Source organism: Bacillus sp. BPN334, assembly GCF_008368885.1.
GTDB lineage: Bacteria > Bacillota > Bacilli > Bacillales > Bacillaceae_G > Bacillus_A > Bacillus_A wiedmannii.
On record NZ_QOZW01000007.1, the window covers coordinates 173,014 to 218,312 of the forward strand.

General features: G+C 35.6%; 51 protein-coding genes and 1 pseudogene (1 of these 52 running past the window's edge). 16 read left to right on the top strand and 36 right to left on the bottom strand.

Translation table 11 applies throughout. The features are described 5' to 3' along the window. On the top strand, positions 1-347 hold the end of the coding sequence (locus DN393_RS11675) for an EamA family transporter (RefSeq protein WP_000947017.1). Its footprint begins 562 nt before the window's first position; 347 of the gene's 909 nt are visible here — the last part of the coding sequence; its start codon lies off the left edge, out of view; the stop codon is at positions 345-347. Positions 348-435: 88 nt separating this feature from the next. Continuing rightward, positions 436-1,581: a M20 peptidase aminoacylase family protein gene (locus DN393_RS11680; protein ID WP_088047021.1), complete on the top strand. Its 1,146-nt coding sequence runs from the start codon at positions 436-438 to the stop codon at positions 1,579-1,581. Positions 1,582-1,618: 37 nt separating this feature from the next. Here the strand turns inward: DN393_RS11680 and DN393_RS11685 are convergent, their stop codons facing one another. From DN393_RS11685 to DN393_RS11695, 3 genes are all read right to left on the bottom strand, one after another. Further along, a complete protein-coding gene (locus tag DN393_RS11685; RefSeq protein ID WP_000482782.1) occupies positions 1,619-2,563 on the bottom strand; it encodes an ABC transporter permease in 945 nt (314 codons plus the stop codon). After that, positions 2,556-3,467 (bottom strand): ABC transporter ATP-binding protein, encoded by a 912-nt coding sequence (locus DN393_RS11690; protein WP_142315368.1) that lies wholly within the window; start codon positions 3,465-3,467, stop codon positions 2,556-2,558. The genes DN393_RS11685 and DN393_RS11690 overlap by 8 nt, the downstream gene beginning before the upstream one ends. Before the next feature lie 108 nt (positions 3,468-3,575). Beyond that, on the bottom strand, positions 3,576-4,124 hold the full coding sequence (locus DN393_RS11695; RefSeq protein ID WP_103655064.1) for an ABC transporter permease: 549 nt from the start codon (positions 4,122-4,124) through the stop codon (positions 3,576-3,578). 172 nt (positions 4,125-4,296) lie between these two features. Between DN393_RS11695 and DN393_RS31505 the strand changes: the two genes are divergently transcribed. Beyond that, on the top strand, positions 4,297-4,896 hold the full coding sequence (locus tag DN393_RS31505; RefSeq protein ID WP_064477016.1) for a hypothetical protein: 600 nt from the start codon (positions 4,297-4,299) through the stop codon (positions 4,894-4,896). Between the two features lie 63 nt (positions 4,897-4,959). Here the strand turns inward: DN393_RS31505 and alsR are convergent, their stop codons facing one another. After that, complete coding sequence (gene alsR / locus DN393_RS11705) at positions 4,960-5,865, bottom strand: acetoin biosynthesis transcriptional regulator AlsR (RefSeq protein WP_098103267.1); 906 nt, start codon at positions 5,863-5,865, stop codon at positions 4,960-4,962. Between the two features lie 152 nt (positions 5,866-6,017). On the opposite strand from alsR, the gene DN393_RS11710 reads away from it, so the two are divergent. Together DN393_RS11710 and DN393_RS11715 are read left to right on the top strand one after the other, a co-directional pair. Beyond that, on the top strand, positions 6,018-6,383 hold the full coding sequence (locus tag DN393_RS11710; RefSeq protein ID WP_000872362.1) for a CidA/LrgA family holin-like protein: 366 nt from the start codon (positions 6,018-6,020) through the stop codon (positions 6,381-6,383). Continuing rightward, positions 6,380-7,057 (top strand): LrgB family protein, encoded by a 678-nt coding sequence (locus tag DN393_RS11715; RefSeq protein ID WP_048565873.1) that lies wholly within the window; start codon positions 6,380-6,382, stop codon positions 7,055-7,057. Before DN393_RS11710 ends, DN393_RS11715 begins: the two co-directional genes overlap by 4 nt. An 11-nt stretch (positions 7,058-7,068) precedes the next feature. Here the strand turns inward: DN393_RS11715 and DN393_RS11720 are convergent, their stop codons facing one another. Beyond that, positions 7,069-7,482 (bottom strand): NUDIX hydrolase, encoded by a 414-nt coding sequence (locus DN393_RS11720; protein WP_088047016.1) that lies wholly within the window; start codon positions 7,480-7,482, stop codon positions 7,069-7,071. Positions 7,483-7,623: 141 nt separating this feature from the next. Between DN393_RS11720 and DN393_RS11725 the strand changes: the two genes are divergently transcribed. Next, positions 7,624-7,824 (top strand): DUF3903 domain-containing protein, encoded by a 201-nt coding sequence (locus DN393_RS11725; RefSeq protein ID WP_000624205.1) that lies wholly within the window; start codon positions 7,624-7,626, stop codon positions 7,822-7,824. 315 nt (positions 7,825-8,139) lie between these two features. Here the strand turns inward: DN393_RS11725 and DN393_RS11730 are convergent, their stop codons facing one another. From DN393_RS11730 to DN393_RS11800, 15 genes are all read right to left on the bottom strand, one after another. Beyond that, a complete protein-coding gene (locus DN393_RS11730) occupies positions 8,140-8,895 on the bottom strand; it encodes a sulfite exporter TauE/SafE family protein (RefSeq protein WP_149173520.1) in 756 nt (251 codons plus the stop codon). A 99-nt stretch (positions 8,896-8,994) separates the two neighbouring features. Further along, on the bottom strand, positions 8,995-9,141 hold the full coding sequence (locus DN393_RS11735) for a BC1881 family protein (RefSeq protein WP_000644411.1): 147 nt from the start codon (positions 9,139-9,141) through the stop codon (positions 8,995-8,997). A gap of 238 nt (positions 9,142-9,379) precedes the next feature. Beyond that, on the bottom strand, positions 9,380-11,107 hold the full coding sequence (locus DN393_RS11740; protein WP_088047071.1) for an S-layer homology domain-containing protein: 1,728 nt from the start codon (positions 11,105-11,107) through the stop codon (positions 9,380-9,382). 213 nt (positions 11,108-11,320) lie between these two features. Further along, on the bottom strand, positions 11,321-11,887 hold the full coding sequence (locus tag DN393_RS11745; protein ID WP_088047014.1) for a hypothetical protein: 567 nt from the start codon (positions 11,885-11,887) through the stop codon (positions 11,321-11,323). 6 nt (positions 11,888-11,893) lie between these two features. Next, positions 11,894-12,913: a nuclease-related domain-containing protein gene (locus DN393_RS11750; RefSeq protein ID WP_088047013.1), complete on the bottom strand. Its 1,020-nt coding sequence runs from the start codon at positions 12,911-12,913 to the stop codon at positions 11,894-11,896. Between the two features lie 118 nt (positions 12,914-13,031). Next, positions 13,032-14,795, bottom strand: coding sequence for an ABC transporter ATP-binding protein (locus tag DN393_RS11755; RefSeq protein ID WP_064477022.1), 1,764 nt, complete (start codon positions 14,793-14,795; stop codon positions 13,032-13,034). After that, the gene (locus tag DN393_RS11760; RefSeq protein ID WP_064477023.1) at positions 14,795-16,546 is read right to left on the bottom strand and encodes an ABC transporter ATP-binding protein; all 1,752 of its coding nucleotides are present in this window, start codon (positions 16,544-16,546) and stop codon (positions 14,795-14,797) included. The genes DN393_RS11755 and DN393_RS11760 overlap by 1 nt, the downstream gene beginning before the upstream one ends. Before the next feature lie 125 nt (positions 16,547-16,671). Further along, entirely contained in the window at positions 16,672-16,893 is a 222-nt protein-coding gene (locus DN393_RS11765) for a YneF family protein (RefSeq protein WP_001123316.1), read from the bottom strand. A 78-nt stretch (positions 16,894-16,971) separates the two neighbouring features. Beyond that, on the bottom strand, positions 16,972-17,412 hold the full coding sequence (gene sirA / locus DN393_RS11770; protein ID WP_048562540.1) for a sporulation inhibitor of replication protein SirA: 441 nt from the start codon (positions 17,410-17,412) through the stop codon (positions 16,972-16,974). A gap of 156 nt (positions 17,413-17,568) precedes the next feature. After that, positions 17,569-19,569, bottom strand: a complete 2,001-nt coding sequence (gene tkt, locus DN393_RS11775; RefSeq protein WP_064477024.1) for a transketolase — start codon at positions 19,567-19,569, stop codon at positions 17,569-17,571. 223 nt (positions 19,570-19,792) lie between these two features. Then, entirely contained in the window at positions 19,793-20,275 is a 483-nt protein-coding gene (locus DN393_RS11780; protein ID WP_088047011.1) for a coproporphyrinogen III oxidase, read from the bottom strand. A gap of 74 nt (positions 20,276-20,349) precedes the next feature. Continuing rightward, entirely contained in the window at positions 20,350-21,153 is an 804-nt protein-coding gene (phnE, locus tag DN393_RS11785) for a phosphonate ABC transporter, permease protein PhnE (protein WP_064477026.1), read from the bottom strand. Then, positions 21,153-21,947 carry a phosphonate ABC transporter, permease protein PhnE gene (phnE, locus tag DN393_RS11790; RefSeq protein ID WP_064477027.1) on the bottom strand — a complete coding sequence of 265 codons (795 nt, stop codon included), beginning with the start codon at positions 21,945-21,947 and terminating at the stop codon, positions 21,153-21,155. The genes phnE (DN393_RS11785) and phnE (DN393_RS11790) overlap by 1 nt, the downstream gene beginning before the upstream one ends. After that, entirely contained in the window at positions 21,944-22,717 is a 774-nt protein-coding gene (gene phnC, locus DN393_RS11795) for a phosphonate ABC transporter ATP-binding protein (RefSeq protein ID WP_149173521.1), read from the bottom strand. The genes phnE (DN393_RS11790) and phnC overlap by 4 nt, the downstream gene beginning before the upstream one ends. An 84-nt stretch (positions 22,718-22,801) precedes the next feature. Beyond that, the gene (locus DN393_RS11800; protein WP_064477029.1) at positions 22,802-23,740 is read right to left on the bottom strand and encodes a phosphate/phosphite/phosphonate ABC transporter substrate-binding protein; all 939 of its coding nucleotides are present in this window, start codon (positions 23,738-23,740) and stop codon (positions 22,802-22,804) included. A 184-nt stretch (positions 23,741-23,924) separates the two neighbouring features. On the opposite strand from DN393_RS11800, the gene DN393_RS11805 reads away from it, so the two are divergent. Then, on the top strand, positions 23,925-25,508 hold the full coding sequence (locus DN393_RS11805; RefSeq protein ID WP_149173522.1) for a bifunctional metallophosphatase/5'-nucleotidase: 1,584 nt from the start codon (positions 23,925-23,927) through the stop codon (positions 25,506-25,508). A 39-nt stretch (positions 25,509-25,547) separates the two neighbouring features. Here DN393_RS11805 and DN393_RS11810 read toward each other — a convergent pair whose 3' ends face one another. Together DN393_RS11810 and DN393_RS11815 are read right to left on the bottom strand one after the other, a co-directional pair. Next, positions 25,548-25,787, bottom strand: a complete 240-nt coding sequence (locus DN393_RS11810; RefSeq protein WP_001190582.1) for a DUF896 domain-containing protein — start codon at positions 25,785-25,787, stop codon at positions 25,548-25,550. A 45-nt stretch (positions 25,788-25,832) separates the two neighbouring features. Then, on the bottom strand, positions 25,833-26,489 hold the full coding sequence (locus tag DN393_RS11815) for a YneB family resolvase-like protein (RefSeq protein WP_046956545.1): 657 nt from the start codon (positions 26,487-26,489) through the stop codon (positions 25,833-25,835). A 141-nt stretch (positions 26,490-26,630) separates the two neighbouring features. Here DN393_RS11815 and lexA point away from each other — a divergent pair, with 141 nt between their 5' ends. After that, entirely contained in the window at positions 26,631-27,251 is a 621-nt protein-coding gene (gene lexA, locus DN393_RS11820; protein WP_000413737.1) for a transcriptional repressor LexA, read from the top strand. Positions 27,252-27,338: 87 nt separating this feature from the next. Here lexA and DN393_RS11825 read toward each other — a convergent pair whose 3' ends face one another. From DN393_RS11825 to DN393_RS11835, 3 genes are read right to left on the bottom strand one after another with little or no spacing between them, the layout of a single operon-like run. Beyond that, positions 27,339-28,145, bottom strand: a complete 807-nt coding sequence (locus tag DN393_RS11825; protein WP_064477031.1) for a DUF4097 family beta strand repeat-containing protein — start codon at positions 28,143-28,145, stop codon at positions 27,339-27,341. Next, complete coding sequence (locus DN393_RS11830; protein WP_064477032.1) at positions 28,146-28,688, bottom strand: DUF1700 domain-containing protein; 543 nt, start codon at positions 28,686-28,688, stop codon at positions 28,146-28,148. After that, positions 28,681-29,004: a PadR family transcriptional regulator gene (locus DN393_RS11835; protein WP_064477033.1), complete on the bottom strand. Its 324-nt coding sequence runs from the start codon at positions 29,002-29,004 to the stop codon at positions 28,681-28,683. Before DN393_RS11835 ends, DN393_RS11830 begins: the two co-directional genes overlap by 8 nt. A gap of 211 nt (positions 29,005-29,215) precedes the next feature. On the opposite strand from DN393_RS11835, the gene DN393_RS11840 reads away from it, so the two are divergent. The 4 genes from DN393_RS11840 (at position 29,216) to DN393_RS11855 (ending at position 32,066) form a co-directional block, all read left to right on the top strand. Continuing rightward, the gene (locus DN393_RS11840) at positions 29,216-30,415 is read left to right on the top strand and encodes a WXG100 family type VII secretion target (protein WP_064477034.1); all 1,200 of its coding nucleotides are present in this window, start codon (positions 29,216-29,218) and stop codon (positions 30,413-30,415) included. Positions 30,416-30,427: 12 nt separating this feature from the next. Continuing rightward, positions 30,428-30,727 (top strand): contact-dependent growth inhibition system immunity protein, encoded by a 300-nt coding sequence (locus tag DN393_RS11845; RefSeq protein WP_064477035.1) that lies wholly within the window; start codon positions 30,428-30,430, stop codon positions 30,725-30,727. Between the two features lie 63 nt (positions 30,728-30,790). After that, positions 30,791-31,768, top strand: coding sequence for a WXG100 family type VII secretion target (locus DN393_RS11850; RefSeq protein WP_088047069.1), 978 nt, complete (start codon positions 30,791-30,793; stop codon positions 31,766-31,768). 13 nt (positions 31,769-31,781) lie between these two features. Next, positions 31,782-32,066 (top strand): hypothetical protein, encoded by a 285-nt coding sequence (locus tag DN393_RS11855; RefSeq protein WP_064477036.1) that lies wholly within the window; start codon positions 31,782-31,784, stop codon positions 32,064-32,066. Between the two features lie 69 nt (positions 32,067-32,135). Here DN393_RS11855 and DN393_RS11860 read toward each other — a convergent pair whose 3' ends face one another. The 10 genes and pseudogenes from DN393_RS11860 to hflX form a co-directional block, all read right to left on the bottom strand. After that, on the bottom strand, positions 32,136-33,191 hold the full coding sequence (locus tag DN393_RS11860) for an N-acetylmuramoyl-L-alanine amidase (RefSeq protein WP_064477037.1): 1,056 nt from the start codon (positions 33,189-33,191) through the stop codon (positions 32,136-32,138). After that, positions 33,188-33,427, bottom strand: coding sequence for a hypothetical protein (locus tag DN393_RS11865; protein ID WP_064477038.1), 240 nt, complete (start codon positions 33,425-33,427; stop codon positions 33,188-33,190). The genes DN393_RS11860 and DN393_RS11865 overlap by 4 nt, the downstream gene beginning before the upstream one ends. Next, positions 33,427-33,663, bottom strand: a complete 237-nt coding sequence (locus DN393_RS11870; protein ID WP_000348876.1) for a hemolysin XhlA family protein — start codon at positions 33,661-33,663, stop codon at positions 33,427-33,429. The genes DN393_RS11865 and DN393_RS11870 overlap by 1 nt, the downstream gene beginning before the upstream one ends. 78 nt (positions 33,664-33,741) lie before the next feature. Next, positions 33,742-34,113, bottom strand: a complete 372-nt coding sequence (locus tag DN393_RS11875) for a hypothetical protein (protein WP_000184446.1) — start codon at positions 34,111-34,113, stop codon at positions 33,742-33,744. 110 nt (positions 34,114-34,223) lie between these two features. Continuing rightward, complete coding sequence (locus tag DN393_RS11880; RefSeq protein ID WP_064477049.1) at positions 34,224-34,499, bottom strand: AbrB/MazE/SpoVT family DNA-binding domain-containing protein; 276 nt, start codon at positions 34,497-34,499, stop codon at positions 34,224-34,226. Between the two features lie 17 nt (positions 34,500-34,516). Further along, positions 34,517-36,961: pseudogene (locus DN393_RS31920) on the bottom strand (phage tail spike protein); the annotation flags it as partial. Between the two features lie 151 nt (positions 36,962-37,112). Next, a complete protein-coding gene (gene glnA / locus DN393_RS11895) occupies positions 37,113-38,447 on the bottom strand; it encodes a type I glutamate--ammonia ligase (protein WP_000135336.1) in 1,335 nt (444 codons plus the stop codon). Between the two features lie 48 nt (positions 38,448-38,495). Then, positions 38,496-38,885, bottom strand: a complete 390-nt coding sequence (glnR, locus tag DN393_RS11900) for a transcriptional repressor GlnR (protein WP_000656785.1) — start codon at positions 38,883-38,885, stop codon at positions 38,496-38,498. A gap of 174 nt (positions 38,886-39,059) precedes the next feature. After that, positions 39,060-40,331, bottom strand: coding sequence for a methionine gamma-lyase family protein (locus tag DN393_RS11905; RefSeq protein ID WP_064477040.1), 1,272 nt, complete (start codon positions 40,329-40,331; stop codon positions 39,060-39,062). Continuing rightward, positions 40,324-41,598 carry a GTPase HflX gene (gene hflX / locus DN393_RS11910; protein WP_064477041.1) on the bottom strand — a complete coding sequence of 425 codons (1,275 nt, stop codon included), beginning with the start codon at positions 41,596-41,598 and terminating at the stop codon, positions 40,324-40,326. Before hflX ends, DN393_RS11905 begins: the two co-directional genes overlap by 8 nt. A gap of 92 nt (positions 41,599-41,690) precedes the next feature. On the opposite strand from hflX, the gene DN393_RS11915 reads away from it, so the two are divergent. Together DN393_RS11915 and DN393_RS31510 are read left to right on the top strand one after the other, a co-directional pair. After that, positions 41,691-42,314 carry a trimeric intracellular cation channel family protein gene (locus DN393_RS11915; RefSeq protein WP_064477042.1) on the top strand — a complete coding sequence of 208 codons (624 nt, stop codon included), beginning with the start codon at positions 41,691-41,693 and terminating at the stop codon, positions 42,312-42,314. 99 nt (positions 42,315-42,413) lie between these two features. After that, a complete protein-coding gene (locus DN393_RS31510) occupies positions 42,414-42,551 on the top strand; it encodes a hypothetical protein (RefSeq protein ID WP_064477043.1) in 138 nt (45 codons plus the stop codon). A gap of 31 nt (positions 42,552-42,582) precedes the next feature. On the opposite strand, the gene spoVK is transcribed toward DN393_RS31510, so the two are convergent. Further along, complete coding sequence (spoVK, locus tag DN393_RS11920; RefSeq protein WP_048562529.1) at positions 42,583-43,539, bottom strand: stage V sporulation protein K; 957 nt, start codon at positions 43,537-43,539, stop codon at positions 42,583-42,585. 113 nt (positions 43,540-43,652) lie between these two features. Here spoVK and DN393_RS11925 point away from each other — a divergent pair, with 113 nt between their 5' ends. Next, a complete protein-coding gene (locus tag DN393_RS11925) occupies positions 43,653-44,618 on the top strand; it encodes a tyrosine-type recombinase/integrase (RefSeq protein ID WP_064477044.1) in 966 nt (321 codons plus the stop codon). A 113-nt stretch (positions 44,619-44,731) separates the two neighbouring features. Further along, positions 44,732-45,299: collagen-like protein (locus tag DN393_RS11930; RefSeq protein WP_149173523.1), on the top strand; the 568-nt coding region annotated here is incomplete at its 3' end.

The window sequence follows — 45,299 nt, forward strand, 5'->3', positions numbered from 1 at the left end:
TAACTTTAGTAATGATCGTATTCCCGCCAACATTTATTTTTAGCGGTGCAATTTCTGAAGGACTTTGGAAATACGGTTTAGGATTAGGAACATTTAGTATCGTTATTCCTTCTATCGCCTTTACAATCGGTATTCCAAAGATCGGTTCTGGCTTAGCGACTATTCTTGGTGCAGCAGAACTACCAGTTACAACAATTATGTCTGTATTCGTTTTAAAAGAAGCGGTGCTATCTTCACAATGGATCGGTGTATCACTTATTTTAATCGGTATTGCAATCCCGCAAATTGCCTATGCAATGCGTGGACGTTATCGTAAACATCATACACACAAAAAATTGGCAGCATAAAACGAGAGAGGATTTTCATTTGAGAATCCTCTCTTTTCTTATTGTATACTTAATGTAAATACTTTATTTAAGAAAGAAGGCATTATACGTGGCAGCAAATCTAGAGCAATTAACTGAGATGCTAATTTCTATTCGTCGAAATTTACATGAGCATCCAGAATTATCATACGAAGAATTTGAAACGACGAAGACTATAAAAAATTGGTTAGAAGAGAAAAACATTACGATTATAAATTCTAGTTTAGAAACAGGCGTTATTGCTGAAATTTCAGGGAATAATAGCGGACCAATTATAGCAATCCGTGCTGATATTGATGCCCTTCCTATTCAAGAAGAAACAAATTTACCGTACGCTTCAAAAATTCCCGGTAAAATGCATGCTTGTGGGCATGATTTTCATACAGCTGCTATTATAGGTGCCGCTTATTTATTAAAAGAAAAAGAATCTTCTCTTAGCGGAACTGTACGCTTTATATTCCAACCAGCTGAAGAAAGTAGCAATGGTGCTTGCAAAGTAATTGAAGCCGGGCATTTACATGGCGTGCAAGCTATTTTCGGTATGCATAATAAACCTGATTTACCAGTAGGTACAATCGGTATTAAAGATGGTCCACTGATGGCCGGGGTCGATCGATTTGAAATTGAAATTCACGGAGTTGGTACACATGCAGCTGTACCAGATGCTGGGGTAGACCCTATTGTCGCGTCCTCTCAAATCGTGATGGCACTCCAAACAATTGTAAGCCGAAATATAAGCTCTTCACATAATGCCGTCGTCAGTGTCACAAACATCCATTCAGGAAATACGTGGAACGTAATTCCTGAAAAAGCAACGCTGGAAGGAACTGTACGTACATTCCAAACTGAAACACGTGAAAAGATTCCAGCTCTCATGAAACGTATTATTCAAGGGGTTTCTGATGCATTAGGTGTAAAAACAGAATTTCGTTTTTATGCAGGTCCTCCTGCTGTTCAGAACGATACATCTTTAACAAACTTATCCTCTCAAGTTGCTGAAAAAATGAATTTAAATATTATCTCTCCTACCCCGTCGATGGCCGGAGAAGATTTTTCTTTTTATCAACAAGAAATACCTGGTTCATTCGTTTTTATGGGAACGAGTGGTACACATGAATGGCATCATCCAGCTTTTACAATAGATGAGCAAGCATTACCTATAAGTGCAGAATACTTCGCTTTGTTAGCTGAAAAAGCACTTAAACAATTTGCATAAAAAAGAGCCGTTAAGAAATACTTAACGGCTCCTTTTTTTAAGTTAAATCGCGTTTTAAAAATACTGTATAGGAAATGCTTAAAAATACAAATAAATATAGTAATAACATACATGAAGCAAATGGGAATGTTACTCCATCAATAAAACTTCCATTCTTTGAAATACTGTATAAATCTGTGTTTGCTGGCAATAAATATTTCGCCCAATCATATCTAGTTGCTGCTAATAATGCAATATTTCCTGATAAAGCAAGAAATAGTGAAATACCAATCGCGCCTCCACTAGATCTTGTTAATACAGAAATCATAAATGCAAACGCTGCGTACACAATGGTCGGCAACCACGATAAAATATAATACTTACTAGCTTCCACAAAAATATTTTGTTTTATAATATTTCCATCTTGGAAAATAAGCTCGCTCCATGCAGGCTGTTGGAATTTATAAATAACAAGTCCACATAAAGTGGAGAAAATCATATTAAATATAAACAATAACGCTGCAAATATCACAATTGCTAAAAATTTAGCTGTCAAAATTTTAAATCGACTCGCTGGTCGTATCGTTAAAAATTTATATGTTCCCCAGCTATATTCATTCGCAAAAATTGTACTTGCATACACGAGGATAAATGGGAGCAATATTGGAAATACGATAAAACCTGTATCTCTCATGAAAGAAAGCGGAGAACTGCTTGCCGGTGCTGTATCTGTATCTAAATGCTTCATCTTAAGCTGATATTCCTTTACAAGCTCGTCCCCAGATCGTTCCGCTAAAATAGCTTCTTTTTTCATGCCTAGCTTTTTCTCAATTTCTACAGTTCGTTCTGTATAATCGGCTTTCCATCCTTTTGTTTCCGGTTCTAAATACTTTACCGTAACCCATCCTAATCCAATTATTAATACTGCAATAACTGCAAAGGGAATAATCGTTCGCTTTCGCTTAAATATTTTATACAGTTCGTTATACACTAAATTAAACAATATCTTTTCCCCCTGTTAATTCTAAAAATTGCTCTTCTAACGTTTTTCTTTCTTCATATACACGATACACTTGAATATTTTTCTCAAGCAATGTACGAATAACATTTGGGATTTCTTCATCTTTTACAGTAATAAGTAGTTCATTACCTTTTATTAAAACATCTTGGTCTAACATTTCTGCTGCTTTATTCGCATCATCTACACGTATACGGATTGTCTCCATCTCTTCGCTTTGATTATGCTGAATATTTTGCGTCGCCACATATTCTCCGTGCTGAATAATGATAACTCTGTCACACATTAATTCAACTTCTGAAAGTAAGTGACTAGATACAAGTACCGCTTTTCCTTGTTCATGTGCAATTTTCTTTATGTACATTCTCATTTCATGTATTCCACTAGGGTCTAATCCATTCGTTGGTTCATCTAATATCAATACATCTGGATCGTGAATAAGCGCTTGAGCAATTCCTAAACGTTGTCTCATGCCGAGTGAATATGCTTTTACTTTACGGTCAATTACTTGTCCCATTCCTAACAATTTCACTACTTCATCGATACGTTTTTCTGTCACATTGCCATTCATCCGTCCAAAATATGTTAAATTTTCATAGCCGCTCAAAAATGGATAAAATTCCGGTGCCTCAATTACTGCTCCAATTTTCGAAGCCGTACTTTCAAATTGCTGTTTTACAGATTGGCCGTCAATCCAAACTTCTCCCTCTGTCATACGAATCATGCCGACCATCATTCTCATTAAAGTCGTTTTTCCAGCACCATTTGGTCCGAGCAAACCAACTACTTCACCCTTTTTAACTTCGAAACTAATATTTTCTACAAGTGTCTTTGAACCGATTCGCTTCGTTAACCGCTCAACCTTTACAATTGATTGTTCATTTGTCATACTATACAACCTTTCCTTCCCATTCTTTGTCAGGTCTTTACACTGTAACATGATTATTTTTATGTGTAAAATAGGAAAAGGCATGATTTCTCATGCCTTTCCCTTGAATTAAAATGAATTTTCATCTTGTAAACTTTGAACAAATCGAAAACATTGCATCATCGATAATAGGACGATAACGATCATAATTATACTAATAACTACTATTGCATATATTGTAATCGGTGCGCTATTTATCCCTTGTATTCCTGCTATTTTCATAAAGATAATCGTAAATAATTTCAAAAATAACATCCCATTCACTAATCCAAAAACAAACGCTGCGCCATAAATGAATAATTGCTCCTGACATAATAAACATAGTACGTTCCTATTCTCTACTACATAAGATTTAATTTCCTCTTTCCTCACTTGCAGAAGAGAAAACATTATTTTATATGTAGTAAAAATACATATAAAAATGAATATAAGAAACAGCGTGTAAAAACACATTTGAAATAAAAGTGTAGTCCCTAATTCCCCAACAATTACTTCATTAAATTGGAGCGATATCATAAAAAATAAAATCATAGTACTCATAGCAACCCACATGAATTGCTTCATCCTTTTGGCAGCAAATGTTCTTATATTTTTTCTCACTAACTGACATAAAGACATATGTTCTTCCCCTACCTCACTTCATACCATACTCATTCTATACTACTAGTGTATAAAAATATGACATTTTAAACATCGCACTACAATCTGAATTTGTTCTAAGTCTTTAGTCCTAGAAAATAAAATGAAAAAAAGAATATTCAGAATATAATTGTAAAAAAGAGAGGATTGCATGCGTATAAAATTACTATCAATCTTGTTTTTATTATTTTTCACAAGTTGTAGCCCACTGAATGATAATGAAGTAGCCTCTGTTAAACCATATAAGTTAACAAAAGAGCAATCTGAAATTCTACAAATGACTCCTATAGGAGCAGGAAATAGAATGTTTTATAATGTTGCACTCAAAAATAATAATGATGAGTTGCATGCTACAATTGAATATTATCAAAATGGTAAAAAAGTGAAAGAAATTACCAACATAGCTTCATCACATTTTTTAGAAAAGAAAATAAGACTTTCTTTCATAGCACCATATTTCCATTTCGATAAAGATGTACAAGAAAAAGGTCAATGGTATATTAATATTGACGGTGGTTCAACGCTTGTCCCTCAAGACGCTCTCCTAGGCATAAATAGTTCTGCAACTACTACAATCCAATCTACTAAAAACTTAAAATACAATCAAAAAACAATTTTAGCAGCGGTCATCCAAACAAGTAAAGAAACTGTAAGCGTCCCTACAATTGATGAAGATTCAGGTATTGATATACTCTTGAAAGAAAACGAACATGTTTATCTCTTTAGTATAGAGCTAAAAAAAGAACACTAAAGCGGAAATGCAATACTATTGCATTTCCGCTTTAGTGTTTAATGAGGTGTACTTTTGAATAACTTAATTAATCTCATCCTCAACTTCTATTCTTTTCTTCTCTCTTGCAATTTTTAAAAACTCTAAAAGCTCTGGATTGCTATTCATTTTTTTATAAGCTACTGACATTTCTGCAACAAAATTAGAATCACATAACTCTTTATATACGACTTCTGTTTTATACAATTTATTTGCCGATACAGGTATGACCGTAATTCCGATTCCTGCTGCTACAAGTCCCATAACTGTTTGATATTCCGTTGCTTCTTGTACAATGTGTGGACTAAACCCTACGTCGCGGCAAAGTGATAAAATTGTATCGTATAACGCTGGCCAGACCGGTCTCGTAATAAATACGAACGGTTCGTCTCTTAAATCTTCAATATGTATTTCATCCTTTTCAGCAAGTGGATGTGCCTTCGGTAAACATAGCGTACAAGAAAGCTTTTGAATTGGTTCTAACTCTAGTAATTGCGTTGGAATTGGCGGACGCAAAAAGCCAATATCAATACGGTTATCGTGAAGTGCATGCACCTGATCCGGTGTTGACAGTTCATGTAATGCAACAGACACTCTCGGAAATTTCTTTCTATACTCCCTTACGATAGATGGTAAAATATCATATATCGCCGCACCTACAAAACCAATTGAAAGTGAGCCCACTTCTCCCCTTTGGGCACTTTGTGCAACTTCTACTGCTTTATCAATTTGTTCGAACGCTTTTTTTACTTCTTTTAAAAACATTTCTCCAGCTTCTGTTAATTCAACTTTTCTCTTCGTTCTTGAAAATAACATAACTCCCATTTCTTTTTCTAATTGCTGAATTTGTTGACTTAGCGGTGGTTGTGTCATTTGTAAACGAGCAGCTGCTCGTCCAAAGTGTAACTCCTCTGCCACTACAACAAAATATTGCAAATGCCGTAATTCCATTTTGGACACCCTTTTCACTTTCAATTAATACATCTAATATATTAATAACATATAATTTATATATTAGACAAATTTTTCGAATGAACGTATAGTAGAAATTGTTAATTCTTTTTTACAATTTTTATGTAAAAAAAGAAAGAGGTGGGTACTGTATGAAATGGTGGAAATTAAGCGGACAAATTTTATTATTATTTTGTTTCGCTTGGACAGGTGAATGGATTGCAAAACAGGCACACCTCCCAGTTCCAGGAAGTATAATCGGTATTTTTTTATTGTTAATTTCATTAAAATTTAACCTAGTGAAAAAAGAGTGGATACAGGACGGAGCAGACTTTTTATTAAAAGAACTTATTTTATTTTTCATTCCTTCTGCAGTCGCTGTCATACGCTACAAAGATACACTATCACAATATGGAATCGATCTCATTTTAATTATTATGATTAGTACACTTTGTGTCACTCTCGCTACAGGACTCCTAACAGAATTGCTACTAAAGCGGAAAGGATCAACACAATGATCGGCTTTCTTTGTTTACTATTAACACTATTCACATATTGGATATCGAAGAAAATGTATCAACGCTGGAACTGGAGCTTACTTTCTCCTCTTCTCGTCTGCCCTATTATTTTAATTGCTTTATTACTCGGACTAGACACACCTTATGAAACATATGAAACAGGTGGTCAATGGTTAACAGAATTATTAAAGCCTGCAACAGTCGCTTTTGCATGGCCAATCTATAAATACTTTGATTTACTCAAGAAACACGGAATAGCTATCTTACTTAATGTCATTGTCGGCTCGTTTTTATCAGTTATTACTTCAGCCCTACTAGCAAATTATTTTCAAATTGATTCATCGCTAGAACATAGTTTAGCACCTCATATTGTAACGACACCAATTGCAATGGCCATTTCAGAAATGATCGGTGGTATGTCAGAATTAACGGCTGTATTTGTTGTTTTAACTGCGTTAACAGGAGCATTACTTGGACCTTCTCTCATACGTATATGCCGTATTAAAACAGCGCTCGCAAAAGGCATTATGTTAGGCACGAGCGCAAATGGAACCGGTACATCAAAAGCATTCGAAATCGGCCCTGTAGAAGGAACTATTGCAAGTTTATCTATGCTTTTAACAGCAGGAGCTAGTTTAGTTATCGTTCCACTTTTCTTATCATGGATACATTAAAAAGCAAGTGTTTAAACACTTGCTTTTTTTATTATATATTTATTTAAAATCTCATAATCCTCCGGGAAAGATAGCATTAATTCCTTCACTTCATCTATCCTTTTCCAAGCAATTTCATGTATTAACTCATCAGGATCTTGAATCTTCATACTACCGCCTATTTTTTTAACGACATAATAATGAACGTATACAGGAACTCCGTATGTAATACCTTCTTTTTCGTATATTTTATTTACAACTTCCACATTGTAACCTGTTTCTTCCCAAACTTCTCGAATACAACATTCTTCTAATGTCTCTCCCTTTTCAAGCCCTCCACTTGGAACAGACCACCTTTTTTCTTCTCCCTCTTTTCCTTGCAACACCATTAAAACTTCATTTCTTTCATTTACACATACTGCTGCACAACCTATCCATCTTTCCATATACATCCCTCCCCTACTACTATTCGTCTTCTTCTTTATTTTCCCCTTGAAAAAAGAGGAAAAAAGGAAAACGATGACGAAAACTTACATCAACTTCATAGACAATCCCTTCTTAGAAATTAAAAACGGAAGGATGAAAATATGATTTCTAAATATGTTGTGGAATGTGTCTTTTGTGAAGAAAATCGAAAACCACGCCAAGCTATCGTAACAGTTCCCGCCACTACTCAGCTACTAGCCATTGAAAAAGTGCGTGCGGAATGTAAACGTCGTTTCGGAAAAGCTTTATTATTGCAAACAGAAATTAAAGAAGAAATAGTTTTTGAACAAAAAGAAAGCTAACCATAAATTGGTCAGCTTTCTTATCCGATCATATTTTCACATGAAGATTAGGGGCATCCTCTTTAAGGATCGGGATTTCCCCATTATGTACGTTCCATAATGGTCATCGAACAATATATTTCTATGCAATTAATTATTGAATAGAATAGGGCAAAACTTGTTCGCATTTTTAGAAAAGGGATAGGGATATAATTCAAGTAGTACTTCGAATACTCGAACTTTACACTCATTATATTAAAGCAAATCCTTTTATATGGGAAATATGAATTACTTACATAATTCATTCGTAAAACATATTAGTTTGCTATATTATTTTTATTCCATCAATAACATACATCCAGCTACAACTGGTGTCATAATCATTGAAAACTCCAAAAGCATACGTGGTGCATAATTTGTAAACTTCGCTCCGATATACGCTCCTAACATCGTCCCAATTAATACTTGCAATAACAATATATAATCTAGATACCCTTCTGAACTATATCCTATCCCACCTCCAATCGCAATCGGCAATATAACAAGCATTGTTGTTCCTACAGATTGCTGGATTGTTAAACCTAATAGAACCATTAATCCAAGTTGAATAAATGGTGCAGAACCAATCCCGAATGAACCAGCCATCATTCCAGTGACTAATCCAAGACATATACATTTCATTATATTTTCTTTCGAAAAATCTTTAATTTCTGCTAAAAGTAATTCTTCCCTATTTTGAAACTTAATTAATTTAATAAACATAAAAATTGCAGATAAAAATAACATCCCAGCTGTAAACCAATGAAGAAAATGCGGGGGGATAAGTGAACCAAGCTTTGAACCAATATAAGAACCAAGTGCTCCACATCCACCAACAATCCCGCCTATAGTAAATACAACATTTCCTTCACGATAATGACTTATAACCCCAGATAACGTCGTAAAAGCCATAGCTGTTAAAGATGTCGCAAGCGCAACATGGATAGGAATATGAAATATTAAAGTAAGTATTGCGATAATAAAACCTGCTCCACCCGCTCCAACAAACCCCAATAAAATCCCCATTACTAACATCGTTGTAATAATTGCCACATACTCTCCCTCCAGTACCCCCATTATCTACTAAACACTCTCTTTCACACAAATAAAAAGCATCCTAAACGGATGCTTTTCTAAATGGATACTATGTACTTAATCTTGATTAATCAAAATAACCGCAGGGCCAGCGACTACTACTCCAGCTACTTCTATCTTTTCAAATTCTTTTACTGTAATAGATATAACGCCTTCTCTTTCCATCAATTCTTTACTCAGGACATCAGTCGGTATAGCTTTCACCGTCTTACCTCCTTTTCATTTATACAATATGATAAAGTAAAAGTTTAATCAGTAGCGGTTTAGTCCACTCCACACTGATCATAATCGGGCTGCCGTTCATACGCGATAAAAACAACCCAACGCATCTATATATATGCATCACCTCCGCTTTCATTCCTTATTCCACTCAATATCCTCCCCTCCCTTCCGTAACATATTGAAAAATAAAAAAGCACTCGCAATCGCGAATGCTTTTTCATTATTTACTTTCTATTACTTTTAACATTCTATTAATAAATGCTGCCGATTCTCCACGCGTTGCAGAACCTTTCGGCATAAATTCATTATTTTCATTTCCTTTTACAATACCTAATCCATAAACACGTTGTACAGCTTGTTTATCATATGCTAAATCTTGATCCGAGAATGGTAACGGAACTAAGTTACCTTTAATTTTTTTATATTGCAGTGCACGGTCAATCATGATAACGGCTTCATCTCGTTTAATCGTATCATTTGGAGCAAATGTCCCATTTCCTCTACCACTTATTATCCCAGCACTTGCTGCACGATTAATACCATCTATTAGCGATGAATGTGCTGTATTTAAATCATTAAAATTCGATGATCCTTCAGGTAACTGTAATGATCTTGAAATTAAATTCGCAAATTCGCCACGTGTGACAAGACGCTCTGGCCAATAAGAACCTTTCCCATCCCCAATCATAATGCCTCGTTTATCTAATTCACGAATGTCTGCTTCGTACCAACCACCTGTTATATCATCTTTATGGTTCGCATCATAATAAACCTTTGTTCCTTGTAAGAATGGTTCCCACGCATTATTTTTAATCATAATAGCCGGACAATTCTTTCCACTCCAGAATTGATGTTTCTTCACATTTTCTAAAGGAATATGTAATTCTCCCATTAAATAAGCTGTTAATTTACGAGCATTTTCAACAGCTTTATTATAATCACCATCTTCGTTTACAGCAATTTCAATCGCAATGGATTCTCGATTTCCAGTTCCTTCTGCTCCATCTCCTGCATGCCAAGCATTTTCGTTTAATGGAAGATGTTGATAAATCTCTTTATCGTCTACCGTAAAGTGCCATGACGCTGAACGATCTTCCGTTCCCGTTGCTTGGTTATATAAATATATTGCATGGTTTTTAGCATTTGCCCCAACACTGTAATTATCTGTCTCATGAATCGTAATATACTTCGGCTTCATCGCATAACCAGGACGGATATTTTCATTTCCTTTCGGTACAATCATTTCTTTTAAAGTTACACCATAAATATCCGTTGTTTTCTCTTCTATTGGTGCAGCATACATAACTGCTGCACGTTTTGTACGTGCTGGTGTTGCCTCTTGAATAAGCGAAGCCTTTGTTCCTTCAAATTTTGCTGAAGGTGAATAAATCCATTTCATTTCATTATTTATTTTTACTTGGAACCATTCTCCCGCCTGTCCCATTACTTGAATGGTTTGTGGTTCCAATACATTTTCTTCTTTGTATGAAGTAAATGGTTCAGAGTATGTAGAGATTTCTTCATTAATAACTAACTTTTCACTTGATAACGTATGAACTTCTTTAACCTCTACATTCCCCTCACTATTTTGTATCCATCCAGTTCCAGATGAAGCCCGAACATAGTAAGCGTTTCCTTTTCTCTTCTCAGCTTTTACGACTTGATTCGAAAGGTGAACCCCTGTCTCTTTTTGAAAATTACTAGAATCATATAAAGGTACTTCTTTCACTATATGTACAAGAAATTCACCTTGCACTTCATTTTGTACTCCTTTATCTTCTCCTCGACCATCTTCATCTTTCATATGGTTTTCAATACTTTTTAAAGCTTGTTCATCAGGTGAAACCGCTACAGTTTTTTCCAACTCATTAGCATAGGAATAATTTGGAATCGTTACCAAGCTAAATACAATCGATGCAGCTAAAACATTATAAAATCTTTTTTTCATCATAATACTTAACACGCCATAATTAAATTCGTGTTATTTTCCCCTCCTCAACCAAAATATAGGATATCTAGTAAACTATTAAACTACATAACCATTTACAATATAACAGACTCATTCCGATTCGTATAGATAGGAATGACTACTATTTGCCTACATTTACTATATTGGAATATAAAAAAGAAGCTATAATATATAGCTTCTCTCTCCGTTTCTTTAATCTCTTTGCACCTTATATTCCACAACTCTACCATCTCTATCAAATTGTAAAACAAGCTGTTCACTATCTATTGGAATAAAGCCACGTTCAGTTCCAAGATAGTACGAAGTGATAACACCGTCTTTTCCATTGCTCGTTCCAGTAGATGCTCCTAATAATTTTGTGATTTCTTCATTTGATTTCCCTATTAATTTATATTTTTGTAATAGATCATCTACCATATGTACCCGTTTCTCTTCAGCATGTAACCACCGATCTTGATTAAACTTTGAAGTGTATGTATTCATACTTAATTGTCCTGTGCACACTAACAATAGAATACAACCTACTATTATTACACCTAGCATTTGTTTCTTTTCTGTATTACGATTTACAGAAGTACGTAAGACGAATTTTTGAATCACGACTAATAAAACAAATGGCATGACTACTACAAACATACTTTTTACACTTACTGACATATGAACCGCATCAATTACAAAAATAAACGCAAGATACATTAGTATATACAAACAAACATAAACATACATAATCCCCCTCAATATAGCACTCAAAAAGCCCACCCCTTCTTAATTCATTATATAATTCATCCGGCTAATGATTTCTCGAAGTTTTTCTAACTCTTGATCTGTATATATTACTTTGCCTGTTAAAATCTCATTTCTGAAGAACGTTACAATTTGCTCTCTATCTTTTAATCTCGGCGTTTTTTCTTCAGAAAGATCTAGCACTTCTTTCCCACTCGCATTATAAAAATATACAATCGGTTTTACGTTTTCCTTTACAATATCAACTTGCATTTCTTTCAAACAATTGTATAGAATATGAGATAGTTTCTTCGCTCTATATACTGGATTCCCTTCATTTTTCACTTGTATCGTTAATGAATCTTCACCTGTAATGCATTCAAATGTCTCTTCTTTCTCTACCTCTTGTTGATACTTGCCCATTTCATCAATCATAAATGAATATATACTAGCATTTTCTTTCGTTAATCCATGAATTAATTTCCCTGTCCATTCTTTCGTCTCAAGTAGATACATACCCGTTTTACTTAAGACAAGATGATGAATGCGACAATCATTTCCTCCGTGCTGATTTTTAATAAAAACATTCGGCATAATATGAAATTCATTGTCTAGTATTATGCCTTGTTCTACGAATCCACGCTTCATATAATGTAATGCTTCGTGTGTATTCACTTCAGCTCCATTTTTCGTATACTCTCGCAAATTTGCAATTAACTTTTGAAACATATGTATTTCGTTACTATGTTTGTCTTGCATTTCACTGCGTTCTTTACTATGTTGCACAGCTAATTGATTTTTCATCATACGCATATTTTCAAGTTCTCTAGCTGCACTTATTTGTAAATCATTGTATTTCTTCTGTTCCATATTTTTCAATGTATTTTGTTGTTCTTTATGCTCTGTAACCGTAGCTGCAATTTCAGTTTCATACGTTTCAATTGCTTGCTTCTTTTCAAATTCTACTTGCTGGCTCTCTGATTCTAACTGTTTATTTTTATAGAACAGCACAAATACTGCAGCTAATAATAATAAAATTACACCTATTAGCACATAATCCATATCTTTTCTCCTTTATTTCGTTTCCTACTATTCTCCATACACATTTCTACTACATTATACTATGTTATTCGTATATTTTTTGTAAAAATTTCACGTGCAGTCAAAAGACCTTGTAATTTTACAAGGCCTTTTGTAAATTCCCTTTATTTTGTAGTAAATACATATTATAATACAACCCTTGCTCACTCAGTAATTCTTGATGTGTTCCTCTTTCTACTATTTCTCCATCATGCATAACAAAAATTTGATCTGCATCTTGAATTGTAGATAATCTGTGTGCAATTGCTATAGTCGTTCTCCCTTTTCGCATTTGCTGTAATGCTGTTTGGATCGCATCTTCTGTTTCTGTATCAATATTAGCTGTGGCTTCATCTAATACTAATACTTTCGGATTCGTTGCTATCGTTCTAGCAAAAGCAATTAATTGTCGTTGACCACTAGAAAATGCAGCTCCTCTTTCTACTACTTCCGTTTCATACTGTTCTGGTAATTTTTCAATAAACGTATTCGCTTGCACAAATTGTGCCGCTTCTTTTACTTCTTCATCCGTAATTTCTTCATTGTACATACGAATATTTTGTTTTACATTTCCCGCAAATAAAAATGCATCTTGCAATACGAGCCCTATTTTCTTTCTAATTTCTCTTTCTTCAAATCTCTCTAAATCTACACCATCTATTACAATATTTCCGGACTTAATATTATAAAATCGCATTAACAAATTCATAATAGTACTTTTTCCGCTACCAGTGTGCCCAACGAAAGCCACTGTTTGCCCCTGTTTCACGTGAAAAGATACATTTTTTAAAACATCACGTTTTCCATCATACGAAAAAGTAACATTTTTAAATTCAATTTCTCCATTAACGACTTGAGGATTTCCATCTCCTTTTTGAACTGGCGCTAAATCTTTCTCGTCCATTAAATGAAATACACGTGATGATGAAACAAGTGCCTGTTGGAAAAATGATAATTTCATCATCATCTCATTTACAGGCTGGAAGAAACGATGTATATAGTTAACAAACGCATATAAGACACCTACTTCAACAGGACTCTTCAAAGCATCAATTCCAAATAAACCAAGTACTAACGCAATAGCGACAATATGAACTAAATCAGTTGCTGGACGTAAAAGTAACGCGTCTAATTTTAACGTCCGCCGCCCTGCACTATAATGTTTATTATTCACTTCTTCAAACTCTTTTCTCATACGCTTTTCTTGTCTGAACACTTGGACAATATTCATTCCTTGAATGGACTCATTTAACTTTGCATTTAACACGCTTAATTGATTACGTACTTCTAAATAAAAGGCTGCACTCTTCCGGCGATATAGCACCATAATTGCAAACATTATTGGAATTAATACGAGAGAAAATAGAGCTAGTTTTACATTTAATAAAAACATTGCTACTAAAATACCTATTAAAAAGACTACATTTTTGACAAATGTGGATAATACACTGACATAAAAATCTTTAATTGCTTCCGTATCATTCGTTATGCGCGATACAAGCGTACCAATCGGCGTACGATCAAAGAAACTTAATGATAACTTTTGAACATGATCATATACTTCAACACGCATATCTTGAACAATTTTAAAAGCGATATTTTGAAAATACAATAAGTCTAAATAAGTAAATAATACTTTTAATAAGTGAGCAATAAGATACACTACAAATAGAGTAACAAGTGCTGATTGATCAAAGTTACGTGGTACTAAATGTTCATCAAGAAATTGTTTAATTAAAAAAGGACCCATCATTTCAGTTACAGTTGCACCAACTAAAAAGATAAATGCTAAAGATAGCAACCTTTTATATGGCTTCATATAAGAAAGTAATCTACTTAAATCACTCCGCTTCTTCCCTGTCATCATACGCCTCCTTTCTCGACTAATGCTTCTAACTGCTGGCTCTCGTACATTTCTTTATACCAACCGTTTTCTTCCATTAATTGTTCATGTGTACCTCGTTGCACAATTCTGCCTTCATCCACAACAAGTATAAGATTGGCATGTTGAATTGCACTTAAACGATGAGCAGTAATAATCGTTGTTTTTCCTGCTCTTTCCCTCTTTAATGCATTTAAAATCGTTTCTTCTGTTTTTGCATCTACCGCTGATAAACAATCATCTAAAATTAAAATTTCCGCATTCGTTAATAAAGCACGTGCAATAGAGATTCTCTGTTTTTGGCCTCCAGATAACGAAACGCCTCTTTCTCCTACTACCGTTTCATACCCTTCTGAAAATTGGAGGATGTCATTATGAATACAAGCAATCTCTGCAGCGCGAATTATTTCATTATATGTAGCATCCGCCTTTCCGAAGGCAATATTCTCCCCAATACTCGCTGAAAATAAAAAATGATCTTGCGGCACGTATGAAATGGCAGAACGGACACCGTAAAGTGTTACATCGCGAATATCCCGCTCCCCAACTTTTAATTCACCACTAAAATGATCATACTCACGGATTAAACATTTTAATAAAGTCGTTTTCCCTGCTCCTGTACGTCCAACAACTCCTAGTGTTTCACCCTTCTTCAAATCAAAGTGAACATCTATTAGCTGTAACAGTTCATTTTTCTTATATGAAAATGAATTGACCGCAAATGTAACATCACCGCTTGCTACTTTATGTACAGCATCTTCTCTATTTACTACATCTGATTTTTGCGAGAGAATTTTTTCTACACGGTCATACGAAGCACGCCCACGCTCCATAATGTTGAACAACCATCCAAAGGCTAACATTGGCCAAACGAGGGTACCTAAATACGTTGTAAATGTAACGAGATCACCTACAGTTAATTCACCCCTCACAACTAATACTGACCCGTAACACACTGCAATTAAAAAAGAAAATCCAACGATAAGAGAGATTGTCGGATCAAACAACGAATCAATACGTGCGACTAACATATTTTTATGTACAACATCTTCTGATTTTTTTCGAAATGCTTGTAAATCTTCTTTCTCTTGTCCAAGTGATCGAATTACCTTCATCCCACTCATACTCTCTTGCACTTTATCATTGATTTCTGAAAACGATTGCTGCGCTTTATGAAACCTTTTATGTAATAACGTTCCATAATAATTTGTCGAAATCGCTACAATCGGCATTGGAATTAAGCTTAACAATGTTAACTTCCAACTAATTGTAAAACCCATCGCTACGAGTACACATCCCCCAACCGCTAATGAGTCAACAAGTGTTAAAACGCCCGATCCAGCAGTTTGTTGAATCGCCTGAATATCATTAGTCGCATGCGCCATCAAATCACCCGTACGACGTGATTGATAGAAAGATGGGCTCATCTTTGTAAAATGTTCATATAGATTCTTTCGTAATTGACGGGCTAGTTTTAACGAAGATCCAAAAATCATAATACGCCATAAATAACGTAATATGTACATAGTAATCCCTACAACTACTAACAGAATAACCCACTTCAACAATTTTTCAGATGTTAATGTTCCATTATTAATTTCATCTACTACAATACCTAGTACTTTCGGAGCTACAAGTTCAAGAAGCGCGACACCAAATAACATAATAATTCCGATTATGTACGCTCGTTTTTCTTGTTTAAAAAACCACGCTAAATTAATAAATACCTTCATTTTTATCCTCCTCTCTTAAAATGAGCGATGTTTTCAGTTTACCAAAAATACTGAATTTTTAAAAGTTTTAAACACTTCAAAAAACCCAATAGGAAAGGGCACTCTTATCGAGTGCCCTTTAGCGCTTATTTTGTTTGTTGCTTGCTCATCGCGCTCATCATTTGATTGATTTTCTTTTGGGAAGGTTTTTGTCCCATTTGCATCATCATCATTTTTAACATTTGTTCATTAATTGGTGGATTTTTTTCTAAGTAGTTCATCATGTATTTGCGGGCAATGAAAAATCCTAACGCCACACCTGCTACTAGTGCCACTACGCCCACTAGAATACCTAACCAAATCGGCATATATTTTCCTCCTTCATGTTGTCTACCTTACAGTGTACTAAAACCTTTTCAATAAGACAAGATACAATTCGACATTTTTTACACATATGTTCGTACTTGTTTTAGAGGATTCAGCCATCCGTACTTTGTATTTTCATAATCCATAGCTAAAAATGTTAATTCACACTTTCTTAACACCTCAAAGAAGGTCGTTTCCATAGAAACGTTTCCAGAGGTATTCATGCGAATATAGTGTGGTTTCACCATTATTTCACCGTATTCCGCTCCTGTATAAAGTGTATGTGTATGATGTGTTCGATCATATTTACCAAGAACCCGTAAAGCTTGTTCTAATTTATGATGAATTTTCATTACTTGTAATGGTCTCGTTATATACATCATTTGTTTATATAACACTTTTTTCTCTGAAAGGGACCCAGATTCTGAAAATCGAGCAAATAAATCAAAAAACAAATATTCACGACCAAAGTAAGCTTTCGCAATATCCTCTTGAATTAAATACAATTCATACGTTTTCATCTTTTGCCTCCCAATCTGGACAACCTTTTCTCTTAATTATATAGAAGAAATTTTGCAATGATTGTCTGACTGCGGAGAGATAAAAAACTTTTTCTGTCGAAAAAACTCATTTACATAGAAAAACCTCTCCATGCCGGAGAGATTTTTCTAAAATCATTAAAGCATTTCTTTTACTTTACGAACAACGTTCTCTACAGTAAATCCATACTCTTCCATAATCTTCTCACCAGGAGCAGAAGCACCGAATGTATCGATACCTAACACATCTCCTTCAAGACCTACGTAACGGTGCCATCCGAATGTAGCACCCATTTCGATTGCGAAACGTTTTGTTACTGCTTTTGGTAATACAGATTCTTTGTACTCAGCAGTTTGAGCTTCAAAGCGATCCATAGATGGCATGCTGACAACAGCTGCGTCAACGCCGTCTACTGATAGAACTTTTTGTGCTTCAATAGCTAGACTTACTTCAGATCCAGTTGCAAGTAAGATTACATCAGCCGTTTCTTTCTTGCTTGCAGAAACTACATATGCACCTTTTGCTACTTTTTCATACGTATCGTCTTTTGCACCTTCTAATGTTGGAAGGTCTTGACGAGTTAATACTAAAGCGGTTGGTTTGTTTGTAGATTCTAGAGCTAGTCTCCAAGCTGCAACAGATTCGTTACCATCAGCTGGACGAATAACAGATACATTTGGCATTGCACGAAGCGCTGCTAATTGCTCGACTGGTTCATGTGTTGGGCCGTCTTCACCAACAGCGATACTGTCGTGTGTGAATACATACGTTACTGGCAATTGCATTAATGCTGCAAGACGAATTGCTGGACGTAAGTAATCAGAGAATACGAAGAACGTACCACCGTAAGTTTTTAAACCGCCATGTAGTGCAATACCGTTCATTGCTGCACCCATTGCAAACTCACGTACACCGTACCAAATGTTTTTACCGCTGTAATCATCTCTTGTAAAGTCTTTTTCGTTATTCATGTATGTTTTGTTAGAACCAGCAAGGTCAGCAGATCCACCGAAGAATGATGGTACAGACTCTGCAATTGCATTAATTACAGCACCTGAAGAATTACGAGTTGCTGCTTTTGATCCTAATTCATAAGTTGGTAAGTTTTGCTCCCAACCTTCTGGAAGAAGACCATTCATTGCTGTTTGCAGTTCGTTTGCTAATTCTGGATATGCTTGTGCATATTCACCTAGCATAGTGTTCCACTCTGCTTGCGCAGTTTCACCAACATCTTGTACTGTTTTACGGAAGTTGTCATATACTTCTTCTGCTACATGGAAGTCTTGCTCAGCAGTCCAAGCATATGCTTCTTTCGTTAATTTTGTTTCGTCTACACCAAGTGGAGAACCATGTGAAGCTGATTTTCCTGATTTGTTTGGAGAACCGAAACCAATTGTCGTTCTTACTTCAATTAGCGTTGGGCGTTTTTCGTCAGCTTTCGCTTCTTCAATTGCTTTCGCGATAGCTTCAATATCGTTTCCATCCTCAACACGGATTACTTGCCATCCGTATGCTTTGTAACGATCTTCTACACTTTCAGAGAATGAACGATTTAAATCGCCATCTAATGAAATATCATTTGAATCGTAAAGCACAACTAGACGACCTAATTGTAAATGAGCAGCTAATGAAGATGCTTCAGCAGAAACGCCTTCCATTAAATCTCCATCACCACAAATAGCGTATGTATGATGATCTACTACATTATACGCATCACGGTTATATTTAGCCGCTAAATGTCTTTCAGCCATTGCCATACCTACAGCAGTTGCAATACCTTGTCCAAGTGGACCAGTAGTTGCGTCTACACCTGCTGTATGACCGTACTCAGGATGTCCTGGAGTTTTGCTTCCCCATTGACGGAAGTTCTTTAAATCATCCATTGTTAGATCATAACCAGATAGGTGAAGTAGGCTGTATAGTAACATTGAACCATGACCTGCAGATAATACGAAACGATCACGGTTAAACCACGTTGGGTTATTTGGATTGTGTTTCATAAATTGAGTCCATAATGTATAAGCCATTGGTGCTGCACCCATTGGCATTCCTGGGTGACCAGAGTTTGCTTTTTCAATCGCATCGATGGATAATGTGCGAATCGTGTTGATAGAAAGTTGTTCGATTGAATGTGACATGCTATTCTTCCCTTCGCTTATATTAGTAAACGTTTTATACATTTATATGATAGCTTCCCACGCAAGATTATACAACATGTATCGACAAATATGTTGATATTTTTTTGGTTTTTCATAAAAAAATCAATGATTTCGGGAATGTATGGGTATTCAATATGACATACTTTTTCATTGTTTTTATTTTAAAAAGAAAGGGAATTATCTGTATATTTATTCATCATTTTCAAATTCCATAATGCAAAATATATCCTTCCCCATTTTCCACTCTGCAAAGCAAACGAATAAAAGAATTTAAATCTTGGCATAATTTATCTCGATCAAATACGTATCTTTCATATTCTCCATCAGTATTATTATCATTTCCCCATCGAAACTGACCTGTCAGTTCGATTGTTTCTGGCGCTAGAGAAAACATGTTAACTAGCGAACAAAATAACTGTTCTGCTATCACTGCTCCTTGCTGTTCTATTTTCGTAATACCATAATAGTGAATTCCAAATCCTTCTGCTCTTTTCGCTGGATAATAGGTCGGAATCCAATGGGTAAAATCTAATAGATATACGATTAGCTCATCACTTAATACGACACACTCATCTATCGTTGCCTCTTCTTTATATAGAAAACAAAGTTCAATCCAATCTATACCTATAAAATCCAACCCTTTTTTTTCATTTGAAACAAATACAAACTCGTGCTGTAAAGCCAAATTATCCCCCCTATTGCTCACATTTATTATTCTTATTATATAAAAAAGCACCTTTTATAGGTGCTTAAAATAAATTATACAATTTTCTTCCGTATCGAACTTGAAATAAAGTCAATGATAATTACCATTAAAATGATACCCAATAAAATAATACCCACACGAGACCAATTGCGTGAACTCAGTGCAAAAATTAACGGTGTCCCAATCCCACCTGCTCCAATAACACCTAAAATGGCAGCGGATCGTACATTAATTTCGAACCTGTATAACGTATATGATAGAAAATCCGGTAATACTTGTGGCAATACTGCATACCAAAGTATTTGAAACCGATTTGCGCCTGTAGCTATTAATGCTTCCGTCGGTCCCTTATCTATATTTTCAATTCCTTCTGAATATAATTTCCCTAACATTCCAATAGAGTGTAACCCTAAAGCTAGAACTCCGGCAAAAGAGCCTGGTCCAACAGCTTTTATAAATAAAATGGCCATAACTAATTCAGGAAATGTACGAACAAAACTAAGTACAAATTTCCCAGTTCCTGACGTTAATTTTCCACTGCTCATATTCGTTGCCGCCCAAAAAGCGAATGGAATAGATAAAAAGGCAGAAATAAATGTACCTAATATCGCAATTGCCAACGTATCAATTAAACCATGTAATAAATCTTCACCATCTGGCAAAGATACATACGACCAATCTGGACTCAATACACCTGTCATAATTGCTTTTGTAATTTCTCCTGCCGTATCCTTTATTCCCTCTAGCGGGACTCCTGAAAAAGCCCATACATAAACAAATGCAAGTGCTATAAAAACAAACCAGCGATACACACTCGGTTTCTTCGGTTTTGGTACAATTATCGTCGTTTTACTCATTATAATTTCTCCCGCAACAATGTACTTACATAATCAATTAACAATACAACAACAAGGGTATAAATAATAATAGATGCAGTTTGTTGATATTGTAAAAATCCAAGTGTACGGTCATAATATAACCCAATACCACCTGCTCCTACTAAACCTAAAACAGCTGCTGCACGTACGTTCACCTCAAATGTATAAAGAACATAGGAGACAAAATGTGCTTTCACTTGCGGAATTACCCCATACACGATCCATTGCACTTTATTTGCTCCTACTGCCGTCATCGCTTCTAATGGACCTGGATCAATTGATTCCATTGACTCATACAACAATTTTGCCACGAGCCCAATTGAGAAAAAAGTAAGAGCCAAAATACCTGGAAGTGGTCCTATTCCAAAAATAGCTACGAAAATTGCCGCTAATAATAAATCTGGTATCGTTCGGATAAAGTTTAAAACCAATCGAGCTGGACCGTACAAAAATGCACTAGTAAACACATTACTTGCCGCAAATAGTGCCAGTGGAATAGCTAAAATCGCTCCTAAAGTCGTTCCAATAATCGCCATACGTATTGTATCTAACATCGCTGTTGTAATAACTTGAAAATAACTCCAATCTGGCGGCACCATCTCTTTTAATAAGTCCATCATATTAGGAAAACCAACTACTAGTTTTGAAAATGATGCGTCGACCTGTATACTACTTCCCCACAACAGTAAAATAACTAGAATAACCGTTAACATATGTTTCAACTTACTTGGCGGCTTCGGTATCGATTTTGAATATATCGTCACATCATTCATTTAACTGCCACCTTTAATAATTCACTTTTCTGCGCTACGTCTCCATAAATTTCAGCAAATTTTTCATCCGTTGCCTCGTCTACAGAACCATCAAAAACAATTTCGCCTGCATGTAATCCAATAACGCGTGTCGCATATTGCCTAGCTAAATCAATAGAATGTAAGTTTACAATTGTTGTAATCCCAAAATCTTCATTAATTTTTTTCAAATCATCTAATACTTGCTTCGTTGTTAGCGGATCTAACGACGCAACAGGTTCATCTGCCAATATGATTTTTGCTTTTTGCGCCAACGCTCTAGCAATCGATACGCGTTGCTGTTGTCCTCCTGATAATTCATCAGCTCGCGCATATGCTTTTTCTAAAATATTCACCCTTTTTAACGATTGAAAGGCAAGCTCCAAATCTTCTTTTGGAAATAGACCTAACGTTGTACGCAGTGTCGAATGATATCCAACACGCCCAGCCAATACATTCTTCAATACCGTGGATCGCTTTACAAGGTTAAAACTTTGAAAAATCATGCCAATATCCCGGCGCATGCGTCGTAATCCTTTTCCTTTCGCAGCAGTAATAGACTCACCTTCAATTATAATTTCGCCTTCTGTAATCTCATGAAGGCGATTTACCGATCTGAGAAGTGTAGATTTTCCAGCTCCGGACAGCCCTACCATTACAACAAACTCACCTTTTTGAATGTTCAAGTTTATATTATTCAATCCTTTTGTACCATTCGGATACATTTTGGAAACATTTCGAAATTCTATCACACATCTTACCTACCTTCTATGTATTCAAAACGGCAAACTAACTGGAAACATACACCTTCCAGTTAGCTGCCATTTCCATATGTATTATTGCGTTTTTACTTTCTTTCCATATTCACGAACGATATCAAATTTACTATCATCAGATTTAACATATCCTTCATGTGAATATACTTCTTTAATGATTTTGTGACCTTCCTCATTCTTTCCTATTTCAATGAAAGCATCCTGTAATTTCTTACTCCACTCTGCATCTAAATCAGAACGTACCGAAATCGTATCGTTTGGAATTTTTTCCGTAAATTTCACTATTTTCGTTTGATCGAATATATTCGGATAATCTTTTTTCACAATATTACGAGCATCTTGGAATACAACAGCTGCATCTACATCACCATTTAAAAGAGCAATAAGCGACTGATCGTGACCTTTTAGTGTAACAGGTTTCACATCCTTTAGCGGATCAATTCCCTCTTTTAACAATACAGCCGCAGGCCATACATACCCTGCTGATGATGTTACATCTTGATAACCAATTTTTTTACCTTTTAAATCTTTTACACTGTTAATATTTGAATCTTTCTTAACTACAAACTCAGATTTATAAAAGTCTACTAAATCCTTTGTAGGGGCTCCTGTTCCATCATCTACTCCAAAACGTTGTGCTTGTAAAATTACGTTTGCAGCCTTTTTCTCATGCGCTAGCACATACGCTGTTGGAGGTAAAAAACCTACATCTACTTGCTTAGACGCCATCGCTTCTACAATTGTATTGTAATTCGTTGAAATACTAACTTTTACCGGAATATTTAATTTATCACTTAGTAGCTTTTCCAATGGTTTTGCCTTTGCCTCTAATGTATCTGCATTTTGAGAAGGAACAAATTGAACATTTAAAGTCTTCGGTACATAACCTTTTTTCGTATCTTCAGTTTTACTTGCACTTGATTCTTTCGTTCCACAACCACTTAATAATCCCGCCGCTAGTACAACTGTCGTACTCATTGCAAAAACTTTTTTCAACATATTAATGCCTCCATTTTTGTTGTTATAAAATTGTCTTCCGTAAACATGAAGAAATATATCACACATTTTTACGGATAATTCATTATTTACAGAATCTTTACACATTCTATACATTCTCATTAAAATTCTCTTCATATATTTGATATGCTTAATTAGTAGATAACAATAGAAAAGGTGAATGATATTGAATCCAAATCAAATTGTAACTTTAAACATTTTTTTAACAAGTGATATACATGGCACTGTTTATCCAATTCACTACCAAGATAACTCCCAAGCTGAAATTGGTTTAGCCAAAATTTCTACTCTTATAAAAAAAGAACGTTCCCAAAATAGAAACGTTCTTTTAATTGATAACGGTGACTTCATACAAGGAACACCCTTTACTTATCATTACGCTACATATGAAGAAGATAAGAAAAATCCAATGTCTTTATTAGCGAACTATTTACGTTATGATGCTGCAGTTATTGGGAATCATGAATTTAATTATGGAATGGACATATTAAATAATGCTATTTCTACTGCAAACTTCCCGTATCTATCAGCAAATATTTTAGATAAAAACAGAAAAGAACCTTATTTCGGGAAACCATATATAATAAAACATATTGAATCAAATATAAAAATTGCTATTTTAGGGGTGACAACACATTACATTCCCAATTGGGAACAACCCCATCACATTCAAGATTTACAATTTGAAGATGCATTAGAGACAACAAAAAGATGGGTTTCTTACATTCGCGAACACGAGAAACCAGATTTATTGATCGTAGCCTACCATGGGGGATTTGAACGCGACTTACAAACTGGGGTACCGACTGAAGTTTTAACAGGTGAAAACCAAGGATATGCAATGTGCCATGAAATTGAAGGCATAGACATTTTACTAACAGGCCACCAACACCGGGAAATCGCTCACACCGTAATGAATGGTGTAACAATTTTACAGACTGGATGCAATGGACACTCCGTTGGAAAAGTAACAGTAACATTCGAAAAAACAGAAAAAAAATGGGTAAAAAAAGAGAGTTACTCACAATTATTGCCCGTACAAGGAATTGAGGCTGACCAAGATATTCTTTCCTTGGTTGCCGATTATGAAGAAAAAACACAAAATTGGCTCGATCAACCTATTGGAGTAATCTATGGGGACATGCAAATTTCAGATGCTATGCAAACTCGTTTGCAAGACCATCCTTTTATTGAATTCATAAATAAAATACAGATGGATATAGCTAATGTTTCCATTTCTTGTACAAGCTTATTCCATAATACATCTCCAGGTTTCCCGAATCGCGTAACAATGCGTGACATCGTTTCTAATTATATTTATCCAAATACATTAAAAGTAATTAGAATAACTGGAGCGGATATAAAAGATGCCCTTGAACTCTCTGCTTCTTATTTCATATTAAAAGCAGATGGAACTATCATCGTAAACCCTACCTACATAGAACCAAAGCCGCAACACTATAATTACGATATGTGGGAAGGAATTTCGTACGTATTAAACATTTCCAAACCAATTGGCGAGAGAGTAGAATCCTTACAGTATAAAGGCGCTCCACTTCATATGAATGAAGAATATGACGTCGTTATGAATAATTATCGTGCAAACGGCGGAGGGAACTTCTTTATGTTTCAAAATAAGCCCGTAATAAAAGACATACCAACAGATATGTCTGAACTTATCGCTAACTATATATTGAAGCACAAAAAGATAGAAGCAACAGTCAATAACAACTGGAAAGTTATTAAATAGCGGATATAATAAATAAAAAAGATGGGCTTCGCCCATCTTTTAGTTTAATTTTGCATTATCTTGCTTTTTTAAAGCTTTTAATTTCGCCGGTGTAACATCAGTACCTTCTTCGTTAACAACTTTAATTCCTTTAAGTTCGTTTAACATATTTTGACGAAATCCTTTTAAATATTGTTCACGTAGCGATTGGCGCTCACGTTGTTCTTCTTCAGTTAAACCTTCAGCTTTTGCTTTTTTCGCTAAGAAGTTAATGCGTTCAATGAGTTCGTGACTTTGCATCTCGAATCCCCCTTTTACTCAAAACTGATTATTATCATACAATAGTTAGTCCTCTTTATCAAGCAATTGCTTTGTATATTCGACATATCTTCGATGTACAGTTGCTTTTGAAACATCATGACCAAAACCACGAAGTGTTGCTGCAATTTCTTCAAAAGTTAATTCATTCCGGCGTAAACGTACAATTTCCTCAATTGGCACTTCTTTTTTCTCACGTCCTATACTTAAATGACGATTTTTCAAATTATTCTCTGGACGAAATCCTTTCTCTACCGCTCTTTGCATGCCACGTTTAATTTTTAAATTGTGGATTTTTCTTTGATACTCTTCAACAATCCCAATTATATCTAGCACCATCGAATCAGAGTCAGAAAGTTCTAATTCTCCATTATGCGTATGCGTATATACTTTTATTCCCTCTTTATGTAAACAGTGCATTAATGCAATCTTTGCATTCCCTCTACCAAGGCGCGTTTCATCTTGTATGAGAAGTACATCAACTTGTTCATCGCGAATTGTATCTAGCACTTCTAATATGCCATCACGTTCAATTGTATAACCACTAGCCTGCTCCTCAATCACCTTTACAACATTCATTTGATAGCGCTCAGCTAAATGCAATAATTCATCTTTTTGACGCAATAATGATGTTTCCTGTTCTTCTTTTGTTGTGCTCACACGTGCATAAATAATTGCATTCATTTTGAACCCTTCTTTCTCACTATATTTTCCTTATAGTGTATCATAAATTCGTCTTTCGTTCGAACTTATGTTTGTAGAATGTTTTTTCGCATGTTATACTTATTAATAAGAAAAATGAAAGAAAACGAGGTGTTAGAAAACATGGAAAAGTTAACGAAACGCCAGCAAGACATTCTCGACTTTATTAAGCTAAAAGTACAAGAAAAAGGATATCCACCTTCCGTACGTGAAATCGGTCAAGCAGTCGGCCTCGCTTCTAGTTCTACAGTGCACGGACATTTATCACGACTAGAAGAAAAAGGATATATTCGACGTGATCCAACAAAACCACGAGCAATTGAAATTTTAGGTGACAACCGAATGGATACAGAAACACAATCTGTTATTCAAGTTCCAATTGTCGGAAAAGTTACTGCTGGATTACCGATTACAGCAGTTGAAAGTGTAGAAGATCACTTCCCACTTCCAGCTAGCATTGTTGCTGGAGCAGACCAAGTATTTATGTTACGCATTTCCGGAGATAGTATGATTGAAGCTGGTATTTTCGATGGGGATTTAGTTGTTGTTCGCCAACAACAGTCTGCATACAACGGTGAAATTGTAGTCGCTTTAACAGAAGATAACGAAGCAACTGTTAAACGTTTCTATAAAGAAAAAGACCATTTCCGTCTACAACCAGAAAACTCTTCATTAGAACCTATCATTTTAAAACAAGTGTCAGTTATCGGAAAAGTAATTGGCGTATATCGTGATCTACATTAAGAATAAAAAAAGAAGATAATTACCTTATTTATATACGGTAATTATCTTCTTTTTTATATTTTGATAGATTTTCATACATTTTATTTCTTATGAACGAGTTTCAATCGTCACATCGCCAGCAGCTGTTTTACCGCTAATCTTTTTACTACCATTGCCAATTGTTATATTTTTATTTTCTTCATTAAAAATCATCACTTCGCCAGCAGTGCTTTGCCCAGTTATAACTGCATCTTGTGGTTTTTCTAATAAAGTAATATCTACATCCCCAGCAGTTGAACTTGCCTCTACATCATACTTCGGATCATGATCCACAACATATACATCCCCGCTAGCCGTTTTCGCTGTCACTTTCCCTATTACCTTTTTTAAATTCACCTCTCCAGCTTTTGTAGATCCCTCCACACTCCGAGCTGTGATATGCTTCAAATCTACCTCTCCAGCGAGCGTCCCAGCACTTACACGATCACTTTTCACATCACTCATTTCGATTTGTCCTGCAGATGAATTTACTTTTATATCTTGGTAAAGACGTTCAGGCACAAGTATAGTCAATGTAGACGTTTGAATTTTGAAATTGTAAAAGGAAAAATCAAATGAAGCACCTTTTTCTCTTTCCCCAATAATTTTTAATGTGTCACCATCTTCGGTAATAAGAACCTCTTGTTTACGTACATCTCCTGATTGCTTTACATAAAAAGAAGAGTCGGGAGATTTTTGGACAACAATATCCCCAGCATCTAACTTAACTTCTATATTTATTAGTGTTTCGTTTTTAATTACGTCTTCTTTATTTCCTTCTTCTGCAGTTTGCACTGCTTTTTCATATGTTTGTGAAATCCCTATTACTCCAATAATGATACAAGCGATAGCTACTAACAATATTTTCTTCATCATCTACTCCCCTTTTATCATTTTGAAGTTCCATATTACATAACGTACGCATAACTTTTTAAACCACTTCGTACTATAATAAGCGATAAGACATAACAACAAACCTACTCCAACAAACGTTATACTAACGAATACATCCAGCCATATAAAGGTACCCATAAATACTTTTGCAATAACGAAAAATGGTGTCACTACACTCGCAATCCCACCGACCCAAAAAGAAAATATAAAAGCGATAATTGCAACTAACGGGCCTAACACAATAATAAAATTAAACAAACTAAGTCCAATCACTGCCATAACAGCCCTTGTTATATTGGTAGTTGATGGGTCCTTTTTCATTTCGTCAAAGCGATACAAAGCCAGTAAGTCTTTCGCAATTACTTTCGGAGAACCAAGGCCCTTTATTATTTCCGATTCAGTTTTTCCTTCTTCTACCCCAAACTGAAAATGCTCTTCATAATCAAATAAAATATCTTTCCTCTCTTCTTCCGGTAACTTTCTAAGATGACTTGATAATTCTTTAAGAAACTGCTCTTTACTCATCCCATTCCACCCCTTCAATAATTTCTTGTACGCCTTTTGCAAAATCACGCCACTCTGTTACTAACAAATTCAGTTGCGTTTCCCCTTGCTCCGTTAGTTGATAATATTTACGAGGCGGTCCTTCCGTAGATTCTTTTAAATACGTTTGAAAATATCCTTCTTTCGTTAAACGACGTAATAAAGGATACACTGACCCTTCCGATATTAAAAATTTATTTGAGATTTGCTGAACAAGTTCATAGCCGTAACAATCTTTACGTTTCACAAGTACTAAAACACACAGTTCTAATACGCCTTTTTTAAACTGAACGTTCAAGGTCAATCCCCCTTTCTCATTTCAGTACTATTCAATACACGGTACCTGTTATATCCATAATATACCACTTAGTATTATTCATTGCAAGGTACTATATTTTTCAATACTTAATTTTCGAATTAAATACCCCTTAATACAGTAATACGAATTTTCTATATTCACATTTTTTTCTTCTTGCCTCATAATTTTAATCGGGAGCGTGAGGAAGAAAATGGTTCAAATAAAAATTACACCTGAAGAATTAGAACAAGTTGCAAAACGGGCTAATGATACTAAGCATGCATTAGAATCCATACATAATAATTTATGCAATCAAATTGATTACATGTGTTTTCAATGGACAGGTGCATCGAATCAAAACTTCGTTCAAATGTTTAACAATGCCAGACCATCCGTATTCACAGCTATCAATGCACTTGTGCATGTCGAAGAAGAATTAAAGAGAATTGCTGAAAAATTCCGCGTTGCAGATAGCGAAGATGTAACGACTCCAAAAGAAACTACACCTAGTAAATCACCTGAAAAATCTTTCTTAGGAAAAGTTTGGGATGGTATAGTAGACGGTACAGGAGCTGCTGTTGGAGATACAATCGACGGTATAAAAGCATTAGGTGACTGGGAAACTTGGAAAGGCATGGGCTACACTGTCACCCATTTAGATAAAGCTCTACCTGCTATGTGGGATGCGTTATCCGACTCTTATAATAAAGATGTGATAAATGGGGATGCAGAAACACGTGCAAGATGGGGATCGTATGCTTTAACACAAATTGGATTAGGTCTTCTTGGAGATAAAGGGGTCAGTAAGGCTGCAAATCTAGCACAAGGTGCTAAATTCTCTCAAGGCATCTCAAAAGCTGGACAATTATTTAATAAAGGCGATAATTTGGCTTTCACAGGCGGTAATGGTGTTACATCTGCATTTGATAGTGCTACTTTTAGACAAGCCGAAGAAAAACTTTCAACCTACCAGTTTGCTCAAGGTGAAAATACTACTACTGTGAAACCTGGTGATAGTAGTTCACTTGCCCCTGGAGGGGGCCTAGCTGCACACGAGGCTAGAGGTGGACATTTAATAGAAAGACATGTAGGAAAAACAGATGAAGAACTATTGCAAAGATTAGAAAGTAATTCTACAATAACAGGTGCGTCCACCTTTGCCGATAGAGCTACGGCTGAAAAAATAGCAAATGAAGTTTTAAGCAACCCGCAAAATACGGAAAAAATAAACAGATGGTTAAATAACCCTGACAGCAAGCCAACCTTACCCTTAAGATACCAAGGTACAGATATTACTGGTAGGCATGTTCCTAGAGGATCAGAAATTATCTCAGAAGTAAAAAATGCAAGAATTGTTTTAAAAAAAGAAAGAGATGGTAGTTTTATTATTACAGGATATCCAGAAAGATAGAGGAGAGTTTATATGAAAGATAAATACATACAATATGAAGAATTAAGTGATTTTTTAGCAGGAACTTTCCATCAAGATATTGAATCAATCGAATTCGCCATAAACGAATTTATCACTGAAGTTACTAATATATGTTTAGAGAATACTATTGAAGACATTACATCATTCCTACAAAGTGGTTTAACTGTTCATGAAAAAGAAGAATTCATTAAATATAATGCCGAAATTTATTTTCCTGCTTTAAACCTTACCCCTATAGAATGGCTAGAGCAAATAGTCGAACTCTTAAAAAGAGCATTAAAAAATAAATAGTAAGAACGGTTTTCGACCACCCTTTACAGGTGGTCTTTTACTTTTTTCTACGTGACACCTGAAATGCTAGAAGATGTTGCAAATCGTGCAAGTAATACCAGGATCGCATTAGAATCTATACATAATAATTTATGTAATGAAATTGATCATTTGTGTTTTCAATGGATTGGTGCCTCTAATCAACAGTTCGTTCAAATGTTCAATGATGCAAGACCAAAAGCTTTTACATCTATCAATTCAATTATACAAGTGGAAGAAGATTTGAAACGAATTGCTGAAAAATTCCGTAATGCAGATAATCAAGATGTTACATTGGAAGAAGGCGCAATGTGTGGTAGACCTTCTTCAGAGGACACAGGATTTGATGGTAAAAAATTAGCCAGAGATATAGCTGGTGAACTAAGTGGGGAATATGATATTCGGCGCGCTTGGAACGGTATTGATCCATCAACTGGAGAAAAACTTTCCACTTGGGAAAGAATTTTCGCTGGAGGAATGGCTGTAGCTGGTCTTACACCAGTTGGAAAAATTGCCAAAGTTGGAAAAGGAGTAAAAATGACTGCAAATGCAGTTGAAGCTGCTAACACTGCTAAAAAAGCTGAAAAGCTAAGAAATGCTACACAATACTCCACTCTTATTGAGGATAAAGTAATAGCGGTTGAAAAGCAAAACCTACCTGGAACTCTTGGTGCAACATTTAAAGATGGTAATTATAGAACAGTAAAAACAACAGAAGATATCAATTTTTACCGAGCATATGGTGGACAAGCTAAACCAAACGGAACATTTGTTACTACAGTTCCTGCGCCAAACAAAATTCAAGCAAAAAGAGATTTAGCGTTATTACCTGAATGGAAAAACACTCGACAATATGAAGCGGTAATACAAGCCCCAGAAGGTACAATATTACAAATAGGACGAGCTGAAAAACAAACAACTAGGTCTGGAACAATATTTAAAGGTGATGAAGACCAAGTATTATTACCATTCGGATATCCATCAGAATGGATCAAAGAAGTTAGAGAAATTCCAGGTAAATAGGAGGAGAATATATATGTTTAAAAATACAAATGTACTATTATGTCAAATCGAGATAGTAATTGAAATTACAAAAAATAAACAAAAAGAAAAAGAAGATCCATTCTATGAAGATTTACTAAAACGATTAAATCGTTTAGCTAATTATCTACAAAGTAACGATTATACTAATGACGGATTAGAATCTCGTCGAATTAAAGGCGCAGTGAGAGCCTATACTGATACCGGTCTCGTAAAAAGTTTTGACGACCCTCTACTTATTGAATTAGATAAATTAGAGACTATGCTAAATGAAAATTAACAATTCCTTTCAAATTATATTAATTGTAAATAAATAACAATAGACCACCTATTACAGGTGGTCTATTTTCTATTTCACATACACATAGGCTTCATTTGCTGTTAAATAATATATTTTCCCTTTGCAGTTGTGTACTTTATATAGTGATGATCCATTTACATTTACTTTAACATCAATAGTGAATCCTAACCCTACATCCACAGTACCAGCAACATCTTTATCCTGCCAAGATGCGGATTCATAGAAACGTAAATTGTTCACTTTAGAAATAACCCTCTTACCAGTTATAGTAGAAGCATCCGTCCCATTGTAACGGATGTATGAGGATTCATAATAAATCCATTGGTTACCACCAAGATTTAACCAGTTTCCTAATTTGCCCCATACTTTATAAGCCTGTCCTTTTTGTAGTTTATGAATAACACTATTATCTGTTGATGGTCCAGAACGAAGATTTACATTGTATCCCTCAATATACGCAACACCATTCACCTCTACTGTGCCAGTTATTTCATTTGGTTTCTGTGGTTTTGCATCCACTGTAACAGAATTCCCGTTATAAGCCTTTAACACGTCTGCTCGGAATTTCGCCTCTGATACACCATGACTACGAAGATAATCAAGTGGGTCTTCATGGTCTGTACCACCTAATTTATAAGTAATATCCTTATGTGTCCACAACCCTTTTGAAGGATGAATATTTCGTTCACGTAAGATTTCTCCTATTAACTCTACATATCGTTCGTAAGAACGTTTGAATTTCATCGGATCACTTGTTTCACACAATTCAACGTGAACAAATCTAGCATTAGCTGCCGGACCTGCACCCCATGCACGATATTTAGTAGATGCAATTTGAATCTTTTCATCCCAATCAACTGCGTAGTGAACAAACGCCGAACGCCATGTACGAGACTCATATTTTTGAATATTAATAGCTGGAGCTTCTGGGGTAGCTGTAGAATGAGCTACAACACCTTCATAAGCACCAACACCGTTACGGTATGGTTGTTTTCGTAAATCAGGAATAATTAAAACTCTATCAGCAAATACGTTTGTTCCAATTGATAATACTAAAATCATAGCAACAACTATAGACGAAATATGTTTCCACTTCTTTTTCATTTTACATCGGCATCCTTTTTTATAATTTTTGTGTGGTCAAATAATCCACTTGCTGACAGTCCAATAATGATTCCTTGAAATATATTTGTTTTGATATCTTGAGACAAAAAGAAAACGCCTAGCGTTATGCCAAGCGTTAAATTTAGTAACGGAACATATTTTGTTTGCATCCCAACTGTTTTTGCAATTTGTGATAGTCCTACGACAACACCAATCATTACCGTAATTTCAATCATTACATACCACCTCCTTTCAAGAAGAAGGTAAGAGCCGCTCCAATAAGCCCCCCAACAATAAGGCGTAAAATCCAAGTTGTATTAGCACTAATCTTATCTAATTGTTTATTGATATTGATAATGTCTTTCTCGTTACCTGTTGTCCGCATTTCTAAACTTTTAATCTCTAAGCGAATGTCCTTAATATCTTGCTTTATTTCTTGAACATCACTTCTCACCTCTTGCAAACCATCCATACCGTCCACCTCTTTCCAACCTCATAAATTATTTAAAATAAAAAAGCCTACTTTTCGTACGCTTTACTTTAAATCTATTTATTTAGTTCCTCCGTGTTTATCTGATGCCTCTATATGTTCCTTGATAGAAACCCCACTACCTACTTCTGTAGAAATCTCTGCTGCCGGATCCCCCGCTTTTATAATAGAAACTGTAATCGGACTACCTCTGAATAACTCAACATTAACGTTAAAATTGCTCGCAGTAATAATTCCGGCATTTACTAAGTTATCCACAACATCATCGATTTCCATAAATTTATTATCGTTCCCTGGCATCACATCTTCATTTGGAGCTGGGTTTTGAACTAATTGCATAACTAATTTCTCTAGTATTGGCATGATTTGATTGATAATTTGACTTTGTAATTGATTTTCCTCTGGACTTGTACTTTGGATTTGATTCGTCATTTTGTTATCTCCCCTTTTAGACAATAAAAAAGACCAACTTATGGCTGCTCTGGTTTCCTATTTATTCATTTTTATAGTCATACTCCTTTCAGTTGCGATTTGCTACTTCTCTATTCAGTAGGTACATTTTGTTTTTCCTGTGAAGCTTGTGTAATTCTGTCTAAGCAATCTTTGCAAATTTCCTGATTACCGATTCTTGTTGTATTTGTATTCACACCACAAATATCACAAAACCTTTCTTCAGTTCTAACGAACAGATTAGAAGTATCAGAGAATAATTCCACTTTTGTATTTGGTTTAATACCTGCTGTTTGCAACATATCCAATGGGATTTTGATTGTCCCATCTTCACCAACTGTTCCTAAAATACCTAAAAATTGACTCATTTCATTTTCTCCTTTCATCATTGTGAGCTACTTATAAAGTTCCATGCTTTTCCATCGTGGTAGTAAGCTCCAAACCCTCTATAACCATTCCTCATCCATAGAACCCCTTGTTGAGACAAAGAAATCTTTCCAAATGAGTTGAATAATATACCCGATGTTGAAATTGGTGACGTGAAGTTAACTCTCTTGGCTGTAAACCAAATTCCCTCTTGAGCTGTTATACCGATATTACCTGCATTCGTTAGACGAATATTACTCTCAGCGCCATTGTAATCTACATAGCGATAGTAAACGCCATTTCCATCTTTGTAGATACTTCCAAGGTTCCTACCAGTCCCATCACCTTCACCAAGAATTATATATGGGTTACGTGTTGTACTTTTTCTCTCATCTTCAAATCCCATCACAACTTTGGCAGATCCTTGGTTTACAAAACGAAGAACCTGATTTTCCATATGGAGGTATTCTTTTGTAGCACTTGTTTTGATAGTCATACCTTGGAGTAATCCAGCTTTTAACCAAGATGCTTCCACCCTACCCACCAAATCTATTAGATCAGCTGAAATATTAATCTTTTCTGCCGTTTGATTGATAGATGAAATGATTTCACCTTTTTTTACTGTACTTAGAATATTTTTCTCAGTAACTTGAATACGTCCTTCCATATTCCTTACAAAAGCATTCGTAGCAAATTTATCATTAGATTAAGTTTGTGTATAAACCTCTGTCTTTTTTGCTGCTAAATCAATACCTTTCTCATTAACACTAAAACGGTTATCGATTTGAGTCATCTTGTGATTGTATTGCTCAGTTGCTACTCTATTAGCTATATCTTCTAGCATTTTGTCAGCATCAGTTTGGTCTTTCGGATGTAACCAAAATTCTGTAGCTACTTTCCCACGCTGTAACATAGGCATGCAAAACCAAGCTCTACCATTTCTTTTTATGTATGGTCGAAATCTTACAAACCCAGTTCCTGCTGGAGCTTTAGCTGTACAAGTAGATCTAATCCAAGTATTGTTAATGATTTGAACCCTTTCTCTAGCAGTTGAAATTCTGGTTGCTTTATTTGATTACCAAAACTCCATCTCGATATACACACCATTATCAATAGGCACTTTCCCATCAGTGTTAAAGTAAGCCGAAATAACAATGTCTTCTGAAGGAGAACAATCTATAAACTGTCCAAAAGCACCCCACCATCTATCCTGATCTTGTCCCGTAGTGTGCATAGAAAACGAGTTGTATCCTTTATACTTTAGGTTTGGGTCTATAGCGTGCCCATTCGACCACCCCCAGTACTTGTTCCCTTGAGTAAAACCTGCATCGCGAATCTCATTGATGGCTCCAAGACCAACACCAAGCACTGAATTATCATAGAAATCTTGTATGATATTGTCGGGCATTGTAAATGTAGCGGACACCTTAACCCACTGACCTGTTATTGTTTTAGGAGTACGCATAATTCGTTTTGCTACAACATCATTGTCATTTGTTCCTGTAGCAGTAGTAACACCAAAGTTGTTAATATCAATTGCCGTCGGAATAACTTCGTTAGTGTAAATTTCATAGCTGATTGTTTATGTTCTGCCCACAAGTAACATGACATTTTTATTAGTATATAGAATGCCTTTCCAACTACCACTTGCCCCAGCAGGGATCGTTATTTACTACCATTTATTACCATCACCATGCTTTATGGTTGCTCCACCAGTTGCACCAAAGGATTTTTGTTTATAAAAGTTTTGACCACCAATTTTCATGCCGTCATACTTCTACTCAACACTTGTTAACTTTTCACTGATTTTACCCGCTTGCTCTTTAATTTCAGTTGTTGTTTTCCTTAAATCATTCGTCGTTTGCTGCACATCGGAAATTGTCTTTTTTGTACCTTCTACATTTGATTCAACCGTATTTAATTTATTACTAATATCAGTATCTTTTTTAGTTAACGATTCTATGGATTGTTTAAAACTGTTAGCCATTTGCTCAGATTTCGTTACACGTTCTGTAAGCTTTCCCTGTTCGTTTTGTACATTTGATACAGAAGTATTTATTCCTTTAATAGTAGTCTCGATTTCTACTGTTGTTTTAGTGAAATCAGTTGTGGATACTTGGTCTTCTGGTGCTGGTGTCCATGCAGTTGATATTGTGCCAATTTCTAATTTAAGCTTTTCAATTAACACTTCCCCCGTAAAATCACGTGCTAAAGCGTAAACTGAAATCTCCTTAATAGGCTTATCCATTACTACTGCACTTGCTGTGAACCTTTCCTGGTTATATTGTTTACCTAGGGTTAAATGGTTTTCTACGCGGCAACTTGGATAATGAAATGTATTGTCTGTAAAAGTAATCTTCACTTCGAAACCAGCCCATTTATTCGTTGTACCCCATGCAGTAACTCTACCTGTAAATAGGAAACTCATAGCAAGATTCTTACCCTGCATTAAGGATTCTATTTCGGGGTTTGAAGCTTATATGAATAATGTATTGGGGTAACTTTGATTTTTTTGTGGGTGTTTTGTGGGTGAATTACTCTTCTTTCAAATAAAAGTGTTTTACCCACAAAATAAAAAAACCCTCAACACGTTATGTGTCAAGGGTTTGAGCCTCTTAGTATAGAGACATATATTGATCGCGTTCCCATTGGTGAACTTGTGTGCGGAAGATGTCCCACTCAATCTCTTTCGCTTCGATGAAGTGCTCAAGTAAATGGTCACCTAGTGCACCACATACTACTTCATTCGATTGCAATGTAATTAATGCTTGCGCTAATGTTGCTGGTAAGTCAACGATGCCTGCTTCTTCGCGCTCTTCTTTTGTCATTACATAGATGTTACGGTCTACTGCAGCTGGTGGAGTTAATTTGTTTTTAATTCCATCAAGACCTGCTGCTAATAATGTAGCCATTACTAAATATGGGTTTGCAGCTGGGTCAACACTACGTACTTCTACGCGTGTGCTAATTCCACGAGATGCAGGGATACGTACTAACGGGCTACGATTTTGTGCAGACCATGCTACGTAACAAGGAGCTTCGTATCCAGGTACTAAACGCTTGTAAGAGTTTACAGTTGGGTTTGCTACCGCTGTAAATGCTGGTGCGTGTTTTAAAATACCTGCGATGAAGTGACGAGCATCATCACTTAATTGTAAGTCACCGTTTTGATCGAAGAATACGTTCTCACCATTTTTGAATAGTGATAAGTTACAGTGCATACCTGAACCGTTCACACCATATAATGGTTTTGGCATAAATGTTGCGTGTAAACCGTGTTTACGAGCAATTGTTTTTACAACAAGTTTGAATGTTTGAATGTCATCACATGAACGAATTGCATTTGCATATTTAAAGTCAATTTCGTGTTGTCCTGGAGCAACCTCATGGTGAGACGCTTCAATTTCAAAGCCCATTTCTTCAAGTTCAAGAACGATATCACGACGACAGTTTTCCCCTAGATCCATCGGCGCAAGGTCGAAGTATCCACCGTTATCGTTTAATTCTAATGTTGGATTTCCTTTTTCATCTACTTTAAATAGGAAGAATTCTGGCTCTGGTCCAAGATTGAAATCTGAGAATCCTAATGCTTCCATTTCTTTTAATACACGCTTTAAGTTGTTACGTGGATCGCCATCAAATGGAGTGCCATCTGCATTGTAAATATCACAGATTAATCGAGCTACTTTGCCTTTTTCAGCTGTCCAAGGGAAAATTACCCAAGTATCTAAATCCGGGAATAAGTACATATCAGATTCTTCAATACGTACGAAACCTTCAATAGAAGATCCATCAAACATCATTTTGTTATCAAGAGCTTTTGTTAATTGGCTCACTGGAATTTCTACGTTTTTAATTACTCCTAAAAGGTCCGTAAATTGTAAGCGGATATACTTTACATTCTCTTCTTTCGCCAAACGGAAAATATCTTCTCTTGTGTACCTAGCCATTATAAATTCCTCCTTAGTCCCTCTAAACACCTTCAGAATCAGTTATCTTTAGTGAAAAAACCTTGAAATGTCACCTTGTCGCAATGAAGTCCGATTAAACCTACCTGTATGTTGTAGTTCATCTCGAAGTATTTTGCGAAGCTCAGTTTTTGAAATTTCTTTCGTTTCTTCTTTTACTTTCACTGTTTCTGTTTGATTTACTTTCATTAGTAACACTTGTTTAATACCAGCCATATTCAAGCCTTGATCTAATAAATCTTTAATCTCTAACAACTTATCTACATCGTTAAATGAAAATAATCTACGATTCCCCTTTGTACGGGTTGGAGAAACAAGATTATGCTCTTCATAGTAGCGAATTTGACGTGCAGATAATTGTGTTAAATCCATAACAATACCAATAGGAAACAGCGGGGCAGAACGTCTATCTTCTTTCATTGTTTCAGTTCCTCCTTCGCCTTAACTGCTTCTCATTTTACACCATGTTATGTTTAGTGTCAATAGATGTTAGCTTTTCTTACATGATTTTTTATAAATTTTTTCATTCTTTTTTCTAATGAAATAAATTATTACTTTCACACGAAAAAAGCTGTCGAAATCGACAGCTTCTCCTTAAGAAATTGTTAATAATTCTTTTTCAATTAACGCATCAATTGCAGAACAAATCGCAATCTTTACATGTGAATAAGTTAACCCACCTTGCACGTAAGCAACATAAGGCGGACGAATTGGACCATCAGCTGACAATTCAATACTTGCACCTTGAATAAACGTTCCCGCAGCCATAATTACATCATCTTCATAACCGGGCATATAGTTGGCATATGGAGTGAAGTGAGAATTAATCGGAGATGCATATTGAATTGCTTGGCAGAATGCAATCATACGATCTTTATCATCAAATTGAACAGACTGAATTAAATCTGTTCTTGGTGCATTCCATGCTGGTGATGTATTCATTCCTAACTTCTCTAAAAATGCAGCTGTAAAAATCGCACCTTTTAGCGCTTGTCCCGCTACATGCGGCGCTAAGAAGAAACCTTGATACATTTCTTGTAGACTGTATAAAGATGCCCCTGCTTCCGCACCGATTCCTGGAGATGTTAAACGATATGCACATGCTTCAACATACTGTTCTTTACCAACAATGTAACCACCAGTTTTAACAATTCCACCACCAGGGTTTTTAATAAGCGAACCTGCCATTAAATCTGCACCAACATGACATGGCTCTTGCTCTTCAATAAACTCACCATAACAGTTATCTACAAACACAACAACATCAGGTTTAATTTCTTTAACGAATGCTATCATCTCTTTAATTTGAGAAATAGTAAATGATGGACGAGTAGCATAACCTTTTGAGCGCTGAATCCCAATCATCTTCGTATTACTATGAATTGCAGTCGCAACAGCTCCAAAATCAACAAGCCCCTCTTCAGTAAGCGGAACTGCATTATAACCAATATTATATTCTTTAAATGAACCTACACCTTTTCCGCGTACACCAACGATTTCTTCTAACGTATCGTACGGTTTGCCAGTGATGTACAATAGCTCATCTCCCGGACGTAAAATACCGAATAACGCTGTAGAAATAGCATGAGTACCTGAAATAATTTGCGGACGAACAAGACCAGCTTCCGCTCCAAATACATCCGCATACACTTTTTCTAACGTATCACGGCCAATATCATCATAACCGTAACCTGTCGTCGGAATAAAATGCGAATCACTAATTTTATGTTTACGAAAACTTTCTAATACACGAAACTGATTACTTTCAATTACTTCATCCGCGCGTTTATGTACTTCTGTAACCTGGCTCTCTACTTCTTTTACGATTGGAGCAATTTTTTCTCCATTTTTCAAACGATCAAACATTTTTATTTTCTCCTTCTTCCACTAAAAATCTCTTTAATTGCACATTAAGCGATGAATGAGCAAAAATATACCCTACGCAATCATATACAAATTTATCTTCCAGAAACTCCATCTTTGTTAATAGCGTTTCTGTCTTTAATAGCGTTAACAACTTACCTTCACTCGGTGGAATTTCCACTTGATAACGATTCATTTCTTCCTTCATTTTCGTTTCTATCGCTTCTTTTATATGCAATAAATCACTTTGTTCAAAGGCACTAGTCATTAAGAAGTCACTTTTCGGAAACGGAATAAAGTTTTGATGTAATTCATCTTTTTTATTATATAACGTAATAATAGGAATATGATTAATTTCAAGTTCTGACAATAATCGTTTTACTGTTTTCTCATGCCCTACATAATTAGGATCTGCTGAATCAACTACATGTAAAATAACATCCGCTTCACCAGCTTCTTCTAATGTCGAACGAAAAGCAGCAATTAATGACGTAGGTAAATCTTGTATAAAACCCACCGTATCAGTTAGTAATACTGTATAACCTGAAGGTAACGGCATCTTCCTTGTCGTCGGGTCTAGCGTTGCAAACAACAAGTTTTCTTCAAACGTATCTGCTTCCGTCAATCTATTAAACAGTGTAGATTTTCCCGCATTCGTATACCCTATTAATGAAACTTGAAATACTTTATTATTTTTTCTTCTCTCACGATATCTTTTTCGATGCTCCACAACAACCGCAAGTTGTTTCTTTATTTCATCAACGCGTGATCGAATATGGCGACGATCCGTCTCAAGTTTCGTCTCACCCGGCCCTCTCGTTCCAATACCACCACCAAGACGTGATAACGACAATCCTTGCCCCATAAGACGCGGCATTGTATATTGCAACTGAGCTAATTCTACTTGAAGCTTACCTTCCCTCGACTTCGCACGTTGCGCAAAAATATCTAATATTAGTTGCGTTCGATCAATTACCCTCGCATCTAATACTGAGGATAAATTCCGAATTTGACTCGGCGTTAATTCGTTATTAAATACGATAACATCCGGTTCTAATTCTTCCGTTAACATTGTAAGCTCTTCTAATTTACCTTTACCTATATAAGTCGCCGGATGAAACTTCGGTCGTTTTTGCGTTGTAGACACTAATAATTCTGCTCGTGCAGTCTTCGCTAGCGATGCAAGCTCTTTCATGGAATGCATAAACTTTTCATCATCATCTTGTGGCAATTGACAGCCTACTAATATGACTTTTTCTTTTTCTTCCATCAAATATGTTCACTCATCCTTTTCGAAATTTAAACCTTCTAATATAATAGCAGAGGAAGCACATTTCATCTAGTTAGCGGGGGAGAAAATTCATGGCATGGGAGATTTTTAGCATCATAGGCACAATCGCTTTCGCACTAAGCGGAGCCATTGTTGCAATGGAAGAAGATTATGATATTTTCGGAGTTTATATTTTAGGAATGGCAACCGCATTTGGGGGAGGTGCCCTTCGTAATTTATTAATCGGTTATCCGATTGTCGCGCTTTGGCAACAAGACATGTTATTCCAAATCGCACTACTATCAATGACGATTATTTTTCTTTTTCCTAATAAATTAATTAGACACTGGAAAAAGTGGGAAAATATCACTGATGCTATCGGCTTATCAGCATTCGCCGTACAAGGAGCATTATATGCTCAAAAATTAAATTTACCAATTAGCGCTACAATCGTAGCAGCTGTTTTAACTGGTATTGGCGGTGGTATCATCCGCGATCTTTTAGCCCGCAGAAAACCTCTCGTCCTTCGAGCTGAAGTATATGCCTTTTGGACGATTCTAGCAGGTTTCTTAATCGGTGCTCAAATTATTGTTAGCGATTGGGCTCTATATACCTTATTCATTTTAATTGTTTGCTTCCGCATGGTTTCTATTCATTACAAATGGCATTTACCGCATAGACGCATCGATACAAAGGAACGTTCAATGCATAAATAGTAATCTAACCTCTTTACATATCGTAAAGAGGTTTTTCTTTTCTAATGAGTTTTTCTTTACAAAATGTTTATACTAATCCTCAAAGCGAGGTGAATACAAATGACAAACCATGTTAATAAAAGTGCTCAAAAAAGCTCAGTAGGTCAAATTGGACACGATCCTAATTCTGCACACGAAAAAAGCGCTAAAATGGAACACTTCCATAAACCTTATCAAGAAAAAGCAAAAAAAGAGTAAAAGCACTTATACAAAAAAACAGACGCACAGTTTACGTACTGTGCGTCTCCTCTTCAAGCATCAAATCACAACTTGATATCCCAATTAAATCATATTTATCATACGTATCCTCTTGCAACAACCGCATAGCCTGTGTACGAATCGATTTTTCAACAATATTACGTACATATCGTCCATTACTAAATGATGTAATTTGCGACGAGTACTTTACAGCATGTAAATGATCTCTAAATTTCCATTCAGCCTCTTTCGATAACTGGTATTCACGTTCTTCATACATCCTCTTCCCTATTTCTAACAGCTGATTTACTGAGTAATCCGCAAATTCAATTATAAACGGAAAACGTGATTGCAGACCTGGATTTAATGAAAGAAAGTGATTCATTTCTCTTGAATATCCGGCTAAAATCAATACAAAACCGTGTTGTTTATCTTCCATATGCTTTACGAGCGTATCAATTGCTTCTTTCCCAAAATCTTTTTCTCCCCCTCGGGCTAATGAATACGCCTCATCAATAAACAAAATACCTCCCATTGCTTTTTTTATTAAATCTCTTGTTTTTTGAGCTGTATGACCGATGTACTCTCCTACAAGATCCGCACGTTCAGCTTCAACTAAGTGCCCTTTTGACAGAATATTCATCTCAAACAACAATTTCCCTATCATTCTAGCAACAGTTGTCTTCCCTGTACCTGGATTCCCTTTAAACAACATATGAAGTACTTGCTTCTCAGACTTCAACCCTATTTCTTGTCTTTTTTTATTTACATAAATCCAAGCATATATTTCTTTTATTATCTTTTTTATATCATCCATCCCAATAAGCTTTCCCATTTCTTCTTCAATTCTTTGCAACATCTCATGTTTCGTAGTAGTTTCACTTGAAATCACTGTTTTATTTTCTGCGGCTGGTAAAGAAATTTTCTTTCGATGATTTAAAACAATGTTAATTTGATTATTATTTTTCTTTCGCATCGATTGTTCCATACAATCACCTCATTTTATCCACTCACCAAATATTATTATTCCTGTCTCCCTTGCAAATGACTATTTTCAGAAAAGTTTGCTATAATATAAGAAATAATGAAGGTGGTGGGACTATGGAAACATCGGAATTCCATGATACAATACAAGCCTTTTCTATTTTTTTATTGAATAAAGGCCGAAAAGCTTCAACCATTAAACGTTATGTTTATGACATTGAAGATTTCGGACATTGGTTAGAAAAAAACAATAAGCTCCCTTCCAGTAATATATGGGCTACACTTTGTACAAAAGACTACGAAGATTACTTTTCCGACCTAAAAAAGAATCGACATTACTCAGAGAAAACGATGCACCGTGTATTTATTGTATTAAATAGAATGCATCATTTTCTAAACATCCCTAACCCATTAAAGAACATGGAAATTTCTATTCAACCAGACCGCACACTTCGTAACGAAGATTTCATTTCATCTGATGAAGAAAAAAGATTAAAACATATAATCACTTCATTAGAAGGACTTTCAGAAAAACAACGTCCTGTGCGCCCTTTATTAATGGATCGTAATGTTGCTATTTTAAACTTATTAATCGACTATGGATTATCCTTACAGGAACTTACAGCGTTAACTATGCATCACGTTCACTTTGAAACTAACACATTCTCTATCCCAGCAACCGCAGGGGTAGAAAGAACAATTACATTAACTAACGAAGACAAAAAACAACTATATACTTATTACAAAAGCATCCCTGAACCCGTTCGTCCAAAATACCATAGTCATGACCCCTTATTTATCGCATTTGATTTTAATCGCGGAACATACAGATGGGTATACGAAAATGATGCACCGAAGGGATTAACAGAAATCGCTATCCAAAAAATGATTCGCCTTGAAGTATCTAGAGCTAATTTACGCAAAGGAATCTCAGGACAACACTTTCGTAACACCTATATTTTAAACTTAATAAAAAAAGAAACTCCGGAGTCAGAAATTATAAAACTAGCTGGATTCAAATCAAAAGTTTCACTAAAACGATATTATCAATACGCAGAAAATAGAAAAAACGCCTTATCATGAGGCGTTTTTTCTATTTTTTCTTTAAACAAACGATTTTACTATGACCATTTAACTAATTTTTGCATCTACTATGATGAGTTTCATTCACATTCTCATTAGAAAGGAGAGATTTAATGTCTCGTTATGACGACAGTCAAAACAAATTCTCCAAACCATGCTTTCCAAGTAGCGCTGGACGAATCCCAAATACCCCATCCATCCCAATTACTAAAGCACAACTTAGAACATTTCGCGCAATCATTATCGATTTAACAAAAATAATCCCAAAACTTTTTGCAAATCCATCTCCCCAAAATATTGAAGATCTAATTGATACATTGGACCTACTAAGTAAATTTATTTGTTCACTAGAAGCTACTTCCTCCCTGAAAGCGCAAGGATTAGCAATTATTAAAAACTTAATAACTATATTAAAAAATCCAACTTTCGTAGCAAGTGCTGTATTTGTTGAACTCCAAATTTTAATTAATTATTTACTTTACATCACAAAGTTATTCCGAATCGATCATTGTACACTCCAAGAACTCCTTAAATTAATTGCAGAGTTACAAACTACTCTAGTTAATTCAGCTTCGTTCGGCAGAGGTCCTACCGGGCCTACTGGGCCTCGAGGTAACACAGGCGCTACTGGTGCCACTGGGCCTCAAGGGAACACGGGCTCTACTGGTGCCACTGGACCTC

What these genes read in the sequence shown, in the direction of transcription:
- DN393_RS11690 (WP_142315368.1), bottom strand. Translation starts at nt 3,467, where the DNA reads ATGACAAATGAACAATCAATTGTAAAGGTTGAGCGGTTAACGAAGCGA.
- DN393_RS11695 (WP_103655064.1), bottom strand. Translation starts at nt 4,124, where the DNA reads ATGTCTTTATGTCAGTTAGTGAGAAAAAATATAAGAACATTTGCTGCC.
- DN393_RS31505 (WP_064477016.1), top strand. Translation starts at nt 4,297, where the DNA reads ATGCGTATAAAATTACTATCAATCTTGTTTTTATTATTTTTCACAAGT.
- alsR (WP_098103267.1), bottom strand. Translation starts at nt 5,865, where the DNA reads ATGGAATTACGGCATTTGCAATATTTTGTTGTAGTGGCAGAGGAGTTA.
- DN393_RS11710 (WP_000872362.1), top strand. Translation starts at nt 6,018, where the DNA reads ATGAAATGGTGGAAATTAAGCGGACAAATTTTATTATTATTTTGTTTC.
- DN393_RS11715 (WP_048565873.1), top strand. Translation starts at nt 6,380, where the DNA reads ATGATCGGCTTTCTTTGTTTACTATTAACACTATTCACATATTGGATA.
- DN393_RS11720 (WP_088047016.1), bottom strand. Translation starts at nt 7,482, where the DNA reads ATGGAAAGATGGATAGGTTGTGCAGCAGTATGTGTAAATGAAAGAAAT.
- DN393_RS11725 (WP_000624205.1), top strand. Translation starts at nt 7,624, where the DNA reads ATGATTTCTAAATATGTTGTGGAATGTGTCTTTTGTGAAGAAAATCGA.
- DN393_RS11740 (WP_088047071.1), bottom strand. Translation starts at nt 11,107, where the DNA reads ATGAAAAAAAGATTTTATAATGTTTTAGCTGCATCGATTGTATTTAGC.
- DN393_RS11750 (WP_088047013.1), bottom strand. Translation starts at nt 12,913, where the DNA reads ATGGATTATGTGCTAATAGGTGTAATTTTATTATTATTAGCTGCAGTA.
- DN393_RS11755 (WP_064477022.1), bottom strand. Translation starts at nt 14,795, where the DNA reads ATGACAGGGAAGAAGCGGAGTGATTTAAGTAGATTACTTTCTTATATG.
- DN393_RS11760 (WP_064477023.1), bottom strand. Translation starts at nt 16,546, where the DNA reads ATGAAGGTATTTATTAATTTAGCGTGGTTTTTTAAACAAGAAAAACGA.
- DN393_RS11765 (WP_001123316.1), bottom strand. Translation starts at nt 16,893, where the DNA reads ATGCCGATTTGGTTAGGTATTCTAGTGGGCGTAGTGGCACTAGTAGCA.
- sirA (WP_048562540.1), bottom strand. Translation starts at nt 17,412, where the DNA reads ATGAAAACGTATGAATTGTATTTAATTCAAGAGGATATTGCGAAAGCT.
- tkt (WP_064477024.1), bottom strand. Translation starts at nt 19,569, where the DNA reads ATGTCACATTCAATCGAACAACTTTCTATCAACACGATTCGCACATTA.
- phnE (WP_064477026.1), bottom strand. Translation starts at nt 21,153, where the DNA reads ATGAGTAAAACGACGATAATTGTACCAAAACCGAAGAAACCGAGTGTG.
- phnE (WP_064477027.1), bottom strand. Translation starts at nt 21,947, where the DNA reads ATGAATGATGTGACGATATATTCAAAATCGATACCGAAGCCGCCAAGT.
- DN393_RS11800 (WP_064477029.1), bottom strand. Translation starts at nt 23,740, where the DNA reads ATGTTGAAAAAAGTTTTTGCAATGAGTACGACAGTTGTACTAGCGGCG.
- DN393_RS11810 (WP_001190582.1), bottom strand. Translation starts at nt 25,787, where the DNA reads ATGCAAAGTCACGAACTCATTGAACGCATTAACTTCTTAGCGAAAAAA.
- DN393_RS11815 (WP_046956545.1), bottom strand. Translation starts at nt 26,489, where the DNA reads ATGAATGCAATTATTTATGCACGTGTGAGCACAACAAAAGAAGAACAG.
- lexA (WP_000413737.1), top strand. Translation starts at nt 26,631, where the DNA reads ATGGAAAAGTTAACGAAACGCCAGCAAGACATTCTCGACTTTATTAAG.
- DN393_RS11825 (WP_064477031.1), bottom strand. Translation starts at nt 28,145, where the DNA reads ATGATGAAGAAAATATTGTTAGTAGCTATCGCTTGTATCATTATTGGA.
- DN393_RS11830 (WP_064477032.1), bottom strand. Translation starts at nt 28,688, where the DNA reads ATGAGTAAAGAGCAGTTTCTTAAAGAATTATCAAGTCATCTTAGAAAG.
- DN393_RS11840 (WP_064477034.1), top strand. Translation starts at nt 29,216, where the DNA reads ATGGTTCAAATAAAAATTACACCTGAAGAATTAGAACAAGTTGCAAAA.
- DN393_RS11845 (WP_064477035.1), top strand. Translation starts at nt 30,428, where the DNA reads ATGAAAGATAAATACATACAATATGAAGAATTAAGTGATTTTTTAGCA.
- DN393_RS11850 (WP_088047069.1), top strand. Translation starts at nt 30,791, where the DNA reads ATGCTAGAAGATGTTGCAAATCGTGCAAGTAATACCAGGATCGCATTA.
- DN393_RS11855 (WP_064477036.1), top strand. Translation starts at nt 31,782, where the DNA reads ATGTTTAAAAATACAAATGTACTATTATGTCAAATCGAGATAGTAATT.
- DN393_RS11860 (WP_064477037.1), bottom strand. Translation starts at nt 33,191, where the DNA reads ATGAAAAAGAAGTGGAAACATATTTCGTCTATAGTTGTTGCTATGATT.
- DN393_RS11865 (WP_064477038.1), bottom strand. Translation starts at nt 33,427, where the DNA reads ATGATTGAAATTACGGTAATGATTGGTGTTGTCGTAGGACTATCACAA.
- DN393_RS11870 (WP_000348876.1), bottom strand. Translation starts at nt 33,663, where the DNA reads ATGGATGGTTTGCAAGAGGTGAGAAGTGATGTTCAAGAAATAAAGCAA.
- DN393_RS11875 (WP_000184446.1), bottom strand. Translation starts at nt 34,113, where the DNA reads ATGACGAATCAAATCCAAAGTACAAGTCCAGAGGAAAATCAATTACAA.
- DN393_RS11880 (WP_064477049.1), bottom strand. Translation starts at nt 34,499, where the DNA reads ATGAGTCAATTTTTAGGTATTTTAGGAACAGTTGGTGAAGATGGGACA.
- glnA (WP_000135336.1), bottom strand. Translation starts at nt 38,447, where the DNA reads ATGGCTAGGTACACAAGAGAAGATATTTTCCGTTTGGCGAAAGAAGAG.
- glnR (WP_000656785.1), bottom strand. Translation starts at nt 38,885, where the DNA reads ATGAAAGAAGATAGACGTTCTGCCCCGCTGTTTCCTATTGGTATTGTT.
- DN393_RS11905 (WP_064477040.1), bottom strand. Translation starts at nt 40,331, where the DNA reads ATGTTTGATCGTTTGAAAAATGGAGAAAAAATTGCTCCAATCGTAAAA.
- hflX (WP_064477041.1), bottom strand. Translation starts at nt 41,598, where the DNA reads ATGGAAGAAAAAGAAAAAGTCATATTAGTAGGCTGTCAATTGCCACAA.
- DN393_RS11915 (WP_064477042.1), top strand. Translation starts at nt 41,691, where the DNA reads ATGGCATGGGAGATTTTTAGCATCATAGGCACAATCGCTTTCGCACTA.
- DN393_RS31510 (WP_064477043.1), top strand. Translation starts at nt 42,414, where the DNA reads ATGACAAACCATGTTAATAAAAGTGCTCAAAAAAGCTCAGTAGGTCAA.
- spoVK (WP_048562529.1), bottom strand. Translation starts at nt 43,539, where the DNA reads ATGGAACAATCGATGCGAAAGAAAAATAATAATCAAATTAACATTGTT.
- DN393_RS11925 (WP_064477044.1), top strand. Translation starts at nt 43,653, where the DNA reads ATGGAAACATCGGAATTCCATGATACAATACAAGCCTTTTCTATTTTT.